Consider the following 57671-nt stretch of genomic DNA (forward strand, 5'->3'; position numbering starts at 1 on the left):
TGTAACAATGACGTTAACGATTCCAAGCGCTATTTTCACAGAAGCATTTCTAAGCTATCTTGGCCTTGGGGTTCCAGCTCCATTAGCAAGTTGGGGAACAATGGCAACAGAAGGAGTACCAGCCCTTGAATACTATCCATGGCGTTTGCTTTTCCCAGCCACGTTTATTTGCTTAACGATTTTTGCATTTAACGTAATTGGAGACGGACTGCGTGATGCGTTAGATCCAAAACAAAGAAAATAAGGGAGGGTGAAAGATGTCACATTTACTAGAAGTGAAAAACTTATCAGTATCATTTAAAACATACGGCGGGGAAGTTCAAGCGATTCGAGGCGTGAATTTTCATTTGGATAAAGGTGAAACACTTGCGATTGTAGGGGAATCTGGATCAGGAAAAAGTGTAACATCACAAACAATTATGAAACTCATCCCAATGCCTCCTGGTTTTATTAAAAATGGGGAGATATTGCTTGATGGAGATGATATCGTTCCAAAAACAGAAAAACAAATGCAGGCTATCCGTGGAAAAGATATCGGGATGATTTTTCAAGACCCAATGACAGCTCTTAACCCAACAATGAAAGTTGGAAAACAAATTACAGAAGTTCTTTTTAAACATGAAAAAATCTCAAAAGAGAATGCAAAAAAGCGTGCAATTGAGTTATTAGAGCTTGTCGGGATTCCAATGCCTGAAAAACGAGTCAATCAATATCCTCATGAATTCAGCGGTGGAATGAGACAGCGCGTTGTTATCGCCATTGCGCTTGCTGCAAAACCGAAGTTGTTGATTGCGGATGAGCCAACAACAGCACTTGATGTAACCATTCAAGCTCAAATTTTAGAGCTTATGAAAGATTTACAAAAGAAAATTGACACAGCCATTATTTTCATCACGCATGATCTTGGAGTTGTTGCTAACGTAGCAGACAGAGTAGCGGTTATGTATGCAGGGCAAATTGTGGAAACAGGAACAGTCGATGAGATTTTCTATAATCCAAAGCATCCATACACATGGGGACTGCTTGCTTCAATGCCAAGCCTTGATAACGATGCACAAACAGAGCTTCTAGCTATTCCTGGCACACCTCCAGACTTGATTAATCCACCAAAAGGAGATGCTTTTGCGCTAAGAAGTTCATATGCGATGAAAATTGATTTTGAACAAGAACCACCAATGTTCAAAGTGTCAGACACACACTATGCAAAGACATGGCTTTTACATCCAGATGCACCAAAAGTTGAACCACCACTTGCTGTTCAAAAACGCATTAAAGCCCTTAATACAAGTTACGATAACCCAGTATTAATTGAGGAAGGTGAGCAAAATGGCTGAGAAACTGCTTGAAATTCAAAATTTAAAACAGCATTTCCCATCTTCCAAAGGAACGGTAAAGGCTGTTGACGGGATTACATTTGATATTTATAAAGGAGAAACGCTTGGGCTTGTAGGAGAGTCTGGGTGCGGAAAGTCAACAACAGGTAGAAGTATCATTAGACTTTATAATGCAACAGATGGAAAAGTTCTTTACGAAGGAAATGATGTTCACGGCAAAAAATCACGCTCAGAGTTATTGCAGTTCAACCGAAAAATGCAAATGATTTTCCAAGATCCTTATGCGTCCCTTAATCCACGTATGACCGTTGGCGATATTATTGCAGAAGGCATCGATATCCATGGATTAGCGAAAAATCGAAAAGATCGTATGGAAAGAGTGTATAGTCTTCTAAATACAGTTGGATTAAATAGAGAACATGCAAACCGCTACCCGCATGAATTTAGCGGTGGACAACGTCAAAGAATCGGTATTGCACGAGCGCTTGCTGTTGAACCTGAGTTTATTATTGCAGATGAACCAATCTCAGCTCTTGATGTATCAATTCAAGCTCAAGTTGTAAACTTATTGAAAAAACTGCAGCGTGAGCGTGGACTAACATATTTGTTTATCGCTCATGATTTATCAATGGTCAAATATATTAGTGATCGAATTGCGGTAATGTACTTTGGAAAAATCGTTGAGCTTGCAACAAGTGAAGAGTTGTATCGTAATCCAATACATCCATACACAAAAGCCCTTTTATCAGCTATTCCGCTTCCAGATCCTGATTTTGAACGAACGCGTGTAAGACAATCATATGACGTAACAGTGCATGACTATACAAATGAAACACCTTCACTTCAAGAAGTTGCTGATGGTCATTTTGTTTATTGTTCAGAGTCAGAGCTTATTCAATATCAAAAAGATTATTATAAAAGTTAGCGAGCATACTCTTTTAGAGTTTGCTCTTTTTTAGATTTCAAAGAAGTTTAGGTTTTCTTCTTTGCGGGTATGGGAAGAATGGTTATAGAGCGACTCACTTTTTAATTTAGATAAAAGGGAGAACGCTAAAAAATAAGGGAGGACTACTATAAGACAATGAATTGGTATGAGAAACTGAGCGAATATTTTCCGGTGGAGGAAATGAAATCAAAGGACCATATTGAGGCACTTCTAAGTGAACAAGGAGATATTTATCACAAAGATGAAAGTTCAAACCACGTTTTAATGTATGTGGAATTTGATGAGTTTTTATTTATTGATTATTTATTCGTATCAGGTAAAGCAAGAGGGCAAGGTCTTGGTAATAAACTCCTTGATAAACTCAAAGATAAAAGAAAACCAATCATTCTAGAAGTGGAACCCGTTGATGAAGATGATCATGATACAGAAAAACGACTTCGTTTCTACAAGAGAGCAGGTTTTAAACATGCTCGTTCAATTGGCTATCGTCGCCGTTCTCTTGCTACAAATGAAGTGAATGCAATGGAGATTCTATATTGGTCACCTAATGAAGAAACAGAAGAAGATATTTTAGAGCATATGAAAAGAACGTATGAGACGATTCATACGTATAAAGATAAACAATGGTATGGAAGATCTTATCTGAATGCTGATGAAGTATTAAAGCTTCGTGAAGAAGAACATGATAACATTTTAGATGATTTATAAAAAAGACAGGATGAATATTCATCCTGTCTTTTCTTTTTTCTTTATTCTTCTTTGTTCGAACATATAGTATACAGTTGGAATGAAAATGAGCGTAATAAAAGTAGAAACTGTAAGCCCAAATATAATGACAATTGCCATTGGACGCTGGATTTCTGTGCCTTCTCCAATCCCGAACATAAGGGGAAGAAGGCCAAGAACAGATGTTAGAGCTGTCATCATAATAGGGCGGAGTCTTGTAGGACCAGCGAGTAAAATAGCTGATTTAGCATCGTATCCTTCTTCTCTGAGCTGCTTTAAATAGTCTATAAGCACAATGGCGTTATTAACAACAATGCCTGTCAAAATAAGAATTCCAACAAGAGAACCAACGCCAAGCGGTTCATTTGTGATTAAGAGTCCAAGAATAATCCCAATGAATGTTAATGGAACGGAAAACATGATTAAAAAAGGATGAAAAAACGATTCAAACTGAGCAGCCATTACCATATAAACAAGTACAACGGCAAGAGCAAGGGCAAGAGATAATTTATAAAAAGCATCATTCATTTGTTCATTTTGTCCGCCAAAGGTTACTTTGTATTGATCATTTGGTAACGGCAAGTTTTCTTTCAATGTTTTTTCAATATCTTTCGTAATTGTACCGAGATCACGATTTAGAATATCAGCATTTACGGTAATCTCCCTTACTCTGTCACTTCTTGTAATTTGCGAAGGACCCGTATCTCTTGAAATGGATGAGACAGCTTTTAAAGGAATAGATGTTCCCCCTTGTGTTTGAATGGTAAGATTCTCAAGCTCCTCTGTTGAGGAAATGTACTTTTCGTCTATGAGAAGGCGAACATTAAGCTCTTCCCCAGCGTTTCCTGAAAGTTTTGTTGCAACAAGACCTTTAGTGGCGTCTGAGACTGCTTGAGCAACAGAAGCACTGCCAATCCCATATTGAGCAGCTTTATCACGATTAATAGAAATACTAACTTCAGGATTTCCTTCTTCATAATTTGCTTTTGGTTCTCTTACTCCATCTACTTTTGAAATAAGGTTAATTGTTTGATCTGAAAGGCTTCGCAATGTTTCAAGATTAGGGCCTGATATTTTCAAAGAAATAGGATTAGCAGAAAAACCAGAAGTTCCAGAGGAAACCGTAATATTTGCGTTTGGGGTGTTTTTTAGCTTTTGACGAATGTCCTCTGCAATTTCTAAATCGGTTCTTGAACGATTTCCGATATCTGTTAATAAAACGCTATAATTTGCTTCATTATTGCTATTTCTGCCACCCATTGAAAAGCTGCTGCTGCCACCAATCGTAATGTACGTGTTCGCAATTTCTTCAACAGGTCTTATTTTCTCATTAATTTCCTTTACTTTTCGGTACGTTTTCTCAACTGTACTTCCAGGAGGAAGTTCAGCCTCAATAGACAGATAGCTTTGATCTTGTGAGGGTAAAAACTCTGTGCCAATAAAAGGTACTCCTGCAAAGGAAAGAAGAAAAAGAACAATAACAACACCGACCGTTTTTTTTGGATGTTTTAACGAAGCGGAAAGCAGTGCTTTATAGCGATTGTTGAATTTATCGAAGACACTTTTTTTCTCATTCTCCTTTAACTTTAGAATTAGAGAAGAAAGAAGAGGAACGATAATAAGGGCCGTAAATAGAGCAGCAAACTGAGAGTATGAAACAACAAGAGCAAGCGGTTTAAAGAGTTGAGCAGCAAGGCCATCGACAAAGATAATCGGTAAAAATACAACAACGCTTGTAAGAGTAGAAGCAATAATTGCCTGTCCAACTTGATTGGTACCTTTTATAGCGGCGTCTTTTTTTCCTTCTCCTTCTTGTCTTAAACGATAAATGTTTTCCAAAATAACAATGGCATTATCAACCATCATCCCGACACCTAAGGCAAGCCCGCCAAGCGTCAATAAATTGAGTGTTTGGTTACTGAAATACATAAAGATAAACGTTGTCATAATGGACAGTGGAATTGCTAAAGAAATAATCATTGTACTTCTAAAGTTTCGCAAAAATAGAAAAAGAACGAAAGCAGCAAGTAAACTTCCTACGATCATATTGCTTGATACAGCAGAAATGGATTGGTTAATAAACATACTTTGATCGAAGATGGTCTGAATCTTAATGTTGCTTGGAAGCTCTTCCTTCAACTTTTCTATCTCATTATGAATATTCTTAGCAACTTGTACTGTATTTGTTCCGGACTGTTTTAAAATAGAAAGACCAACAGCATCTTTTCCATTTAAATAACTTAACCCATTTTCTCTTTGTTCTTTTTGTTCTATTTCTATTAAGTCGTTTAAAAGAACAGTTCCTTTCTTAGTTGGAATGGGAAGCATTTCTAAATCATTTAAAGAGTCAAACTTACCTGTAATGCGAATTGGCAGTGTTTCTTGGTGATCTTCCACATTTCCGCCAGGTAAATCAATATTCTCTGATCCAATGATTTCTTGTAGATTCTTCAATGTGATGCCATAAGAAAGTAGCTTTTGCGGGTTTGCAATAAGTTGAACTTCTCTTTCTGGTCCACCTTCAATAGAAGTTGAGGCAATTCCATCGAGCCGGTCAACCGCTGTCTTTACTTCCTTCTCAGCTACTTCTTTTGCATTTTCAATATTTCCCTTTGTATCTGTTATAGCAAGCTGCATAATGGGAAGATCACTTGGATTGAAGCGAAGTACTTTTGGTGTTTGGACACCGTCTGGCAGAACATCACGAACAGCATCAATTTGTTCTCTCATTTTTAGAGTGGCAAAATCCATATCTGTTCCCCAATTAAACTGAACAAGAACAAGAGCACCACCATTTTGAGAAACAGAAGAAACCTTTTCAATATTTGGAATGGTCCCCATTGCACCTTCAATCGGTTGGGCAAGCAAATTTTCTACTTCTGTGGGACTCGCTCCATCATATGTAGCTGTCACAACAGCTGTAGGAAACGTAAGCTCAGGAAATAAATCAATAGACATGTTTTTAACGCTAACACTGCCAAGGATAATAAGAAAAAAAATAACCATTGACATAGCAATAGGACGAAGAACAGAGAATTGGACAATTTTCATGAAACGTCTCCTTTGATCACTTCTATATCACTGGTGTCTTTTACGTCTTCTTTTCCTTCAATAATTACAAGGTCTCCTTTTTTTAGCCCTTTTTTCACTTCATATGCATTATCACTTTTTATTCCAAGTTCAATTTCCCTTCGTTGTGCTTTATTATCATTTACAACATAAACGTATGGTTTAGAGTTGGTATAAAGCAAAGCTTCTACTGGAACTGTAAGAGCATCGTTGACTTCTTGAACAGAAACTGAGGCAGAAACCCGAACACCACCTTTAATGGCACCGCTCTCATTTTGTACAGAAATGGAAGCAGGAAATAGGCCTGTTTCTGGATTTGCTGTTGGAGAAATGCTTGTAACTGTTGCTCGGTAGTTTTCTTTAATTCCATCAAAAGAAAGGGAAGCATTCATATTCGGTTTTATTTCTGCTACTTCATAGCTGTTTAGCTGAAATGTTGCCTTTATTGTATCTTGATTCACAATGACAGCAGCGGGAGAGTTTGGTGAAAGCGGACTTCCTTCCACAGCTGCAATATCTGCAACTTGTCCACTGAAAGGAGCACGAAGTACAGTATTTTCAATCGCTGTCTTAGCTTCATCAACGGCTGATTGTGCTTGTTGTTTTTGTAGATTCAACGTTTCTGCCGGGACAGTTGCTGTTTGGTTTTCTAGAATCTTTTGAGAAAGCTGAGCCTGAGTTACCACTACTTCTAGTCCTTTTGCTAAAGCTTCTTGTTGTACTTTTTCTCCTTGCTCCATTCCCTCTAACAGAGATTTAGAAGCAGAAATAGAGGTTTGCAAATCTTTACGAAGCTTTTGAACTTCAGCACCAACTTCTTCATTTTTAGTATCATTTAGGATGGAATCAATAGATGATAATGTATCTGATGCTGTATTAAGCTGTTGCTGAGCTTTTGTATCGTTAAGCGTGATAAGTACATCTCCTTTTTCTACGCTATCGCCCACTTTAACATGAACTTTTTCCACAGGAAGGGGGAGAGATGTTGCAATAGGAGCCTGTTTGGCAGGCTTAGCTACGCCTGATAGCTCCATTATTCCTGATATATCTTGTTCTTTTACTTTGGCTGTTTGAATGGGGATGGCTGTTTTCTCATTATTATCTGTTGTAATTTCTTTTGGAGCACAAGCAGCTAAAGTAAGAATACTGGTTATTAACCATAACTTACGCATATGTTCACCGCCTTGATGAGTTTATGTAGTATCTCTTCATAAATAAATGAAATCATATTTAACGTGCGCTCTTTTTCAACTTTTATAACGAAAAGGGAGGAATATTCCTTCAGGTAAGCCAAATTTTACAGGAGAATTTCTTTTTTAAGAAAAGAAAAATAATTTGTTCAAAAAGTTGTCACGAATATTTATCAAGAACATGAAACCCCTTATGAAGTTTATTCGTATATTAGGTGTGGTAAAAAAAAAGGGAAGCACAAGAAAAATTCGAAAAAGTATACCATTAAGGTCAGATTTGTTGTATAATACTGATAGAGATTCTCAATTTAAACTTATTTTAAATTAGTATCTATTTTAAATAAGTATTATACAAACTATGCTATTTTTAGTATACAAAAAAGAACCGCTTCCATCATGTTTGAAGTGTTTATGATTTTATTCCAATGAGGAGGAATGAAAGAATGGTTACACTATATACTTCACCAAGTTGTACTTCATGTCGAAAAGCAAGAGCATGGTTAGAGGAAAATGATATTGCTTATACAGAACGTAACATTTTTTCAGAACCATTGTCTATTGATGAGATTAAAGAAGTTCTACGTATGACTGAGGACGGAACAGATGAAATTATTTCAACTCGTTCTAAAACGTTCCAAAAGCTAAATGTTCAGCTCGATGCAATGCCATTAAAAGATTTATACAGTCTAATTAAAGATAACCCTGGTTTATTGCGTCGCCCAATTATTCTTGATGAAAAACGCCTGCAAGTTGGGTATAACGAAGATGAGATTCGTCGTTTCTTACCAAGAAAAGTTCGTACATTTCAACTACGTGAAGCACAAAAATTGGTTAACGAATAAGAAACATATTTCTTTCTATAAAAAAAGTGGCTTAACAATAAGTTAAGCCACTTTTTTTCGATTTGTCTTTTTTTGATTGAAAATAAACCCAATTGCAACAACAAATATAACAAGCAGTGTTGGAACAATGTAGAGAGTTGACGAGGAGTGAAAGAAAAAAGCAAGCTTTTCTTCGTGGGTGATCATTTTACCTGCTGTAAACGCAAGGATACCAGAACCAACGTATACAAGAAAAGAAAATTGCTCCATTAAGTAAAGAACTATTTTGCTTCCCCATACAATAATTGGAACTGAAACAAGCAAGCCAATGACAACAAATGTTAAGTTTCCATGTGCAGCTCCAGCGACAGCTAGTACGTTATCAAGACCCATTACAATGTCCGCAAAAACAATCGTTTTGATGGCTGCAAAAATGGACACACTAGCCTTAATATGTTGTTGTTCTTCTTCTTGGATCAGTAGCTTAATGGCAATACTTATGAGCAAAATACCACCAGCGAACTGTAAATAAGGGATAGTAAGCAAATAGACAGCAACCATGGTCAGAAGAATGCGCACTACAATGGCAAGGCCTGTACCAAGTACAATCGCTTTATTGCGCTGGTTTTCTGGTAAGTTGCGGCAAGCAAGAGCAATAACAATGGCATTATCGCCTCCAAGTACAATGTCAATGCCGATAATCATTAAAATAATGGTGAGCGCTTCAAGTTCCAATTTGACATCCTCCCATCTTCATTACCTAAATATATTCAAAAAAGTCTCAAGCTTGTCTGTTATTTTTTAATTGAAGAAAAAAAGTGATATGAGAGTCTTCCCAAACATTTTATTTTCTTTCTGAGGTATTTTGTCATACAATGAAGATATAATTTATCGTAGTAATGAATATCTACAGTGAGAGCAGAAGTTTTTGGTACCGAAGTCTTCCACTTCTATTCAAAGTCCTTTTAGGGAAACTAATGATAAGATTTAAAAAGGGAGAGAGGAAGAAACTTTACGAAAAACGTGTTCTAGTGTAGAATATGTCCAACGCAAAGCAAAGAGCTGATGTATAACGTTTTCTCGGAGCGATTAAGAATGAATGTAAGTGGGTAAAAGAAATACAAAAAAGGGGTCATACCGTCCCTTCAGAAACAGGTCAAATGCCTTGTAATGAAAACGAGAAGGGAGAGAGCTACGCATGGAAATAGAACGCATAAATGAAAATACAGTAAAATTTTACGTTTCCTATATTGATATAGAAGAAAGAGGCTTCGATCGAAATGAAATTTGGTTTAGTCGCGAACGAAGTGAAGAACTCTTTTGGGATATGATGGATGAAGTTCATCACAAAGAGGAGTTTACAATTGAAGGTCCTCTTTGGATTCAAGTGCAAGCAATGGATAAAGGAATTGAGGTTGTCGTTACAAGAGCAAGTCTTTCTAAAGATGGGCAAAAATTTGAAGTCCCTGTTGGGGAAGACAAAAAAATTGATATTCCTGTTGATGAAAAACTGGAATCCTTACTTGATGATCATAATATAAGTGAAGTTGCTGAAGATGAAGATGATGAAGAATCCCTTCAGTTTGTTCTTCATTTTAAAGATTTTGAAGATCTAATTTCTTTAAGTCATCGTATTCAGCTTCCTGAAATTCCGAACAATTTATATGCTTTCGAAAATCGTTACTACTTATACGTAGAGTTTTTCAACTGCCAAGATGACATTGAAAAGCTAGACGATATTCTTAGCATTTTGCTTGAATATAGTGAAGAATCAAGAACAACTGTTCATCATCTTGAAGAGTACGGTAAGCTTGTCATGAAAGAGAATGCACTAGAAGAAGTAAAAAAACATTTCCCACTTCTTGCAAATTCTTAACTTTTAGTTTTGAGCTTGAAGGTTGTGCGATATATATAATATGTGGAGAATGAGTCGTTGCCTTGTTGTGGTAACGACTTTCTGTTTTTTCACAATATAAAATGAAATAGGTGCATATTTGTTGAAGAACGGAATTAAGCTTATTTTATTTGTTGTCGTTACCGTCTCCTTCGTTCTATTAACTGAACATTTATGGAACAGTACACTGCTTGGCATCTTGAGCGTTCTTATGACAATAAGTGTTATTTTCATTAGCATCCTTATTTCCTTAGAAAATCGCCATCCTAACCAGACGCTTACATGGCTCGTTGTTCTTGGAAGTTTCCCGCTTTTTGGCTTCATTTTTTATATATTTTTTGGACGCAATGTTCGGAAACGAAGACTTTTCGAAAAGAAAGGGAAGTTAGATGAAAAAGTCCTCAAAGAACAAGAGGGAGAATTATTTAAAGATGTTCAACATCCGTTTAATCAGCACGAAAAACGATTGTTCCATCTTGCTCATAATGTTGGAAAAAGCCCAATTTCCTTCAAAACTGAAACAGAGACATTAACAAATGGAACAGAAACGTTTGCTACCATTATAAACGCTTTGTATAGTGCAAGACATCACATTCATTTAGAATATTATATTGTAAGAAGTGATAAGTTAGGAAATCAGATTAAAGAAATTCTCATTGAAAAAGCTTTGCAAGGTGTAAAAGTTCGTTTTTTATACGATGCAGTAGGAAGTTTTAAACTGAAAAAAAAGTATATAAAAGAGCTTGTAAAGGCAGGAGTAGAAATGGTTCCTTTTCTGCCTGTTACTTTCCCGTTGCTAACAAGCAAAGTGAATTTTAGAAACCATCGTAAGTTAATTATTGTAGACGGCTCTATTGGTTTTGTTGGTGGATTGAATATTGGAGAGGAGTATCTTGGACATAGCAGGCATTATGGATTTTGGCGTGACACCCATTTGAAAATAAGAGGAGAAGGTGTTCGTTCTCTTCAGCTTACCTTTTTACAGGACTGGTATTACATGACAGGAGAGGATTTGTTGAACTCTATGTATCTTTTTTCAACGCTTCCTGATGTGAAAAAAGACGGTGGTGTCCAAATTATTGCTGGAGGTCCTGATAGAGAATTTCAAGTGATTAAGCAGCTTTTTTTCTCTATGATTACGACAGCAAGAGAGTCTGTTTGGATTGCATCTCCTTATTTTATTCCTGATGAAGATATTGTGACTGCTTTAAAAGTCGCTTCTTTGAGCGGTGTTGACGTGCGAATTTTAACTCCGAAACGCCCTGATAAAAAGATTGTTTTTTATGCTTCTCGGTCTTACTTTCCTGAGTTGATGGGGGCTGGAGTAAAAATATATGAATATGAAAAAGGTTTTTTACACAGCAAAATTATTATCGTAGATCATGAAATAGCTTCCATTGGTACAGCTAATATGGATATGAGGAGTTTTCATCTGAATTTTGAAGTTAATGCTTTTCTTTATAAAACGGGAAGCACTCAGAAACTTGTGTATGCTTTTTTAGAAGATTTTGAGGATGCGAATCATCTAGAAAGTAAGCAATTTGCTCAAAGGTCTTTAGCCATTCGTCTTATAGAATCAGCGTGTAGACTCCTATCTCCTCTTTTATAAAGTTCTCTTAGTGAGAACTTTTTTTATGGGAAAAAAGGATTTTAGAAAATATTGTCGAATAATGACTCGTACTCCAAAAAACTAAAAAGGGGAGGTTTTTAAATTTTGCTTGTTGCTCAAACTGAAACAGGTCAAAAGATTGCTTTGTTAGAACGCTATTCATATGATTATTATCAAGCGCTAAAGGAAACAAAGTTTTACTGTCCAATTTGTAAAGGAAAGCTTATATTGAAAGTAGGGATAAAAAACATCGCTCACTTTGCTCACGAACCGAAAGCCTCATGTGCCTTCGAATATGAAAGGGAAACACCTTATCATTTAGAGGGGAAAAAAGGCCTCTACAGATGGCTCGAAAAACAAACAAAAGTAAAGATGGAAGAATATTTGCCTTCTATATCACAGCGTCCTGATCTTTTTTTACCTGATTCTCATATTGCTATTGAATTTCAATGTTCAGCTCTTTCGCTTGAAGCACTTCGAAAACGAAATAAAGGCTATTCCCGTTTAAATATTACTCCTCTTTGGATCTTAAGCGCGAAACGTTTTAGAAGAAATGCAAAAGGAGGTCTGAAGGTATCCTATAATGAATGGAAGTTTCTTCACCCCCCAGTCTCTCATTCATCTCCCTATCTCCTCTATTATTGTCCAAAATTTTCTCGTTTTACTATCGTTAGCGATATTATAGCTTTCTCCCCGACCTCTGTCTTTGCCACTGTTTCTTACTACAGCACAGCTTCCTTATCTCTTGACTCTCTTTTTCACCCCCGTTCCTCAAAAGCTTCTTTCTTTGTGACTTGGGTTATTAAAAAAGGAGAATGGAGAATGAAATACGCCTTATATCCAAAAAATCCGTATGCCCCTCTTTTAAAACTTCTCTATACTCACCATATTCCTCCTTCTCATTTTCCTTCTGAGGCCGGTCTGCCTGTAAAAAGTGGTTATTTCATTGAGAGCCATTCTTGTGTGTGGCAACTTTATATATTACTTGATCATTTTCCACCTCAAAAAAGAAATTGTATCATCCACTATGAAACTATTCTCAAGCAGTTTAAAAGAAGGATACAAAGTCGACATGTAAAATTACGAGAACTTCCAATGGTAACAAAAGGAAGCTTTGAAGACGCTTTGAAAGAATATTTAAGGTTGCTTAGTACTGTTGGATTTATTACTGAAATAGAATCCAATCGCTTTTTAATCAACAGAGTGTGGACAACAATGCCTATACACAAGCATCCAATTGATGGGGACTATCAAATTATGAATAAACTCCAACTCAAACAGCAAAAAGGATGACAGCATAGAAAGAAAACGATACGATAAAAGGATAGGAAAAACATCCCTATGTTTGAAAAAAAGCAGGGAAGCATAGAATAAACAAAGAATTTATAAAGAAGTAGTAAATTTTTTAACAACTAACTTTGAACAATTAAGATATGGAGGGAAAATGATGACAGAACAAACTAAAAAACTACCAGCACGCAGCGAAATTCCTGAGAAGGATACGTGGAGACTAGAAGATATTTTTGCAACAGATAAAGAATGGGAAAAAGATTTTGATGAAGTAAAAGAACTTATCCCATCTGTTACAGCTTATGCGGGTAAATTAGGAGAGTCATCAGAGAACCTATATAACGCTTTAAAAACACAAGATGAGGTAACACTAAGAGTAGAGAAACTGTATGCATATGCACATATGCGCTACGACCAAGATACAACAAACAGTTTTTATCAAGGATTAAATGACAGAATCCAAAATTTATACACGCAAGTAGCAAGTGCCTTATCATTTATGACACCAGAAATTTTAGCTATTGAAGAAGAGAAGATTTCTTCTTTTTTAGAAGAGAATGAAGCATTGCGTCTTTATAAACATGCTTTAGAAGAAATAACAAGACAGCGTCCACATGTTTTATCCGCTGAAGAAGAAGCATTACTAGCTAAAGCAGGAGATGTTTTAGGGGCTTCAAGCACAACATTTGGAATGCTAAATAATGCGGATCTAGAGTTTCCAACGATTAAAGATGAAGAAGGAAATGAAGTAGAAGTAACACATGGCCGCTATACAAGGTTTTTAGAAAGTGAAGATCGTCGTGTTCGAAAAGAAGCATTTTCAGCAATGTATGATACATATGGGAAATTTAAAAATACGTTTGCAAGCACGCTATCTGGAACAGTAAAACGTGATAATTTCAATGCGCTTGTTCGTCATTATGAGTCAGCTCGTCAAGCAGCTCTTAGTGCAAACAATATACCGGAAGAAGTATACGATAATTTAGTAACAACAATTAATAAACATCTTCCACTTCTTCATCGCTATACAAAGCTTCGCAAAAAAGTGTTAAACATTGACGAGCTTCATATGTATGATTTGTATACTCCGCTTGTCAAAGACGTTAATATGAAAGTAACGTATGAAGAAGCAAAAGAATATACATTAAAAGGCCTCGAACCTCTTGGAGAAGAGTATAAAAGTGTACTTGAAGAAGGATTTAACAATCGCTGGGTTGATGTGCATGAAAACAAAGGAAAACGCAGTGGAGCCTATTCTTCTGGTTCATATGGCACAAACCCTTATGTACTCATGAATTGGCAAGATAATGTGAACAATTTATTTACTTTAGCACACGAATTTGGCCATTCTGTGCATAGTTACTATACAAGAAAAACGCAGCCGTATCCTTATGGAGATTACTCTATCTTTGTAGCAGAAGTTGCCTCAACAACAAATGAAGCACTTTTAAATGAGTACTTATTAGAGAATTTAGAAGATGAAAAACAAAAACAGTATGTGTTAAACCACTATTTAGAAGGGTTCCGTGCAACTGTATTCCGTCAAACAATGTTCGCAGAATTTGAACATGATATTCATGTGAAAGCGCAAAATGGCGAACCGTTAACACCTGAACTTCTTTCTAAAACATACTATGATTTGAATAAGAAGTATTTTGGGGAAGATATGGTTATTGATGAAGACATTAGTTTAGAATGGGCACGTATTCCTCATTTTTACTATAATTACTACGTTTATCAATATGCAACAGGTTTTAGTGCTGCAACAGCTTTAAGTAAACAGATCTTAGAAGAAGGAGAGCCAGCTGTTGAACGCTATCTAGAGTTCTTAAAGGCAGGAAGCTCTGATTATCCAATTAACGTATTGAAAAAAGCAGGCGTAGATATGACAAGTGCAAAACCAATTGAAGAAGCTTTAAAAGTATTTGAAGAAAAACTTGATGAAATGGAAAAACTTCTAAATCAATAAGAAGAAAGGCAGGAGCTTTTTCCTGCCTTTTTCTATTTGAATCCTGAAAAGCGCTTTCGGTTATTAAGATAGGAGAAGAAAGCTAAAATAACAAGGAAAAAAAGCGGAGCAGCAATAAGCAAAGAAACGAGGTTTAATAAAGAAAGACCATAGAACAGGAACGAGCAAAAGGCGGTGAAAAAAAGCAAAAATGGATAAAGTTTTTTCATGTTTTTCTCCTTTCTGTACTTTTGCTACTATATATATGAAGAAGAAATCATAACATCCGTATTAAAAAGTTTGACAAAAATGTGAAATGAAATACAAAGTACTTGTCAGCACTAGATAATATTTGCTATATTATAGATGTGAAATTAATCACAAACATATACCCCTTTGTTTGACCGTGAAAAATTTCTCCCATCCCCTTGTTGTCTTAATGACAACGAGAAAGACCCAGCAAACTTGCTGGGTCTTTCTTTTGTTTAAAAAAAGATATAAGGACTGTTTTAAATGATTAAATAATATAGCGCCAAAATGATCCATGTTTGACAGGGACTTTTTCAACACGCTGTTGAAGCTGAAGTTTTTTTAGCACTTTTTCAGCTTGTTCGATTGATAAATCATAAACAACTGCAACTTCTTTTGTGGCCACAAATGTATAATATTCTAAAAAGATTTCAAGTGGTGGCAGTGGAGAAGGATCTGGCACTTCTTTTAACATTTCAAATAAAATGTTTTTAAATAATTCATAATCATAGTATCCAGAAACTTTAATTCCTTCATCCTCAATATTTTCGTTAAAGAAAACAAGTGTTGGACTTTGATCAACGTCCATTTCATACATAATCTTTGCATCACATTGGAAAGCTTTTGCAGAGCTTTCGCTGAATAAGTCTTTTTTAAATTCTTCGACATCAAGTCCTACTTGTGCGGCAAGGTCAAGCAGTACATCTGGGTCTGTAACATTTTGTTTTTCAAGAAAAAGCGTTTCTTGCATTGCTCTTAAAAAACGTATACCATGCTGTTTTCCTTGAAGCCACGCTGATTTAATAGCAATTGAAGCTGCATGTGGAGTAGAGATTGGATTTTCTAACCACAAGCTTCCATCACAGGACATTCCAGAACGACTCCCTGTTTTTTCCCAAACTTGCGCCATTTTTTCAGGCTTTGCTTTTTTTAACGTATTCAGACTCGTTAACTGAGCAGATAAAACATGTTTAAGACTAAAATACTCTCCGTATTCAATTTGAAGTTTTTTAACAATCGGCTCAAGTGCCCAACATTCTGGACAAAGTGGATCAACAAAAAAGTAGACTTCGACCGGCTTTTTGTTTGATCCTCTGCAAAGGTGTTGTAAAGAGAACGCCTTTCTTTTTTCACATTGTTTATTGTTCAAGGTAATACGCCTTCTTCATCTGGAGTATTCACCATATGCTGAGCAGTGAGCGTGAGCCGATGAAAAATTTGGGTTCGCAACATACCGTTAAGTCCTACTTCATCCATTGCGTCACTCATACAGGAGAGCCAAGCCTTTGCTCGCGCTGGCGTGATTTCAAAAGGCAAATGCCGAGCCCTTAACATTGGATGTCCATGTTCATTTGTGTAATCGGAAGGCCCTCCTAAATACTGTGTTAAAAACTGTTTTTGTTTTCGAGCTGTTTCAGTTAAATCGTCTGGAAAAATTGGAGCTAAGTCTGGATGATTTCCCACTCTCTTATAAAAAGCTTCTACAAGGTCAGAAATCATGTGTTCACCCCCGATAGCTTCATAAGGCGTCATATCTCTTTTTTCCATTGTCATAACTCCTTTATAAAAAATCTCTATTCAAACATAAAATTGTGAATAAATTCAAAATAGCTTTGTTTAGGTTATGTCCGCTTTCGTTAATATATTGCCAAAAACTTAATGATTCTACTATAGCAATAACAGTCAGAAACAACGGTTTACTTTGTTATATTGTAGCAGTCGTCTCTCTTTAACTCAAACTATCCGCCTATAAGCATCATGCAAAAAAAAGCTCCTGTCTTAGACAGGAAGCCTTTATACTTGATAATAACCCATTACTTTTTTCACATATTCTTTTGTTTCAGTAAAAGGGGGAATTCCTCCATATTTGTCTACATTGCTAGGACCTGCATTATAGGCAGCAAGAGCAAGGGAGACATCTCCATCATATTTCTCAAGCATTTTTTTTAAATATTTTGTTCCTCCTCGTATGTTTTCAAGAGGATTTAAAGGATTTAGTACACCTAGACTTTGTGCTGTAGCTGGCATAAGCTGCATAAGGCCTAATGCTCCTGCGCTGCTCTTAGCATCTTTTTTAAAGTTAGATTCTTGCGTAATGACGGCTTTGATGAGTTTAGCATCTACTCCAAATTCTTCGCTCGCTTTATGAATAAGGTCCATAAATGGCGTATCTCTTTTTTCTGACGCTTGTGCTTGTACAGGTGGGCTCGTCACACTCAGAGGAGCTGAAAATGTAAGCTGATTCTGCAAAAAGGCCGTGCCAGATGAACTTTTTTCCGCTTCAGGCGATGAAGCGGATGTCAGCAATACATCGCTAAGGATCGATGAAAATAGAGAGTTTAAAGATGATTCATTTGCGGGTAGTTTATTAGATGTCATCGTTTGAAAAGCCTGAAGCTGTAGAAGTGCTAAATAAGATTGAATATTATTCATCATGCTCTCCTAGTTGCTTATATTTTAAGGTGAAAAAACGCTGAATTTTATTGTTCGTTTCTCGCATTGGAATATGAAAACGGTTGAGAAGCTCTAGGAATGCTTTTTTTCCACTTTCCTCATTTCTTACTTCATATTCAAGTTCAAAATCTTCATGGTTAAGGTATGTGCTATGATCTAAAACAAGCAGTCCGTCCTTATAAGGAACCTCCGCTCTTTTCGTTGTAAGGCTGCCAAATAAGTTGACTTTCCTTACTTCAATACCAAGGGTTTTGATTTGTTTTTCCATTGAAGAAGGAAGAGGGCATTCACCCTTTAATAAACGAGTTGTTTCCTCCTTTGTCAGCGTTTCATGCGTTTCAAGAAGGCCAACTTTACTTGGCTGTTTAAGTGTCAAAACATAGCGATCATTTTTACATCGTATCCGAAGAGCAGCTCGTTTTTCTTTAATATCAAAATTTGGAGTATCAAAATAATAGTTTGTTTGTTCTTTAAACTGACCTTTGTCTATATGAAAAGCATCCATAAGCTTGTGAAATTCAGTAGAAGTTAATAAATTTTTAAATTCAATCTCAATTTCTTGTTTCATCATCTATTTCCTTTCCTTGTAAAAAAATAATATCTTTTCTATTATTCCATGTTTTAAAAGTAAACTCAATTGTCTCTTTTCTTCTTTATTAAGTGCCTTTCTTTACTAGCATGACTTCTCTACGAATTTTAGCTTTAATATGGTAAAATGAAGGCGGGTAATTCAGAGGTTTTAGTCTAAATATACATAATATGCTCATTTATTGTTGAAGGGAGATTTACTGCTATGTCAAACAGAATCGAAGTAAATGGTACGGAATGGAAAGAGGGTCGCTTATATATTAAAACAGAAGCGTTAAATCAAAACATTGAAACAATAGAAGATACAGGTCAAATGATTGTTGATTCTGATAATTTATCTTTCATTTATATTATAGATGTAAACGAAGCGTTTGTTTATGTTAGTATTACGGAGCCATACTGGAATGACATTAAGGAAGCGAAAGAAAATAACGCCAATGTTGTAGCTCTTGTAGGTGAACATGAAGTACAACTTGAAAATATTTTCACAGAATTAGAAGACCTTGTAGAAAACATCGAAGGAAACTCTAACTATGGAGAAGAATTTATGGGTTCTGTTGAAAAAATATTTTTAAATAAAGCTTAAAAGAGCACATATTTTCTTGAACAAAATTGGTGGTGTAAATCAGTATGTTAAAACATTGGGATTTATTTTTAGCTCCTTATAAACAAGCGGTTGAAGAATTAAAAGTAAAATTAAAAGGAATGAGATCTCAGTATGAGTTGAAATCAACTCATTCTCCGATTGAATTTGTAACAGGTCGGGTGAAGCCGATTCCGAGTGTCCTTGATAAAGCAGCAAGAAAAGGGATTCCGCTAGATCGTTTAGAAGAAGAAATGCAGGATATCGCGGGGCTACGTATGATGTGTCAGTTTGTCGATGACATTCCCTCTGTTGTAGAGATTTTAAAAGAAAGAAACGATTTTGAAGTTGTAGAAGAAAGAAACTATATTACAGAGAAGAAGGAAAGTGGCTATCGTTCTTATCATGTTGTATTACGCTATCCTGTTCAAACGATTGAAGGCGAGAAAAAAATTCTCGTCGAAATTCAGATTAGAACGCTTGCGATGAATTTTTGGGCAACAATTGAACATTCGCTGAACTACAAATATAGCGGCAACTTTCCAAAAGAAATTAAAGAGCGTTTACAACGCGCTTCAGAAGCAGCTTTTCAACTTGACGAAGAGATGTCTAAAATAAGGGAAGAAATCCAAGAAGCCCAAGTTATGTTTTCACGAAAGAAAGAAAAATAACAATCAATGGAGGGAGCCACAATTGAAATTTGTAGTAACGTCAAAAGGTGATGAAACATCGAATACGCTCGCACAAAAAATGCGTACATATTTGCTTGATTTTAATTTAGAGTATGATGAAACACATCCAGATATTGTTATCTCAGTTGGGGGAGATGGAACACTTCTCTATGCTTTTCACCGTTATCAGCATCGTTTAGATAAAACGGCTTTTGTTGGAGTTCATACAGGACATTTAGGCTTCTATGCGGATTGGAGACCGAAAGAGATTGAAAAGCTCGTTATTGCAATCGCTAAAACTCCGTTTCAAATTGTGGAATATCCCCTTGTTGAAGTGATTATTCGCTATTTAGGTGGAGGGAAAGAATCGCGCTATCTTGCTTTAAACGAGTGTACAATAAAAAGTGTTGAAGGTTCTTTAGTTGTAGACGTTGAAATTAAAGGGCAGCTCTTTGAAACGTTTCGAGGGGATGGTCTCTGTATTTCGACTCCTTCTGGAAGTACTGCTTATAATAAAGCATTGGGAGGAGCTATTCTTCATCCATCTCTTCAAGCTATCCAAGTTGCAGAGATGGCTTCTATCAATAATCGCGTATTCAGAACAATTGGTTCACCGCTTGTTTTGCCAGCTCATCATACAGGGATGTTCAAGCCTGTCAATGACGTCGATTTTCAAATAACAATTGATCACCTGACGTTGCTTCATAAAGAAGTAAAGTCTATTCAATGTCGTGTGGCTCAAGAGAAAATTCGCTTTGCGCGCTTTCGTACATTTCCGTTTTGGCAAAGAGTACGAGATTCATTTGTTACAGAATAAAAGGAGGCAGCTTTATAAAAAGCTGCCTTTTTTGTATATTTTATATAAAGCGCGAGTTGCATTTTCTTTTTTAAATAAGTAATAAAAAGTTTTTGATCTATATTAAATAAAGAGGTAGAGATAATGGAAAAAAGGTTTACGCTTTCTTGGGAAATTTCAGCACATTATGATGGAACAATAACGAGAGACTTTTTAAAGGATCATTCCATCTCAAAAGCATCGCTTACAGCAATTAAATTTCAAGGTGGATTTATTAAGGTTAATAATCAAGATGAAACAGTACGATATATATTAAAAGAAGGTGATGTTTTAGAGGTAGCTTTTCCACTTGAAAAACGAAGTGAGAACATTAAAGCAGAGAAAATGCCCTTGGATATTCTATATGAAGATGAGCATTTTCTCGTTGTTAATAAAAGGGCAGGTATTGCGACAATTCCTTCACGGGAACATCAATCAGGTACGTTGAGTAATGCGCTTTTGTACTATTATGTGCAGAACGATATTCATGCGACACTACACTTTGTTAATCGACTTGATAAAGATACATCAGGACTTCTTGTTGTGGCAAAGCATAGATATAGTCATTATTTATTTTCAAAAGCGCAGCAAAGTCATAAAATCCATCGCTTTTATCAAGCATTTGTTCATGGTGTTCCTGCAGAAGAAGGAACAGTATCAGCTTCAATTGGTAGAGCAGATGATAGCATTATTAAGAGAGAAGTTGTAGAGAATGGCCAGCATGCTGTAACTCATTACAAAGTGCTTGAACGCTTCAAAGAGGCAGCTATTGTTGAGCTTTCTTTAGAAACGGGAAGGACGCATCAAATTCGCGTGCATATGAGCTATATCGGGCACCCTTTACTTGGAGATGATTTATACGGAGGTAAGCAAGGGAGAATGAACCGTCAAGCGCTTCACTGCTATAAAATGGAATTTAAACATCCGTTTACAGGTCAATATTTATCATTTATAGGAGAACTACCAGAAGATATGTTGAAATGTCAAAGAGAGCTTGCACAGTAAAGCAAGCTCTCTTTTTTTAAGAGAAAGTAGAGAACTTCTCTTCAACATATGGCATTGAGGAGGGAATAGACATCGTTTCATATTGAGGATATCGGAAAGCTGTGAGAGCTCCTCCGAAAACTACTCCAGTATCAATGTTATATGTATTATTCACTTTTCGGACGTTTTTAACAGGTGTATGCCCATAGACAATCGTTGCTTTCCCCTCATAGTGCTGAGCCCAATCTCGACGAACTGGGGAGCCGTTTGGATGCACTTCTCCTGTGATGTCTCCATAAAGAACGAAGGTTTTTACATGATGACTATGTTTTCCAATATCTTTTTCTCGGATGCCAGCATGTGCAACAACTAATTTTCCTTTATTCAGCACAAGATAAAGAGGAGCTGTTTCATACAGTTTCATGAACTGTTCACGAACGAGTGCCTGCTTGTCTTTGGAAAGGGATCTATATTCAGCAACAGTTGTTTCAAGGCCATGGGTGATTTGTACTTTATTTCCTTTAAAGAACCGATAAAGTTTGTTGCAGTGGTTACCAGGACAATAGAAAGCGGCCTTTTTGCTAACGAGTTTTGAAACGATATCTATAACAGCTAAGGAATTTTTTCCTCGATCTGTTAAATCACCTAAAAATACGAGTTTCCTTCCTTCTGGATGTAAGGGGATATCGGTATTCCACTGGTAACCAAGCTCTTTTGTTAGAAGGACAAATTCATCATAGCAGCCATGAATATCACCGATTACATCAAATCCTTGCGCAGATTGTTTAACCATGTTATCATTCCTTTTTAAGTTTATCCGTAGTTGAATTTTAGAGGATTTTCTTCTATATTTCTCTTCGATATGTGGTAATTCTAGAGGAAACGTTCGAAGTTTCTAGAACTTTTTCAACACATTTTATCATGTCCTATCCGTTTTTTTTCTACTCTAATATTAAAAGATAAAAACTAAAACAAAAGAGGGTACATTGATTTTAGCGGAATACATGTATCGTCTAGCTTCTATAGATGAACAACTTCATGGAGGTGGGTTATGATGAATAATGAAAAAGTGCAAGAAAGAAAGGAGCAGACAGAGCTCATTTTGTTTCATTTACTTCATTTACGTGACATTGAAACATTTAGAGAAGAGTTTCTGAATCTCCATTCTTATGATCAAGCTCAGTTTTATGAAGAGCTTAATGAAGAAGAACGCCTTATTCTATATAGTTTCCTTTCACCAGAGGAAATGGCTTCAATCTTTGAAAGTATTGAAGTTTCAGAGGAAGAGTATAAGGAGCTTCTTGGCGAAATGATGCCGGACTTTGCAGCTAATATGTTAGCAGATATGTACGCTGATGATGCAGTTGACGTGTTAAATGAGCTTGATAAAGAACAAGTTGCAAGCTATTTAACGATTATGGATGATGAAGCAGCGGATGAAATTAAAGAGCTTCTTCATTATGAAGAATCAACTGCCGGCAGTATTATGACAACAGAGTATGTAGCTATTTATGCAAACGAGACAGTAAGTTCAGCAATGAGAATTTTAAAAGAAAAAGCACCTGTTGCTGAAACTATTTATTATGTATTCGTCATAGATGATGAGAAACGCCTTGTTGGAGTTATTTCTTTACGTGATCTTATTGTGGCAGAAGATGACACGTTAATTTATGAAGTAATGAGCGAAAGAGTTGTATCTGTTTCTGTTGCTGAAGATCAAGAAAAAGTAGCACGTACAATGCGAGACTACGATTTTTTGGCTCTTCCAGTTGTTGATTTTCAGCACCACCTCCTTGGAATCATTACCGTTGATGACGTAATGGACGTTATTGATGAAGAGGCATCAGATGATTATTCAAAGCTTGCCGGGATTTCAGACGTTGATGATACGATTCGGACTCCCTTTTCAGCGGCAAAGAAACGCTTGCCGTGGCTTGTCATCCTGCTATTTTTGGGAATGCTAACCGCAAATCTTATTGGGCAGTTCGAAGAGACTCTTGATAAAGTGGCAATACTTGCAGTCTTTATTCCTCTTATTGGTGGAATGGCTGGTAATACAGGAACACAGGCATTAGCAGTTGCTGTTAGAGGAATTGCAACAGGTGAAGCGGATAAGGAAAGTAAATGGAAACTTATCGTCCGTGAAGGATTAACAGGGGTAATAACAGGAGGAAGCTGTGGAATCCTAGTCGTTTTTGTTGTTTATATATGGCAACACAGCTTCGTGTTAGGACTGCTTGTTGGAGCTTCTATTTTTGCAACTCTTATTGCAGCAACAATTGCAGGAGCGCTTGTTCCAATTATTATGCACAAATGTAAGATTGACCCTGCTGTTGCTTCAGGTCCGTTCATTACAACCGTAAATGACATTATTAGTGTATTAATTTATTTTGGGCTTGCAACAACATTTATGAGTTATCTTACTTGATAGTAAATAAATTAAAGAAAGAAGGTGGAGTAACATGGAAGAACATGCTTCAGTTGTCTCACTAGCCATTGTTGTTATCTGTGCTTTCTTAACTCCTATTTTGCTACATCGTTTCAGGTTAAGAGTGATTCCTGTTGTTGTAGCTGAAATCATTGTTGGTCTTATTATTGGAAAAAGTGGATTTGATCTTGTTCAACAAGATATGTGGCTTGAAACATTATCAACCCTAGGATTTATCTTTTTAATGTTTTTGAGCGGAGTTGAAATTGATTTTTCTGCTTTCACGGGTAGTAAGCAAAAAGAACAGCTTTCAAATGGGAAAAAAGCTCCAAACACATTTGCTGTTTCAAGCTTAATTTTTGGAGGAGTTTTTATTCTCTCTCTTATCCTTTCCTATTTGTTTGTGTGGATGGGGTTTATAGACAATGCGTTCTTAATGACCCTCATTATTTCAACCATTTCACTTGGCGTTGTTGTTCCAACATTGAAAGATCGTCAAATCATGAAAACAAATATTGGTCAAATTATTTTACTTGTAGCCGTTATTGCTGACCTTGTTACAATGATTCTGCTTGCCGTTTTCGCTTCTCTTCATGAAGGTGGCGGAGGAAGCATGTGGCTTCTGCTTGTTTTATTTGGTGCTGGTATTGTCCTTTATGTTTTCGGGAACTATTTCAAAAAGCGATCTTTTGTTGAATCCTTATCAACAGGAACAATCCAAATCGGGACCCGGGCCATTTTCACTCTGATTATCGTACTTGTAGGGTTATCAGAATCAATTGGGGCAGAAAATATTTTAGGTGCCTTTTTAGCAGGTGTTCTTGTTTCCTTATTGTCACCAAACCATGATATGGTACAGAAACTGGATTCCTTTGGATATGGCTTCTTAATTCCAATTTTCTTTGTAATGGTTGGAGTAGAGTTGAATTTAGGTGAGATGTTGAGTGATTCAAAAGTAATTATTCTTATCCCCCTTCTTGTTGTAGCTTTACTTATTTCAAAAATCATTCCAGTTTATCTATTAAAGAAATGGTACGATACAAAAACAGTATTTGCGGCGGGCTTCTTACTAACTTCAACATTGTCTCTTGTTATTGCAGCTGCAAAAGTTGGTGAAAATCTAGGCGTTATTGATCAAAAAATGAGCGGAGCTCTGATTTTAGTTGCTGTTATTTCAAGTATTATTTCACCAATCTTATTTGCTAAGCTATTCCGTAACCCATCATCAGAAAACCCAACTGTTCGGGTTAAACTGATTGGAGCAAACCAGCTTACTTTACCTGTTACAAAAGAGCTTAGCCCCCATGTATATGATGTTACATTATTTCATCCAGCACAGGAAAAAGTTGAGGACGAAACATCAAGTTCCCTATTTGATATTGTTGAAATTGAAAGCTATGATATAGAAGAACTAAAGAAGCAAGATGTATTTGATACAGACATTCTAGTTGTGACGTCTGGGAATGAGGAACGAAATGCAGATATTGCTCTTTATGCGAAAGAGATAGGTGTTGAGCGTGTTATTGCGCGAATTGAAACGCCAACTTTACAAGATAAAGTACGCGAACACGATGTTGATGTTTTTTCAGTGTTAACTTCAACAACGTCGTTAATGAAAGCTCTTATCGAGTCACCAAGCTTAATTGGGATTTTAACAAATAGAGATGCAGCTCTTTATCAAATTGACGTTCATAATCCAAAATATATGAACATTCCACTTCGAAAATTTCCGTTTACAGGAGATGTGATTTTTGTTCGGATTTTTAGGGGGAATGAGTCCCTTATTCCTCATGGAGACACTGAACTATTAAGAGATGATCGGATTATTGTAACGGGTTCTACAGAGTACGTAGAAGAATTAAAGCGAACATTGCAGTTTGGAAAAAATCATTCAATCGAGAAGCCTGAACTTTAAGTTCAGGCTTTTTTTTTGATAAGCATTTGTTGAGAAGTGATAATGTGGTATACTGAAGATGATATTAGTACCTGATACTAATACTAACAATAAAAAATGTGAGGAGAATCTTCAATGAAAAGTTTATCCTTAGAAGGCCGTACATACGTAGTGATGGGGGTTGCTAATAAACGAAGCATTGCTTGGGCTATTGCACGTTCTTTACACGAAGCAGGTGCTCGCCTAGTTTTTACATATGCAGGAGAACGTCTTGAAAAGAATGTTCAAGACTTAGCTTCTTCTCTAGAAGGAGCAAATTCACTTGTATTGCCTTGTGATGTAACAAATGACGAGGAAGTTGAAAAATGTTTTGCACAAATTAAAGAAGAAGTTGGAACAATTCACGGAATTGCTCATTGCATCGCATTTGCAAACAAAGAAGAGTTACAAGGTGAATACATGAACACAACGCGTGAAGGATTCCTGCTTGCGCATAACATTAGTTCTTATTCATTAACAGCTGTTGCAAAAGCAAGCAAAGATCTCATGACAGAGGGCGGCAGTATTGTTACACTAACTTATTTAGGTGGAGAACGCGTTGTCCAAAATTACAATGTAATGGGCGTTGCCAAAGCTTCCCTTGATGCAAGTGTGAAATATTTAGCATCTGATCTTGGTCAGCATGGAATTCGCGTAAATGCTGTTTCAGCAGGTCCAATTCGCACACTTTCTGCAAAAGGAATTAGCGATTTCAACTCTATTTTAAAAGATATTGAAGAGCGTGCACCACTTCGTCGCACAACAAACCCTGAAGAAGTTGGGGATACAGCATTATTCTTATTCAGCGACCTTGCACGCGGAATTACTGGAGAAACAATTCACGTTGATTCTGGTTTCCATAGCATGGCACGATAACTAAAAAATCAGCTTTTCATTATGAAAAGCTGATTTTTTTTTATGTTTTTTAGAGAAACGAACAAACTTTGCTCCCTTACAGCATACATTTTTAAAAGAATGTCGCAATTTTAAGTGAACGTCAGCATGGAAGGGGAGAAGAGTTTGAAAAAGTTTAATAATGAAGGGGAAAACACGCCGCTTATGTATATTGTCCAACCAGAGACGATAGAAAAGCCAAAGCGATCGATGCAATCTGTGTACCAAAACTCATTTTTTAAGAAAGTGAAGAAAACAAGAGATGAACGTGAAAAAGTAGCATCGCTTTCAAAAGCGCTTGAAGTAGTCCAAAATCCTTTAGCAGAAAAAGAAAAAGAAAAAGAAAAAGAGAAAAAAGAAAATAAAATGTTTCAGAAGATGAGTATTGAGGAAAAAGCGGCTTTTTTAGCTGATTTTCCACCACACCTCTCACAGCCTGTTTGCCAAGTAGAAACAAAAGAACGAACTTATAGTGGCACAATTGTGAAAGTAGAAGATGAGACTCTCTACATGATTAATCCAGCTAAAACAGAACAAACTGTTGTTCCTACAAGTGAGGTAAAAGATATTACCATTTTAAAAATATAGGAATCTTAATTGATCTAAACACAATGTCTAGACTATGAAAGGAAGGCAAAAACTTTTATGACGTGGATGACTTTGCTACTGCTCGTTCTTGCTACATTTCGTCTAACACGACTCATTGTTTTTGATAAGATTACCTTCTTTATTCGTCGTCCCTTTCATGAAATTGTAGAAGAAACGCTTGAAGATGGTTCTGTAACTACGTATATAAAAATGAAAGGAACAGGTCTGAGAAGGTGGATTGGGGAACTGTTAAGTTGTTATTGGTGTACAGGAATGTGGTGTGCTATCGGTCTTTATGTTCTTTATTCAATATATCCAGACATTTCATTTCCGTTTCTCTTTGTGCTTGCGATTGCAGGGGTAGCTGGAATTATTGAATCATTTGTAGAATAAAAAACAAGGTGTGGTCTTGAACCACACCTTGTTTTTCTAAGATGAGAAGTTGAATATTGCCTTATTTAAGAAGGGAACACCTTCTTTGAACTCAGTTGTGTATGCATATCCTTCTAAAATAAAAGACGAAAGACTAGAACTAAGAGTTAGTTGAAAAGAATCAAAGGTAACAGATTCTCCTGGAGGAATTTCATGTGTTTTTAAAGGTTTCAACCAATACTCTCCATTTTTTTGAACACGTTCTTTCCAATCCTTTACAGCGTATTCCCATCCTTCTGAGTTTTGTTCTGAAAGACCAGGTTCTTCTTTATGAGATGAATCTCGAATTTTCCCGCTTATAATACACTTTGGTTCACTTACTTTTAAACATAAAAGGGGAGCGTGGACTGTATCCTCCGTTTCATTTTTAATAACAGCATTTCCAATGAGTGTTACATCTTCTTCTTCTCCGACCGGAATAATTGATGAGTACATAAAATAACATTTCAAAGTTGTGAGAGTGGCTTTAGGAGAAGAGAGAATTCTTTCTGCCTGCAAGCGTTCATTAATCATTTTTTGTTCAGAAAGCTCATTTTTTAATAGAGAAAGTTCTTTTTTAAAGATTTCTGTCTGTCCGTCGTCTAATGAATGAATAGGTGGAATGTATTTCTTTTTCCAAAATGCTACATTTGCTCGTTCTGTTTCAAGATCTTGCTCGTACTTTTTTATTGTATGTTCCAATCGATTAATTTCAGATTTATAATGAATAAGTTTCTGTTGTAGCTGTATAGATTGATTAGAAGATGAAGCTGTTTTTTTACCCATAGTTTTACCTCCTCTTTTTATATGTATGAAGATACGAAGATAGATTTGTCAATATTCTAAAAAACTCTCCGCTTTATAAGAAAAAGGCAATTGGAGGGGGCCAATCGCCTGTTGACACATCACTTATTGAGGAAAGAGAGGAGAAAAAATCTCCTCTTATTCATATAGAGAGTAGCCAGGGAAAATTTCTGGGCACTGTGGTGGCGCATGTTTTACAGGGCAAGATCCGTTTGTAACAATGTCGATATCTGGACGTGGATCACAGAACTTTCCTTCAACTTCAATCTTTACATATGCTTCCATTTGAATGTCTAAGCAAAGTGTTAAACATACATCAAGCTGTTGGAAGCAGTTATGTGGGTCGCTGATAATTGATGCGTGACAGTCAGCAAACGTAATATGACCGACAAGCTCTGTTCCTTCTGGAGCGCATAAGAAGAATGTTTGAATTGTTGCAAAAGGCTGTGGAGCTGAGTAGCAAAGATCTCCATCTTCATCTAGAATACGAACAACATAATAACCTCTTACAAGTACTTTAACTCTTTGAAGTGTTACACACTCTCCATCTGGAAGTGTAACTGTTACTTCAGGACGACCGCCTGATTGAATAATTTCTGTAATTTCTAATCCTTCTTCGCAGTTGTGGTCAACTGGATTACCAGAAGAATCTGTAATCATACAAGACGCTTCACAAGCGTCTGATAAGAAATCCAGTTCATACGGATCTGTATCCTCTGGTAAGTCGAAATGAAAATCAAAGTCTAAGTTGTCAAATCCATGTTTCCCCATATGACAAGAAACAGGTAGTTCAACTTCGCGATTAACCCAATCGTAGACTTTTGGCACGCGGATGCATAGTCTCTCTTTAATAGGTTCCATCGTTTTACCTCCTATAAATAATTGTCCTCGCTCTCATCCCTGAAACACGTTTAGGACTAATACATAGTATGAAGAATGCTCTGTTATGTTCCTTAACGATAGCGGAATTTCGTGGGTAAAAGCGGAATTATTTGCTCAGTGACAGCATATTCATAAATGACAAAAGTGTTAGTGTTCTTTTGAAATTATTTTAGATTTTTCGTCAAAACGGATAATCGTTCTGTGCGCTTATATGGGAGTTCATCAAAGACAGCAAGGAGTGTATGACAGTGTCTCAAACAAAACCAACATATGAACAGCTAAAAGGCTATTTACAGCGAATGAGGGCAGAGCTTGAATTTTATAAAAGTGAATATAATAAGAATCGTTTGAAAACGTTGAACTTACAAGATATTGAAGAAGAATTAGAGGAGCAGTGGCTTGAGGAAAAAGAACAAATTCTACTTGAAAAAGAAAAATGGCGTGAAAGAGCCGAGGAACTAAGTAAAAAAATTGAAATGGTTGAAAAAGAGAAAGAAGAAGAACTTCTTAAACTTCAAAAAGAAGAAACAGCTAAGCTGAAAGAGCAAGTTGCTATTCTAGAAAAGAAAGTGCGCGATCAGAAGCCTGATGACCAGTCTCCTAATGTAAAGAACTATGATAATGATTGGTTTATGCGTAATTTAAAAGAGCAAAACTTCTATAAAGAGAAGCGAAGACCAAGAAAATAAGGTAAACATCCTATCAACAGAGAGCGTCTTAAAGAATATAGTAAAGAGAGAGTTTCATATTGTTTTTCATACTCGTGTTAGTAAACGAAAGCATGACAGTAGAAAAGAGGTGAATTAAACATGCAATATCCTCAATATCCTCAAAACGGTCATGTCTATTATCCTTCATCACATAAGCATCCGCAAAAGAAACCCAAGCTTTATGCAAACAAACAACAAGTTAAAGACTGTGGATGTGGAAAGAAGTTAAAAGTAGATCCAAAACGTTAATCGCGAGATTATACGAAAGAAAGGGCAATGTATTATTGCCCTTTTTTCTTTTTCTGAATAAACATGAAAGTGTGAGGTGAAAGAAATGAGTGATTTCTTAGAGGAGCTTGAAACTTTTTTTGAGAACTTCCATAGTAACAAAATAGAGAAAGAAGAAGAGAAAATACAGAAACTAGAAAGATATGTAGAGAATATGGAACACGAGAAAAAAATGCAGGACATTGAAAAAAGTGAAGAAGCGTTTGGGAAATATGAGATGAATGATCCTTTTGGAAAATAAAAAAAGAAAAACAACATGCGCCCATACCAAATGCACTCCTTCAACATATCGTGTTAAGGAATAAGGAAAGAGGAGGTGTAAAGATATGGGCTTCGGATATGGTGGTTACGGTTGTGGCGGCTATAGTTACGGCGGTGGCGGCTACGGTTATGGTGGCGGCTGCGGTGGCGGCTTTGCGCTAATCGTTGTATTGTTCATTCTATTAATTATCGTTGGTGCTGCTTTCTGTCACTAAACAGAACTTTGGAACACTTCCCTCCTAAACAATACTGTATGTTAAAGAGTGCGAGTAAACTTTTACTCGCACTTTCTTTTTCACCAATTCCTCTTTAATTTCATACGATATATTACTGTGATAAGGAGGGATCATGATGGATAACAATCTCTTTAAAAACATTGAAAAGAAAACAGGCGTAAATATGAAAGACGTATTTGAACTTGCTAACTCTGTGCAAGGAGCAAACTTCAAAGATGAAAAAACAGTACGCAATCTTGTGCGCCGCGTTTCACAAATTGCAAACAAACCCGTATCAAAAGAAAAAGAAGATAAAATTGTTAAAGCGATTACAGATAACGGTCAATCACTTGATTTTGGAACAATCGCGAAAATGATTAATAAAAAATAAAACCCCATCTTAAAGATGGGGTTCTTTTTTAAAATAAACCTTTGAGGAAGCGGGATGGGTGGGCTTTCTTTCCTCTACGATGTTCTGGTATAGACAGAAAAAGAGATTGTTTAGCTCGTGTCATCGCTACATAAAGAAGTCTTCTTTCTTCTTCAAGGGGGGCCTCGTCCCCATTTCGATAAGCATCAAGAGCATAGTCATGAGGGAGAGCCCCATCAACAACTCCTATTATATATACATGATTATATTCAAGACCTTTTGCACGGTGAATAGTTGTAAGTGTAATCGAAGAAGGAAATGTTTTGCTAAGTTTCTTCATTTCTTCATTCATTGCTTTCATGTGATCAGCATGTTCTATAAATTGTTTTACAGTGTTAAATTTTTTCGCTACAACTTTTAAATCCCGAATATCATCAGAACCTTTTTCAATAGCATTTCCTTCATTGCCACGCTTTTTTACAAACTGATTAAAGCCCATTTCTTTTTCAATAATATCAATTGCTCCAAGAGGAGAACGATTTTTTAATGTCGAAAACAGTGGAACAAGCTTCATAAGCTTTCGTTTTTGAAAACTTTGAAGGTTTGTTAAATGCATAAGCGCTTCTACATATGAACAATCATGTAAAATGCTCAATGCTTTTACATCATTCAAAGCAGAAGCTTTTAAAAATAAAGCAGGTAAAAGTTGCCCTAAAGCTTCCTGGTCGTTCTCATTTATACTCAATCGTAAGAAGGCAAGCATTGCTTTGATCATACGTCTGTTATAGAAAGAATCTGCACCATAATCAATTGAAAAAGGTAAATTAGAAGATGACAGTCGCTCAAAGAGAGCTCTTGACATCGTATGTGTACGATATAGAATGGCAAAATCACTAGGATCTGCTCCCTGTTCAATCTTTTCTTTAATATCCGTTACGATCATTGTTGCTTCTTCTTCTTCATCATAGGGAGAAAAGGAGAGCGGAGTGAACTCATTTTCAAACTGAGCGCGCATTTTTTTAGTATAGCGATCTTTGTTTCGCTTAATAACCGCATTTGCTCCGTCCACAATAGCATGACTTGAACGATAGTTTTCACTAAGTGTAACAATTTGGGTGCCGTCATTGTCATTGCTAAAGTTTCGAATAAAACTTGGATTGCTTCCACGAAACGCATAAATGGATTGATCATCATCGCCAACAACACAGATATTTTGAGATTTTGCACTTAAAAGCTTCATGATTTCGTATTGCACAAGATTAATATCTTGAAATTCATCAACTAGAAAGTAGTGAAAGCGGTCTTGATAATAAGCACGAATTTCTTCATTTTCTTTTAAAAGCTCATAGCAACCTAGAAGCATGTCATCAAAATCAAACATCCCTTGCTCTATTCGCATTTCTTCATAGCGTCTGTAAAGATATTGAACATCTTTTTCCCATTGATTCTCAGGCTTAACATCACTCGGTAAGATGAGGGTGTTTTTCCAATAGCTTATTTCGTTTAAAGCTTGGTCAAAAGGAAACTGTTCTTCTTCAATATCAAGCTCTCGTGCTGCTATTTTTACAAACTTTTCGCGCTGCCATTCCCACTTCATTAGACGGTCGTTTCGCCACTCTTGTGGCTTATGGTAGCTTAATATTCTATAAAAAATGCTGTGAAATGTTCCAACTACCATCTTTCCTATCATGGAGGACTGAATCCCCTCATATGAACGAAGCCGCTCTTTCATCTCTTGAGCTGCTTTTGTTGTAAAAGTTACAAGCATAATGGAAGATGGATCTACTTTTTTTTCCACGAGCAAGTAGGCAGCACGCGCTGTGAGAACTCGTGTTTTTCCACTTCCAGCTCCAGCCAAAACAAGCAATGGACCCTCTGTATTTTTTACAGCTTCTTCCTGCTGTATATCAAGAGACAACCCAGCATAATTAATAACCGTGCCTCTCCGTGTTTTGAAGGAACTTTGAGAAACAAGCGCTTTTGTTTTTGTAAAAGGCACATCAACAGTTGCTGTATTTCCACTAATTGCTCTACTTGTAGGTAAGCGAAATCCAGCACTTTCACGGTAGGCCGGTTTTGTTTCTTTTACAACCTTTTTTTGCTCCTTTTCTTCTATGCTTTTTATGCATTCAGGGCGTTCATAAGGTTTTGAAGCATGATAAAAATAAGGTTTTTTTTCCATCCCTATATAAAGCTTTACACTTTCATGACAGTGAGCGCATGTAACGAGTCCACGCTGACTTTCTTCATACAAAGATTGATAAAGCTCTCTTTTCATTGTTGAAAGTGAAATCATTTCATTTTGATAAATGGCTTGATTCATGAAATAGTCTCCTCACTTTGCACTTATCTAAACATTATAATCAAACTTCATCATATCAGAATGGAAAGGAGAACGAAAGAATAACAGTATTTTGAAAGGATTAGAAGGAAAAAATGTGGGCAAATAATAGGAAAGAATAGGAGGGAGAAAGAGTGGGGTATATTTTACCAATTGAAAATTACACGTACCTTCAATACGTTAATAGAACAGTAAAAAGTTATAAGGGCGGAACAGTGCATAAAATAGTTCTAACACAAGCTTTATACGAAAGTAATGAAAGATTTCAAAAAGAAGAAATAGAAATGAGAAGACAAAAGAATATGCAAATAAAAAAGACGATAAGTGAAATAACTGGAAAAGGAAAGTTCTTTAACGATCTTGTGTAAAGAGGGGAACATAGGGGAACTTCAAACTCACGTTAAAGAATATTTCAGGAAAACATTTACTTTTTATAGTAACTAATACTTGTAATTAACATCGAAAACATATTATCATATAGGATGTTACTAGTAACATGACATTTTGTGGAATTTAAGAGATAGTTTGATAAGAGTAAGGAGATTTTGCAATGAAAAGCGTACATAATCTTTTTTATTATTTTGTTCAGAGTTTTAAAGTTTCAGCAGCATTGCTTGTTTTTGTAGGAGCTCTTTTTATGTTTAAAATTAAAAAAGCACGGTAGAATCTTTGTAAGATTAGGGATTCTACCGTGCCTTCTTTTTTAAGTGATGTTATTCATGTTCAAAACGAAATGTTTCATAAACCGTCCATGAACCATTATCAAGTTGGTAAAGAAGATGAAAACGATCAATAACTTCTTCATGATTAATATCAACAAGTTTAAGTTGACTATATACATCAAGATGTTCATCATCTGATAGGTTTTGCCCAATTGTAATGTGAGGAATATAGGAATATTCTACTTCTTGAGCAAGAGGTCCGCTATGAAGGTGCTCATATAGCGTTTTTAAATCATCATTTTTTTCAACTTTTAAATAAACTGTATTATTTGCAGGAGAAAAAGAACTAACTTTAGTGACATTAATAGTGATTGGCTTGAGTTTATGAGCGATGTCACGAAATGTAGGAATTAACGTCTCAAGCTCATCATTAGACGTTTCAAATTGTTCTTTAACTGTAATATGTGGCGGGATTAGAGCATATCTAGAATCATAGCGTTTTCGATAAGAGTTTGCAGTATCCTGTAATTTTTTTGATGGAAATAAAACAACTCCGTATTTCATCATACAGTCCCTCCTTAAATTGTATAAAGATGCAGTTTCTTGTTAATTATAGCAAATTTCTGAAAAACATTATATTCTCAAAAGTATGTTAGTTAACTTAACATTTTGCTTAAAGCGCGAGGCATATCTTTCTGCCAATATCTCCACGTATGATTTCCTTCCATCTCTTCATAAAAGTAAGAAAATCCTTTTGTACTAAGAAGTTGATAAAGTTCTCTGTTAGGTGTTAGAAAGTCCGCAATTTTCTTGTCCGTTGTCTTAACTTCTGTCTCCTGAAGACCAATTGTATGATAAATATGTAAGGCATTTGGAGAAGAAAAGTCCGCAACTTTATTTAGAAGCGTTTCATTCACAAGCGGTGACTGAGCCACAACTTTATTAAATGTGTGAGGATATTGAAGTGCTGTTAATAACGAAACTGTTCCACCTAACGAATCTCCAATAAGTGTTCTTGTTCCTCCCATTTTATGAGTTGGAAGAAGGTCGTCTAAATAAGAAAGGAGTTCATGAGCTAAAAATCGAACGTATTGTTCAACCTTTTCCCCGTCAGGATGATACATTTTGCGTCGCTCATCTACTGATTTATAAGGAATGCCTACTGCAATTGTTGGTTCAATTTCCTCTTCCTCAGACAATTCATCAAGCGCCCGTGATAGCTTTCCAAACATAAAATAATCTTTCCCATCTTGAGCAATTAATAAGGAATATTTAAAAAGTGGAGAATATGTTTTTGGAAGATATAAAAGCAGCGTCATTTCTTCCTGAAGTTCTTCACTATAAAACGTTAGTTCCTCAATCTTTCCAGGGCGATAATCCATTAAAAATCCTCCAAACTTGAAAGCGTTACCTTTATTTTATCACAGGAAAAGCAGCGGGGGAAAGCGGCGTGTGCTGTTTTTCGTTTGTCCTTCTGTCGTATTCTTTTCACTCTCTTTTTCACATGATACAATAAAAAAGAAACACCTTACTGCGTTCATAAGAGGAGGAACTACATAGTGGAAAAAAAACCTTTTGTTTCAAGCAAAGAAATTACAGAAGCAACCTTCAATTTATTAAAAGAACGTGGCGTCACTGTTGTGGATATAGCCGAAATTGTTTTTGAAATGCAAAAGCCCTACAATGATAAGCTAACAATCGAAGAATGCGTTACAAGTGTTGAAAGAGTCCTCACAAAAAGAGAGATTCAGCATGCTATTCTTGTTGGAGTTGAGCTTGATAAGCTTGCTGAAAAGGGGATGTTATCAGAGCCGCTTCAAACGATTGTAGAACAAGATGAGGGGCTGTTTGGCGTTGATGAAACAATTGCTTTTGGTGCCACATTAACATACGGAAGTATTGGTGTTACAACATTTGGTCATCTTGATAAGTGTAAAATTGGTATTATTAATAAACTTGATACAGATAAAAAGAGAGGCGTTAATACGTTTCTTGATGATCTTGTCGCAAGCGTTGCGGCAAGTGCAGCAAGTCGTCTTGCTCACAAACAACGTGATTTGCTTGAGGAAGAACAAGAACGAGTTAATTAATAAAAAGATCATCCTAATTTTGTTAGGATGATCTTTTTATTAATGGAGTTCATAAGCCATTAATTTTCCAATCTCTTTCATGCCAAGGCGGTTATAAAAAGCAACAGCATTTTGATTAAATGACCATACATTAAGATGAATTGTCTTTGCTTTATTTTGTATAGCCCATTTCTTTACTTCCTCAAACAGTTTACGTCCAATGCCGCTCTTTTGATGAGAAGTATCAACGCCTAAGTAGTACATATAAGCAGCACGCGAACTAGAACGTCCAATCCCAGAACTAGTTGCCGTAAGTTCAGTTATTGAATATCCAATAAGTTTTCCATACTCTTCAGCCACCAGTATGTGAAAGTTAGAACCATGAATCATTGTTTGATAATCAGGGTAGGGGATGACTGTCCGCGATATAGAAAAAAGCTCTGGAAGTGCATTAGCATGCATGCGCTGTGACTCAAATAAAAGCGTGTTTAGGGCTCTAAAGTCTCCAAGTGTTGCTTTTCGAAAGTTCATAACCGTCTCCTCTCCGTGTACATCCCAAGATAAAACAGTATATGAGCAAAAGCCAAATAGGGTGTTAAGTTTATAAAGAAGAGGAAGGAATATGAAAGTAAGTTTGTAAAATATGAAAAAACTGATCTTCTTTGAATGTTTTTTTCGTTTTGGTTTCTTCATGCGCAATTGTTAGCGTATTATCAGAGAGTGTTACACGTCCTCTTGGCGTAGCGATTGTTACAATTCTACGACCTGTAAAAGGAGAGGTAGGAGACGTTTGAGTAAAGATACAGACTTCTTTAAAGGAATCTGTAGCTTTTTCTTCTGTAGAAAAGAGATATTTTGTTATCCATTTTCCATTCAGCTTTTTTTGTAAGCAAAAGTGCTGTTGAGACTTGGAAATTCGATGTGTTCCACTAACATCGCGAACCATTTCACCTGAAAGAGGCAGTGGCTGACGAACCGAATCTCCAAATCCAACATCAACAAGATATTCTTTTCCATTAAGAAGAACGAGCGTTGTAGCATGGCTTTCTTCTCTAAATGCTTTCCCTTGTTCATCTTGAACAGTAGCGCTAAGAAGTTTTGCTTGAAATCCAATTTCTTGTAAAAAAGCACAAAAGAGACTGTTTAGCTCATAGCAAAACCCACCACGATTTTTCTCAACAATTTTATGAAAAAGAACATCTTCACTTAATACAATCTCTTTTTTATAGACAACATCTAAATTTTCAAATGGAATATGAAAAAGATGCTGTTGTTGTAAATAAGTTAGATAAACGAGCGTGCGCTCTTGTTTAAATACGGCATGAATTCTCTCTAAATAGCGTTCAATATTCATACAAAAGCCCCCTTTTGTTAACAGCCGTTCTTTTATAAGAATATCAAATACTGACTAATTTTGTCATATAAAAAAGGAACAGAGAAGGGCTCTGTTCCTTTTTTATCTCTTTTCTTCATAGGCAATCAATACAATATGCTCATTTAAAGAAGAAGCAATTTCTTGTTCAAGCTGCTGAATCTTTTCAAGCTGCTCTTCTGATAATTCTGCAACTGGGTAACCTTCATAGTTTTTGTCCATTTTAATCCCTCGTTTTCTAAAGTAAGAAAGCTATTTATTAGAATATCCGAGGTGCTAATTTTTATCCCGAATTTTTTGTATAAAAATAAGGAAACTGTACAGTCTATGAAATGGATAAACATAACAAATTGGAGGTTTTTACAATGAAAAAATGGCTTTTAATTCTAGCGGCATCTCTACTCGCAAGTTTTGGTCTTACTGCTTGTAACAATGGCGGAAATGACGATAATAATCAGCAGGAAGAAAACGACGTGACCGATGATAATGGCACAGACAATGAGAATAATGATGAAAACATGGATGAGAACATGGATAATGAAGATATGAATAATGAAGATACGAACACTACAGATGACAATACAGACAATGATAATGATGGTAATACAAATGATGCAGACGACAATGACAATGTTGACGATGATGCAAATATTAATGACGACGGCGCTGATAACAATGATGATCCAAATTACAGCGGTGACGAAAATAAAAAAGATGATAATAACAAGTAAGAAAAAAAGGCTGACTAACAATCAGCCCTTTTTCCTTTTCAGACTGCTTCCTACTTTATGAGTGACTTATAAAAAGGTTGACAATAAAGGAAGCAATCCATAAAATTAAGACTATACTATGTTGATCTGATAGTTCAGCGGGAGAACACTACCTTGACAGGGTAGGGGTCGGGGGTTCGAATCCCTCTCAGGTCATTACAAAAAGCGTATTCTCAAATTGAGAATACGCTTTTTTATTATGAGAAAAAAAACCTAGAATAGGCTCAAGGTTCCAAAAAGCCTTTAGGCTATGAATGTCTTTCTTCTATATCATTAAATTGAGGAAGAAATATCTATTGAAAAGCTTCTTTCACTGCCCCCATTTGATGACTGATACTCATGTCTTTGTCTGAACGTTCTTCGATTCTAAGGTTCGTTACGACACGGTTAGCATTCTGATTAAGCGAATGTTTATGAATATCCTTAGCTACTTCCATTACCTGATCGATCTCACCTTCAATTACTGTAGATGATGGGCCAATGTGATAGTGTAAGCCCTTGTCTTTAATTAACTTAACTGCATCTGTGACATACTCCTTATAACTTGTGCTTTCTGTTCCAACAGGGGTGACACTTATTTCAAGTAATGTTGTCATTTCTTGTTCCTCCTTTTCTTTTCAACTGTTATTCATTCTTTTACCGATTTTGGACTGAATGAAACATGTTAAAAGAACAGGGGAATACAGGAGATTGCTCCTTTTTTTAAAAGCAGTCTATTTTTTTACTATTATCAATAAGGAATTTACTCCATCATCTTTTTAACGTCACATGAGCATACCTTTTAGAGTATTTACGACTATGATATGGTTAAAGGAGGTCGTCTAGGCAAATTATGATGAATAGGTCAGCAAGGGGGAATAGAATATGGGAAAATTAGCTGTCATCTTTGATATGGATGGTGTCATTATTGATAGTGAACCAATTTATCGGAGTTGGAACAAGGATGTATTCAAGAAACTGAAGATTCAGGTGGACGAGGAGACCCAACTTAGTTTTGTGGGAGGAACAGCTAAAAGAAAATGGACAATATTAAAAGACAAATTTTCATTATCGCCAAGTGTAGAAGAGCTGATTTGTTTGCAAAATGAGATATTCTCACAGAAAGAATGGGCTTTTAAATCATTGTTATTTCCTGCAGTTTTGCCACTTTTACAGGAGTTAAAAGAACACAGTATTCCTACTGCATTAGCCTCTTCCTCTAATAAGAAAAAAATATCAGATGTATTAGACCAATGTGAATTAAGAGCCTATTTTGATGAGGTGATAAGTGGAGAAGACTTCGAAAGAGGGAAGCCAGATCCAGATATCTTTCTCCATGCTGCCGAAAAACTTGAAGTTCCAACATCAAATTGTGTAGTTATAGAGGATTCATACAATGGTTTAACAGCTGCTAAAAGAGCTGGTATGCATTGCGTTGGCGTTAGGCATAAAGAAATTCATATGAATTTATCACAGGCAGATAGGACTGTGGCTTCCTTAAGTGAGGTATATATAAAAGACTTAAAAGAGCTTTCTAAAAGTTGAGAATTCAAAATAACATTCACCATTAAAAAAAAGCGTAAGGTGCCAATATGACAAAGATAAGCCGGCTAAAAGGTTGTTCTGCAGCCTTATGAAGGGATTGTCTAAACTTGAGAGCCCTTGGCGTCTAGATGTAAACACAAAATGAAGCTCAAAAACTTATAGTTCTTATATTTTGAAAAGGGCGGTGATGGCTTAAAATCACTGTCCTTTTTCGTGCATTCCTTTATGAAAGGAGAGTGGAATTAACATCGGTATGGAATTTACGTTCTAAGGAAAGCTATTGTAAAGGGCCTTCGTTCCTTCTTGATAAGGAGGTTTGAGTATGCTGTCCTATTGGTGAAATTAATCAAACTTGATAAAATGTACTCCTTCACGGAATAAAATGGTACAACAAACATTATAACGTTATATTTACTTTGTTGATTTTCTATGCTAATCTAAATGTGTGAAAAAGAAATATGAATATAACTCATTCTGAAAACGTATTCAAATAGATTTGAAGAAAAGGTGAAATGAATGGAAAAGCGATTCGTATTACGTAACGTAAAACGTGTGAGTGGAGAGGCAATTGATATCGTTATCAAAGACGGTAAAATTGCTGAAGTGACAAAGGCTGGGAATGGACATGGACAGCTAGTATTTGACTACTCAGGTATGTACGTATCAAGTGGTTGGATTGATTTACATGTCCACGCATTTCCTGAGTTTGATCCATATGGTGATGAAATTGATGAAATAGGTGTGAAACAAGGTGTAACAACAATTGTTGATGCTGGAAGTTGTGGGGCAGACCGAATTGCTGATTTGGTTGCGAGCAGAGAACAAGCCAAAACAAACTTGTTTGCTTTTCTGAACATCTCCCGGATTGGCTTAAAACGTGTTGATGAGTTATCAAATATGGAATGGATAGATAAAGAGAAGGCCGTACAGGCTGCTAAAAAGTATCAAGATGTCATTGTTGGACTAAAGGCCCGTATTAGCAGCAGTGTTGTCCGTGATAGTGGGATTGAACCATTACGTGTTGCAAGAACAATTTCTCACAAAACATCTTTGCCATTAATGGTTCACATCGGTTCTGCACCGCCACGTATTGAAGAGGTTATCCCACTCTTAGAAAGAAATGATGTTATTACTCATTATCTTAATGGGAAAGAAAATAACCTTTTCAGTGATAAAGGAGAACCACTTCAAGTGTTAATTGATGCAATTGAACGCGGTGTACATTTGGATGTGGGGCATGGGACAGCAAGCTTTTCATTTAAGGTTGCTGAAGCCGCAAAACAACATCATATCGGTTTGAATACAATTAGCACAGACATTTACCGTGGAAATCGTTTAAATGGTCCCGTATATAGTATGGCAAATGTTCTCTCGAAATTTCTTTACCTCGGATACTCACTTGAAGAGGTTATCGCAGCGGTTACTACCCATGCGGCAAACTGGCTTAAAAAACCAGAACTTGGGCGAATTAAAGTTGGAGACATTGCAAACTTAACGTTATTTACAGTTCAAAATAATCCGATTACATTGATTGATTCTGAAGAAGACAAGCGTGTAGCAGAAAGAACAATAGAAACAAAAGGAGTGGTTGCAAATGGTGAACTCATTGAATGCTAAATATGGACTTAAACGTGTAATTAATGCAAGTGGACGAATGAGTATCCTTGGCGTGTCGGCCCCAACAGATACAGTCATGGATGCAATGAAACAAGGCGGACAAAATTATGTCGAGATTGCCGACTTAGTTGATAAAGCAGGCGATCATATCGCAAGAATTCTCGATTCAGAGGCAGCTGTTGTTGTTAATTCAGCATCAAGTGGAATTGCTCTTTCTGTTGCAGCACTTGTAACCCAAGGAAACCGCCGTAAAAGTGAACGTCTGCACCAAGAAGAGATTTCTAAAAGTGAAATCATCATGCTGAAAGGACATAATGTCCAATATGGAGCCCCTGTTGAAACCATGATTTATTTGGGCGGTGGCAAGTTAATTGAAGTGGGCTATGCTAATGAAGGTAAAGCAGAACATATCGAAGATGCTATTTCTGAAAACACAGCAGCCATTCTTTATGTGAAATCTCATCATGCTGTTCAAAAAAATATGATTTCAGTTGAAGAGGCATGGGAAGTTGCCAAGCGTAATGGTGTTCCACTTATCGTGGATGCAGCAGCAGAAGAAGATATTCAAAAGTATGTGAAATACTCGGATCTTGCCATTTACAGTGGTTCAAAAGCTATTGAAGGACCAACTTCAGGGATTGTTGGTGGTAAGCGAAACTATATTGAATGGTTAAAAGTACAATTACATTGTATTGGAAGAAGTATGAAAGTTGGTAAAGAAACTACCTTTGGTTTACTTCAAGCTCTTGATGAATACGGTGTCAAAGAAGATAAAAGTGAACAAGAAAAAGAAGTGTTGCAAACGTTGATGTCATTAGAAGAAATTGAAGGTGTCCAAGTTACGATCGTTCAGGATGAAGCAGGTCGAGCTATATTCCGTGCTCGTATTCAAATTAATTCCGAACAAACAAAAACAACAGCAAAAGAAGTTGTGCAAGGGTTGCGTGAAGGAGATATTGCCATTTACACACGTGATTATGGTGTAAGACAAGGTTATTTCGATATCGATCCACGCCCACTTCAAGGTGATGATATCCATGTGATTGAATCTCAAATACGTGAATTATTAGGAGGAAAATAATATGTCAACAATTACAGAACGTTTTTATAAGGAACGTGTTGCTTTAAATGTATTAGCAAATAGTGTAGAGAATGCCAAAGAAGTATTTGAAGCAGCCGAAGGACATGTCTTAGTTGGTGTTCTTTCGAAAGATTACCCAACGGTAGAAGAAGCAGTAGCAGCAATGAAGAAATATGGAGAAGAGATTGAAGAAGCAGTATCAATTGGGTTAGGGGCTGGCGACAATCGTCAAGCTGCTGTCGTAGCAGAGATTGCAAAACATTATCCTGGAAGTCATATCAACCAAGTATTTCCTGCTGTTGGCGCAACACGTGCTAATCTTGGTGAAAAGGATAGCTGGATTAATAGTCTAGTTTCCCCAACAGGACGTGTGGGTTATGTAAATATTTCAACAGGACCTGTAAGCGCTGCACAGGATGAACAGGCAATTGTACCTGTTAAAACAGCAATTGCTCTTGTTCGCGATATGGGCGGGAATGCATTAAAATACTTCCCAATGAAAGGATTAACACGTGAGGACGAATTTCGTGCGGTTGCAGTAGCATGCGGTGAAGAAGGATTTGCATTAGAGCCAACAGGTGGGATCGACAAAGAGAACTTCGAAGCCATTTTACGCATTGCTTTAGAAGCTAACGTGCCGCAAATCATTCCTCATGTGTATTCATCAATTATTGATAAGGAAACAGGCAAAACAAACGTCAAGGATGTCCGTGAATTACTTGGAACAGTAAAGAAATTGGTGGATAACCATGGCTAAGAGAGTTGCTTCTTTTGGAGAAGTTATGATGCGCTTGCAAGTGCCAGGATATGAGTTCCTGTCACAAGCAAGCACATTAAATTATTCTTTCTCTGGTACAGGAGTAAATGTAACTTCAGCTCTAGCGCGTTTTGGCCATACGGGGTATCTTGTGTCTACATTACCAGATAACGCAGTTGGTGATGCGGCCGCATCCTATCTTCAGAAATTAGGGATTAATCAGTTGTTCATCCACCGAAGCGGGGATTATGTTGGAATGTACTTTTTAGAAAACGGATTTGGGGCACGCCCTAGTCGCGTTACCTATTCTAATCGATTAGAAAGCAGTTTCAATACAGCTTCGGAAGGAACGTATAATTTTGAAGAAATTGCACGTGAGATCGATGTTGTGCATTTTTGCGGAATTACACTTGCGATGAATGATTCTATCCGCCAACATATGAAAACATTTGCGAAAGCGGTGAAAGAGAATGGTGGCACAGTTGTCTTTGATTGTAACTATCGTCCGTCCCTCTGGGGTAAGGACGGATATAAAAAGTCAAAAAGATATTATGAGGAAATGCTAGATTTAGCTGATATCGTCATGATGAACGAAAAAGACGCAATGTTTGTTCTTGGTATGAAAACGGAGAAAGAAGAACGTACAGAACAACTTGTAGAGCTTATTCCAGCCGTTGCAAAAAAGTACAAAATCTCTGTTATAGCGGGGACGCATCGGTCAATTAATGGTGACAATACTCATTCATTACGTGGTTTTATATTTAAGAATCAAACATTCACATTTTCTAAGACCGTCACGTTTTCTGTCTATGATAGAATAGGAGCAGGAGATGCTTATGCGAGTGGTATTATACATGGTGAGATGGAAGGCTTTTCACCAGAAAAAACAGTCGCATTTGCCACAGCGGCAGGAATGCTTGCGCATACAGTCGTAGGGGATACCCCTATATCATCGGAAGTCGATATATTCCGAGCGATGACAGAATCAGTGGGCGATGTAGAAAGGTAGTGAATGTAACAGTGAACGTATCTCGAAAAAAAGGACCATTATATTTACAAATTAAGAATATCTTAAAGGATCGGATTTTACACGGTGTATATCCTATTAAAACGAATATACCTTCTGAACCGCAACTGGAGAATGAATTCAATGTCAGTAAAATTACCATCCGAAATGCAATTAAAGAACTTGTTCAAGAAGGGTATCTAGAAAAGAAGAGTGGTAAAGGGACAAAAGTCATTCGCAATACTTCCGCTTCAAAACTTTCTAAAGGGAAACGTTTTACAGAAGTTTTAGTAGAAGAAGGTCATAAGATTCAAAGGCAGTTGTTGCAGGCAGAAGTTGTATGCAATGAAGAGGGAACAGAACCGTACCGATTATTTGGAGAGCATTGTCTTCGTGTTGAACGACTTTATCATCTTGATGATGTCCCGTATATTCATTATACACATTATGTAACGACACAAATTGAAGGCACTGAACGCTCAGACTTAAATACTCAATCCTTGTACGAAGTGATTGAAGAACAAGATATTTCTTTAGAAAAGTTTCGAGATCAGTTTGCTGTTGCTATTGCTCCTTCTTATGTAGAAGATAGATTACATGTAAAAAGGAAGACACCTTTATTAAAACGATTGCGCTATTCTTATGATGAAATGGGTAATTTGATTGAATATAGTGAAGGGTACTACAATACGGAAATGCAACATTATGTTGTAAATTATGATGTATAAAGGCAGCGAGAAAATGTAGCACTCTTTTCTCGCCGCTCTTATGAAAGCGTTTACCAAGTGGGGGGAGAGGGATTCAATATGGATATATATGTATTGACTATTACTTTATTATCTATTGTAATTGTTATTTTAGGAGTATCATGGTGGAAATGGCATGCCTTTATTAGTTTAACTGTTGCAAGCTTATTTTTAGCCATTATGTCGGGATTATCAATGGATAAAATTGTTGGTGCCTATGAAACTGGGGTTGGAAGTGTTTTAGGGCATTTGGTTGGAATTTTAGCATTAGGGACAATTTTAGGGAAAATCATGTCAGATTCAGGTGCTGGAATGCAAGTAGCCGATTTCTTTGTTCGATTGTTTGGAGTGAAGAAATTACCGTGGGCAATGTTATTTTCAGGTTTTATCATCGGAATCCCTGTCTTCTTTGAAGTAGGAATTGTCATCTTATTACCTCTTGTTATCTCTATTCGTAAAACAACGAAACAAAATATTTTGCTAATTGCGATACCTGTTATTGCGGGGCTATCTATTGTACATGGTCTTGTACCCCCACATCCAGGAGCTATGACTGCAATCGGTATTTATAATGCTGATCTTGGAAGAGTCCTTCTTTACTCACTCATTATTGCCCTACCTACAGCTATCATCGCAGGTCCATTGTTTGCAAAATGGGTGCATAAACGCGTGATTCCTGAAGGAGAGCCAGAGTTAGTTCGTGTGAATACAAGTCTACAAAAGTTACCAAGTGTAAGAGTTTCATTTTTCGTTATTCTATTACCTGTTCTATTGATGATATTGTCTGTTGTCGCACCATATATCACAATGCCTAATGTATTGATGAATTTCTTCGTATTTATTGGTAGTCCTGTCATTGCGCTTCTCATCTCTTGTTTCGCGGCCTTCTACCTACTTGGCATGCGTCAGGGGATGGATAAAAACTTCATTAAAAAATTAACAGATGAAAGCTTATTACCAGTTGGCTCAATTATTTTGATTATTGGTGCTGGTGGTGGTTTCAAACAAATTCTTATTGATAGTGGCGTAGGAACAACGATTGCGAATATGTCCGAAAGTTTATCTCTATCTCCCATTGTTTTAGCATTTATGGTAGCCGGATTAATTCGAATTGCAACAGGTTCAGCAACAGTTGCTTTAACAACAGCAGCCGGAATTGTTTCCCCCATTATTGCAAATATGTCAGGTGTGAACTTGGAATTACTTGTTATAGCAACAGGAGCAGGATCACTCATGCTCTCACATGTAAACGATGCTGGTTTTTGGCTAGTAAAAGAATACCTAGGATTAACAGTAAAAGAAACCTTTAAGACATGGACAGTAATGGAGACATTGCTTTCATTTATCGCTTTCGGAGCTGTTTTACTGTTCGATATGTTCATTTAAAGGCAAGCTCCTTCTGCAGATCTGTAGAAGGAGTTTTTCTTTATTTTATAAGGGAAAAGTACTTTGATGGACACGTAAATTTTAAGTACAGATATGGGAGCGGAAAACTTTGATGAAATGGATATACTAGGGATATAGTCGGAAGGAAGAAACAAGAAGATAATAGAAGACTATATACATAATTAGATTCAATCTGATATAGTCGCAGCCCATCTAGACCATCGAAATTTCTACATGTTATATCTTCATGAAAAACGGGAACAATAAACATAACGTATATAGAGGAGGAAAAAACTTGCTACCAGAACAATCATTTCAACCACTTGTTCCAAGATGTAACACTGAATATGAACCATTACGTGATGTGTTTTTATGTGAACCAAAGCATATGACAATTGTCGATGTGATTAACGAAACACAGAAGCATTTTAAAGATGAAAATATTAACGTCGAAAAAGCCATGGCACAGCATAAACAGTTTGTAGATACGTTAAGAAAGTATAATGTAAATGTTCATCTTTTAACTCCTGGGGAAGATCGTCCAGAGCAGGTTTTTGCAAGAGACATCGGCTTTACGATTGGAGATAAAGTGTTTATTGCTGGGATGAGCAATGATATTCGTTTTGATGAGCAGAAAGTGTTAAAGCAGGAGTTAAAAAACTTAGGAATCGATTACATAGATTTAAAAGGGACGAACATTGAAGGCGGAGATGTTGTTGTTGATGGAGATCATGTTTTTGTCGGAATTAGTGACCGTACAACAGAAGAAGCAGTAGAGGTATTGAGAGGGCATCTGGAAGGCTACGAAGTTGTTCCTATTCCATTTCATCCTAAATATCTCCATTTAGACTGTGTATTTAATATTTTATCTCCAAAGGAAGCTCTTGTATTTAGAGGAGCAATGGAAGAGAAATATGAAACTGTATTAGCGAAACATTATGATTTAATTCATGTTGAAGAAGATGAACAGTTTACGTTGGGAGTGAACGTGCTTTCAATTGGAAACAAAAAGGTCATCAGCTTGCCAATTAATAAGAATACAAATAAAGAATTGAAAAAAAGAGGCTATGAAATCGTTGAAGTGGATATTACAGAAATTATTAAATCAGGCGGTTCCTTCCGCTGTTGTTCAATGCCTATTGTAAGAAAATAAAAGAGCGGCTTTTAAAGCCGCTCTTTTATTTTATGCACTTTTAGAATTACCTTCCTCTTTATTCGCACTATAGAATAGTGTGTTTACAACATCATTTCGAGAACGCTGTGCTTTTTTTACAAAGAAAGGATTTATAATGGCCATTGTTATGACGTTTGCGCTAAGGCCCCAGAAACCTTCATAAATACCAAAGGATGAACCTGTTGAATAAACCGTAAAAGTTACAATAAGTCCGACTAAGAGTCCAAAGGCAGTTGCTTCTTTTGTTTGATTACGCCAAAATAAGCTGATGACAATTGCCGGGAAAATCTGAACCATTCCAGATACTCCTAAGAGTTGTAAAGAAACAAGAGCTTGTGGGAAAAGGAGCCCAAATAAAAGAGCAAGGCCAATAACAACAAATACCATTGAACGAGTTACAAGTGTTAATGTTTTAGGATTTACATCTGGCTTAATCAAATCGCGATAAATGTTATTCGCAAATAGATTTGATGCTCCGATTGCCATGATTGAACAAGGAATTAAAGAAGCAAGAGCAATTGTTGAGTAAGCAAGTCCTTGTCCAACTCCACCGTATGAAATTTGAATGAGATTTAATAGAGCGAACTTTGGATTTGTATCTTCAGGAAGAACCAGAGCAGCGACAAATCCAAGGAAAATAACGAGAATAAGCACAATATTATATAAAGGCAAGAAGATAGCATTTTTGCGAAGTGAATCTGCACTTTTTGCTGTAAATACACCTGTTGCTGCATGAGCCCACATAAAGAGAGCAAGTGCTGATACAAGGGAAGCGGTAATGAACCATGGAATCCCTTTTGGACCTTCCGTTGGGAGTGTAAGCATTTCAGGTGCTTCTTGTGAAATCTTATTAATCATTGTTCCCCAGTCCCCAAAATGAATAATAGGAAGAGACACAACCATGAAAAGCATAATAACCCAAACTAAAATATCTTTAATAATAGCTGTATACGTAGGACCTTTAATTCCGCTAAAAAATGTATAAAGACCAACAAGAAGAAAAGAGATAATAACAACTACCTTTACATTGATATAACCTGTACCTGCAGCAGTAAGAGTATCTTGAATCCCGCTAAGCTGTAAGCAAATGTAAGGGATAAGCATTAGTACACCAACAATAGCGATTAAAGAAGATAGAAACTTACTGCTAAACCGTTCACGAGCATAATCGGCAAGTGTTGTTAAACGATGTTTGTTTGCGACACTCCACAGTTTTGGTAAGAAAAAGTAAGAGATGAAAAAAGCAATAACGGAATATGGAATCGCAAAGAAAGCAGTGCTCCCTCCTTGGTAAGCAGTACTTGTTAAACCGAGAAACGTATATGCTGTATAAAGATCTGCCCCAACTAATAGCCAAACAAGAATACTACCAAAACGTCTTCCTCCAACAGACCATTCTTCAACAGAGCTTCGCGATGATTTGTCCCGCCCTGCTAGAAAACCAATAAAGACAACAGCTAAAATGATACAACATGTGATTAACAGTGCTGTTAAATTTCCTTGCATTACTCAACATCTCCTTCTGTTTTTTGTACACGATAAATAATAAATGTAATAATAGGCGTTAAAATAATCCAAAGAAAGAGCCAAAAATGAAGTAGTGGTAATCCGAAAATAATAGGATGAATGCGGTTTACGAGAGGTAAAAAAGCAAACTGACCTACAAATGGAATTAATGATAATAAGAATATTGTGAATTTTTTGTTCAATTTAAATCCTCCTATACTTATGTATGCCCAACTAGGTTGTGATAATGTTCACTATGATAGCAACTCTGACATAATTAAGCAAGAGAATATTATTAAAATAGTTTGATAAAATAGAAATTTTAAAAAATAACGCTTTCATCTTAAGTTATTTATTTTTAATATGGTTTTTCAATTTACATAAAGGAAAAAGAAAATCTTTATAAAAAATAGGCAGCGGACATCTTCCTGACACATTCAATTGTTACATTATGAAAGAAGAACAAAAGAGCTTATGCTTATCTCCATAAAGATGCCTCTCTCCGGCATAAGCTCTTCCCTGTAAAAAATACATGCTAAACAAGCATTATAGAATAGAAAAAAGGAGTTTAAAAGATGAAGAAACTATTTAAACGTAAGGTTATGTATATTATTTTAAGCGTAGCTCTTGTCGCTCTCATTGTTTGCGGTGGATGGGTTTATTCAAAAGAAAAAGTTGTTGCGAGCGTTGACGGAAGCGATATTACCAAAGACGATGTGTATAACCTTCTAGCAGATCAAAATGGAGCAGCAGCTGTTGATACTCTTATTACCGAGAAGATTATCGATAAAGAAGCTGAAAAGGAAGATATTAAGATTACGGCTAAGCAAGTGAATCAAGAGTTAGATGATTTAAAAGAACAATACGGTGGAGAAGATACGTTTAATCAGACACTTGAAGCAAGTGGTGTGTCTTTAAGCTCTCTTAAAGAAGATATTAAAAAGAATAAAGAGATTGAAGAACTTTTACGACCATCCATTAAAATTACAGAAAAGGAAATGAAAGAATACTTTAATGAAAATAAAGATAGTTTTGCACAAGCAGCGCAAGTGAAAGCAAGTCACATTTTAGTTGATGATGAAAAAACAGCTAAGGAAATTAAAGAGAAGTTAGATAAAGGAGAAGATTTTGCAACATTAGCGAAAAAATATTCCACAGACACGGCAACAAGTGAAAGTGGTGGAGAGCTTGGATACTTTGAAGAAGGCACAATGACTGATGAATTTGATAAAAAAGCTTTCTCGATGAAGAAGGGAGAAATTAGTGACCCTGTCAAAACAGACTATGGCTATCATATTATTAAGGTAGAAGATGTTAAAGAAGCCAAACAAGCAAGTTATAAAGATAGCAAAGCACAAGTAAAAGAAGCAATCTTCAATGAGAAACTTCAAACAGAATATTCAACATGGTTAGAGAAGAAGAAAAAAGAATATGATATAACGAACAGTTTTGAATAATAAAAGACCTCCCCTTTTAGCATACCTATGTTAAAAGGGGAGGTCTTTCTTGTTTGAAAATAAATCTTTTGGATTATATGGAAAAAGTTTTAAAAAAGTTTTAGCTATATTATCTATATGAAGCAATACATATTAACTATATATGTGTAAGAATCTGTAACAAGCTTGTTTACTTTGATAGAGAAAGATGTTAGAATTTACTAAAATATCAGAAGATTTTGACATAGACACTCTTTAACTTTATATAATTGAAGTAAGCTTATCTTTATTTAAACGTGCATAGATAAAAAGCACTTAGGGGGCCCATTATGATTACATTTGAGGGAGTTAACAAGCATTATGGAGATTTTCATGTTTTAAAGGATATTAACCTCGAAATTCATAAAGGAGAAGTTGTCGTTGTAATTGGTCCATCTGGCTCTGGAAAAAGTACAATGCTTCGCTGTATTAATAGGCTTGAAACAATCTCAGATGGCAAGCTTCTTGTGAACAGCGCAAGAGTAGATGATAAAAAAACGGATATTAACAAGCTTCGTCGCAACATTGGAATGGTATTTCAGCACTTTCATCTTTATCCACACAAAACAGTGCTTCAAAATATAACACTTGCTCCAATGAAAGTACTAGGGATTTCCCAAGAAGAAGCAAAAGAAACGGCTATGTATTACTTGAACAAAGTTGGCATTCCTGACAAAGCTTCCTCGTATCCCTCACAGTTATCAGGAGGACAGCAGCAGCGTGTTGCCATTGCACGGGGACTTGCAATGAAGCCTGAAGTTATGCTTTTTGATGAACCAACCTCTGCTCTTGATCCAGAAATGATTGGAGAGGTATTAGACGTTATGAAAGCTCTTGCGAAAGAAGGAATGACAATGGTTGTTGTAACACACGAGATGGGTTTTGCTCGTGAAGTAGCAGACCGTGTCGTCTTTATGGATGAAGGAAGAATCATTGAAGAGGCTACACCGGCTGAATTTTATGCGAACCCGCGTGAAGAGCGAGCTCGTTTATTTTTAAGCCGTATTTTAAATCATTAATTATTTAGGGGGAGTAGCTGTGTCGATGAAAAGATTACTAAAGATAGGACTTATTTCACTAATAGCTGTTGTTTTACTTGCAGGCTGTGGAAGCGGAGGAAGTAAAGAAACTTCTTCTTCAAGTGATGGGAAAAGTACACTAGAACAAATTAAAGAGAGAGGCAAGCTTGTTGTTGGAGTTAAAACTGACACTCGTTTGTTCGGATTGAAGAACCCGAGCTCAGGAGACATTGAAGGATTTGACATTGATATTGCCAAACAGCTTGCCAAACAAATTCTTGGAGACGAAAATAAAATTGAACTTAAAGAAGTTACGTCAAAAACGCGCATTCCAATGCTCCAAAACGGAGAAATTGATGCAATTATTGCGACGATGACAATTACAGATGAGCGCAAGAAACAAGTTTCATTCTCAGATGTTTATTTTGAAGCAGGACAGTCTTTACTTGTGAAAAAAGGAAGCTCTATTAAAGGAATTGATGATATTAAAGCAGGAACTAAAGTTTTAGCTGTTAAAGGTTCAACCTCAACTCAAAATATTCGTGAAAAGTCTCCGGAAGCAACTGTTTTAGAGTTTGAAAACTATGCTGAGGCATTCACTGCTTTAAAATCAGGGCAAGGGGATACGTTAACAACAGATAATGCTATTCTTTATGGTATGGCAGATCAAGATTCAAACTATACACTTGTTGGAGAACCATTTACAGATGAGCCATATGGAATTGCGGTGAAAAAAGGTGATGACGAGTTTGTAAAAGAAATCAATAAGGGCCTAGAAAAAATGAAGTCAGATGGAACCTATGATGAAATTTATAAAAAGTGGATTAAAGAAGATCCATCAAAATAGAAAGCACCATTTTTAAGCAGGATAAGCAGTTGCTTGTCCTGCTTCCTTTACTAGAGCAAAGGAGTGAACATCTATGCTTGATTTCTCAATTCTCACCAACAATTGGGATTTATATATACAAGGATTTAGAAACACAGTTTTAGTAAGCTTAATTGCACTTGTAGCAAGTTTTGTATTAGGTGCTATTATTGCTGTTATGAGGATTGCCCCTATTAAAATATTAAATACAATTGGAACTATATATGTAGAATTTATTCGTAATATCCCGCTTTTGCTTATTGCCTTTATTTTTTTCGTTGGTCTTCCTTCTATTGGAATTCGCTTAACTGGATTTGTAGCGGGAACAGTTGCACTCTCCATTTACACCTCGGCTTTTATTGCAGAAGCCATTCGAGCCGGGATTATGGCAGTTCCTAAGGGACAAACGGAAGCTGCTCGTTCATCAGGTCTCACCTACTTACAAACTATGTTTCAAATCATCTTACCACAAGCAATCAAAATTGTTGTTCCACCGCTTGGTAACCAGTTTATTAACCTTGTAAAAAACTCTTCAATTTTAAGTGTCATAGCAGGACTTGATTTAATGTATTTTGGTGACTTAGTTGCATCTGCAACATTCGTAACGTTTGATGTTTACATTTTCGTTGCTCTGTTTTATCTTGTGCTTACAATTCCGCTTAGTTTGGGTGTTGGCTATTTAGAAAAACGGCTTGCACGTAGCAACTAGAAAGGGGTGGAACAATGGACTTTGTTGGAGCTTATTCAATGGATCACTTGCAATTTTTATTTCAAGGTTTTTTGGTCACACTAAAGGTTGCCTTTATTTCAATTATTCTCAGCTTTGTTATTGGAAGCATTGTTGGAATACTACGCTATGCTAAAATTCCTGTTGTTTCTCAAGTGCTCGCTGTCATTGTTGAAATTATTCGGAATTTACCGCTATTGTTAATTATTTTCTTTACGTACTTTGCACTCCCTGAAGTTGGAATCAGCTTAGGGATTACAGTTTCTGCTATCGCTGCTTTAACCATCTTTGAATCAGCTATGTTATCCGAGATTGTAAGAAGTGGTTTAAAATCAATTGAAAAAGGACAGATTGAGGCTGCTCGTTCATCAGGTCTTACTTATACTCAAACAATGTTTGGGATCATTCTTCCTCAAGCATTAAAAAGAATGGTTCCTCCAATTGTGAGCCAATTTATTTCCCTGTTAAAAGATACGTCTCTTGCCGTTGTTATTGCTTTACCAGAGTTGACTCATAGTGCACAAATTATTAATGGACAAAATATTAACTATGTGTTGCCAATCTTCTTATTTATTGCCGTCATGTATTTTGTTGTAAATTATGGTTTATCTCTTGTAGCGAGAAGACTTGAGAGTAAAACAGCATAGTAATAAAGAAGGGAAGACGTTTAAGGCGTGCTTCCTTTTTTATTCAGCAATATAGTACCACTCTTGTCTTTCTTCCCTTATAATGAAAATAATGAAGAGAACTTGTAGCATATTCACACACGAGGGAAGAAAGGATTGAACAGAATATATGATGAGTTATATGAGACAAATCCCTGTAAGGGAAAAAAATATTGTATTAATTGGTTTTATGGGTGTTGGAAAAACAACAATTGGTCAACTAGTAGCGAAAAAACTTTACAGAGATTTCATAGATATAGATGTGGAAATTGAGAAAAATGAAAAAATGCTTATCAAAGATATTTTTAGTAAATATGGAGAGAAAGAATTCCGCCGTATTGAAAGGGAAACAATCGCTGATATTTGTCAGGCTAAGCGCTGCAAAGTTGTCTCCCTAGGAGGAGGAGCTTTTCAACAAGAGGAGGTTCGCAATGTTTGTTTAGAAAACTGCATTGTCCTATTTCTTGATTTGTCATGGGATCGTTGGAAGGAACGGTTGGATCTTATTATTGAAAGCAGACCTGTTTTACACAATCGTACACTTGAAGAAATGCAGGAGCTTTTTAATGCAAGACAAGATGCTTATTCAAAGCATAACTCAAGAGTTCAGACAGACAATCTTGTAGCTGAAGAAGTTGCTGATTATATTGTTGATACCTTAAAACTTGGTTGGGATATTTATCAACCTCAAAAAGATTAAGATAGAAGCCTAAAGCGATCAAGCTTTAGGCTTTTTTAATTTTGGATGAGAGAATGTAACAATTAAATGGAAAAATTAGAAAAATTTACGATAATTTAATATATAGTTCATTTCATGCAAATATTCGCCATATATCCTTTTAAATAGAATGATCATATTACAAGATGGAGGAGATAGACAAATGTTACATAGGTGGTTAGGAAAATGTGGTCTTGTAATGCTTATGCTTCTAGGCATATTTATGATGTATCCACTAACAAACGGACAAGCTGAAGGACCAAAAGATCCGGCTCCTGAAATTGTTCCTAAAAATGCAAATGGGTTGAAAGTTTTATTTGACAATACTCATGCCCAAACAGCGGGAGCAGCAGATTGGGTGATTGATGGAGCTTTTTCAGATTTTGCCAACGGAATTGCTAACAATGGTTATTATGTAAAAGAATTACGAAAAGAGACGCCTATTACTCTCAATGATTTATCTCAATATGATGTGTTTGTAATCCCAGAAGCAAATATTCCTTTTAAAACATCTGAACAAGAAGCAATGATTCAATATGTGAAAGAGGGAGGAAGTATCTTTTTTATTTCTGATCATTATAATGCTGATCGAAATAAAAACCGATGGGATTCATCAGAGGTAATGAACGGTTACCGTAGAGGAGCATATGAAAATCCTGCAAAAGGTATGACAGCAGAGGAAGCTTCTTCAAAAGCGATGGAAGGAGTCGAAAGCTCAGATTGGCTTTCAGACCACTTTGGCATTCGTTTTAGATACAATGCACCAGGAAATATTAATGCAAATAAAGTTGTTTCTTCAAGTGAATCATTTGGTATTACAGAGGGAGTTCAAACAGTTGCAATGCATGCTGGTTCTACACTTGCTATTACAGATCCTTCTAAAGCAAAGGGAATCGTTTACTTGCCTGAGGGGCTGGATGCAGGGGATAAGTGGAATAATTCAGTTGACCAAGGGATTTACTTTGGTGGAGGAGAAGAGGAAGGACCTTATGCAGCTATTTCGAAACTAGGATTAGGAAAAGCAGCATTCATTGGAGACTCTTCTCCTGTTGAAGATATAACTCCTAAGTATAAACGAGAAGAAACAGGTGGAACAAAACGTACGTATGATGGTTTTAAAGAAGAGGACGATGCAACGCTTTTACTTAACACAATTGATTGGCTTGCAAAAGAGGAGAGTTATACTTCGTTTGAAGAAAAGGGTATTCCCCTTGATGAGCCTTCTCCTATGCTAGAAACAGAAGAGCCAGCAAATTCAAAAGAGCCTCAAGCAGAGCCTTGGTCACAGCCTGCAAAAGGGTATAAGTGGTACGATGCTTCAACATTTGCTTCTGGTTCATATGGCTCATCAGAAAATCCACCTGTTCAGGCTTCTTATGAACTTATTCATCAAGATATATTGCCAAATGACGACGAATTCCAACTTCGTATAAGTGCAAAAGGAGTAGAACCAAATGCAGAAATAAGTGGTCTACAAATCGGAATGTATGTTGAAGGAGGAATGCAAGTAGCCCAAGTAAAAAGTGAAAATGGTACATGGCCGTCCTCTTATGGGTACAGCACGCCCTTTTTGTTAAAAGCGGGTCCAAACGGTGAAGCAACTATAGATTTAAAAATGAGAGTGAAGGAAGGGACAAAAGGAGACGTTAATCTACGCTTAAGGAAAGACGGAGAAAATGTACTAACTAAGTCTGTAAAAGTTGATGATGTGGCAATCTCTCCCCTTCCAGAAGAAAATACAAAAATAACAACAATTAAACAAGCTAGACAAAGTAAACTTGGCCAAATGGCAACAGTTGAAGGAATAATAACATCTCAACCAGGAATTTTTGGTGGGCAAGGTTTTTATATACAAGATGATACAGGAGGCATCTATGTTTTTCAGCATGAAGCTGATTACAATGTTGGAGATCAGCTAAGAATAACGGCTCAAACAGATGTATATAACGGAGAATTTGAATTAGTTAATCTAGCTTCCATTGAGAAAATTGGAAAGACACAAGTTCCAGACCCAAAAGTTGTTACCAGCTTAAATCAGGAAAACCAAGGCGAGAAAGTTCAGCTTAAGGAAGGCAAAATAAGCAACATTACTTCTGGCCAAGGAGCGTTTGAGTTTAATCTTAGTCATGGGAACAATATAACAAAGGTTCGAGTTGATCATAGAACAGGAATAACACAAGATGAATTCCAACTTCTATATAAAGAAGGAGATATAGTCACGATTAACGGAATATCATCTATTTTTAAAGGAACATATCAGCTTAAGCTATTGAGTTTAGATGCTATTGAGAAAGTCGTTTCTCAAGATATCACACCGCCAACAATCGAAGACATGGGCGATATGTCTGTATTTGTAACAGGTGAGTTTTTACAAGAAATTCAGGTGAGAGATAATCAAAGTGGAGTAAATGATGTTATTGTCACACTCAATGGAAAAGAAAGCAACAACCTTCACTTAGCGCCAATGGAGCTACCTCCAGGAAAGTATCCTGTTACAATTCGCGTAACAGATAAGGCCGGAAATGAGACATCTAAAACATATGAGCTTCTTGTTAAGCTTGACGTAGATCATCTTGATGAGTTACTAGAAGCTGGAAATGAAAGAGGGTATCTTAAAAATAAAGGAGCGTTTGTTTCCCTTTCAAAGCAGATTTCAAATATACAAAAGGCAAAGTCTTCTTATCTTCAAGAACAGAAGTTAGAAAACCTGCTTCGTCATATTGAAAAACATAGTGGAAAAAAAGTAGCTGAAAAATTTGTTCCGTACTGGAAAATTATAGATTAAGAAAAAACCTTAGTATAGCCTATATACTAAGGTTTTTTCTGGATATTCGCCCATTCTATCTAGATTACTTCACCATCTCTTCTAAAATACATACGATACAAGTAACAGCTCAGCAAAAAGAGCTGCTCACAAAAAATGATTTTGTAAAAGGAGAGGTTTACTTATGGGTCAAGGATGTAATGATGGTTACGGTGTAGGTTTCGGCGGAGGTTTTGCTTTACTAGTTGTTCTTTTCATTTTGTTAATCATCATCGGCGCATCTTACTGTTGTTAATAAGAAATAAAAGGTGGCTCTCAGGAAGAGTCACCTTTCGATTTTATAAAATAGATGTAATAAATTCTAACGAGTTTACAGAATATTAATCCAAATTAACATATAATTTACAGCTGGAAAATACACAGTAAATATTTGGTTGGTAAAGTTTGTATGT

General features: G+C 36.3%; 61 protein-coding genes and 1 tRNA gene (1 of these 62 running past the window's edge). 43 read left to right on the forward strand and 19 right to left on the reverse strand.

Annotated features, from left to right (window positions below; all coding sequences use genetic code 11):
* From ACK3CR_RS06015 to ACK3CR_RS06030, 4 genes are all read left to right on the forward strand, one after another.
* Window positions 1-244 carry the 3' end of an ABC transporter permease gene (locus ACK3CR_RS06015; RefSeq protein ID WP_019393834.1) on the forward strand. 674 nt of this gene lie to the left of the window's left edge, so the window shows 244 of its 918 coding nt (coding positions 675-918); the start codon falls outside the window, past its left edge; the stop codon is at window positions 242-244.
* Between the two features lie 13 nt (window positions 245-257).
* On the forward strand, window positions 258-1334 hold the full coding sequence (locus tag ACK3CR_RS06020; RefSeq protein WP_243514434.1) for an ABC transporter ATP-binding protein: 1077 nt from the start codon (window positions 258-260) through the stop codon (window positions 1332-1334).
* Window positions 1318-2259 carry an ABC transporter ATP-binding protein gene (locus tag ACK3CR_RS06025; protein WP_276517205.1) on the forward strand — a complete coding sequence of 314 codons (942 nt, stop codon included), beginning with the start codon at window positions 1318-1320 and terminating at the stop codon, window positions 2257-2259. Before ACK3CR_RS06020 ends, ACK3CR_RS06025 begins: the two co-directional genes overlap by 17 nt.
* Window positions 2260-2415: 156 nt before the next feature.
* Window positions 2416-2988: a GNAT family N-acetyltransferase gene (locus ACK3CR_RS06030; protein WP_124050071.1), complete on the forward strand. Its 573-nt coding sequence runs from the start codon at window positions 2416-2418 to the stop codon at window positions 2986-2988.
* Between the two features lie 18 nt (window positions 2989-3006).
* Here the strand turns inward: ACK3CR_RS06030 and ACK3CR_RS06035 are convergent, their stop codons facing one another.
* Both ACK3CR_RS06035 and ACK3CR_RS06040 read right to left on the reverse strand, forming a co-directional pair.
* Window positions 3007-6057, reverse strand: a complete 3051-nt coding sequence (locus tag ACK3CR_RS06035; protein ID WP_410914325.1) for an efflux RND transporter permease subunit — start codon at window positions 6055-6057, stop codon at window positions 3007-3009.
* Entirely contained in the window at window positions 6054-7247 is a 1194-nt protein-coding gene (locus ACK3CR_RS06040; RefSeq protein ID WP_243514425.1) for an efflux RND transporter periplasmic adaptor subunit, read from the reverse strand. Before ACK3CR_RS06040 ends, ACK3CR_RS06035 begins: the two co-directional genes overlap by 4 nt.
* Window positions 7248-7708: 461 nt before the next feature.
* On the opposite strand from ACK3CR_RS06040, the gene spxA reads away from it, so the two are divergent.
* Entirely contained in the window at window positions 7709-8107 is a 399-nt protein-coding gene (gene spxA, locus ACK3CR_RS06045; protein WP_019393828.1) for a transcriptional regulator SpxA, read from the forward strand.
* Between the two features lie 42 nt (window positions 8108-8149).
* Here the strand turns inward: spxA and ACK3CR_RS06050 are convergent, their stop codons facing one another.
* Window positions 8150-8821, reverse strand: a complete 672-nt coding sequence (locus tag ACK3CR_RS06050; protein WP_243514422.1) for a TerC family protein — start codon at window positions 8819-8821, stop codon at window positions 8150-8152.
* Between the two features lie 463 nt (window positions 8822-9284).
* Between ACK3CR_RS06050 and mecA the strand changes: the two genes are divergently transcribed.
* From mecA to pepF, 4 genes are all read left to right on the forward strand, one after another.
* Window positions 9285-9962 carry an adaptor protein MecA gene (gene mecA / locus ACK3CR_RS06055; RefSeq protein WP_061803305.1) on the forward strand — a complete coding sequence of 226 codons (678 nt, stop codon included), beginning with the start codon at window positions 9285-9287 and terminating at the stop codon, window positions 9960-9962.
* A 121-nt stretch (window positions 9963-10083) separates the two neighbouring features.
* Entirely contained in the window at window positions 10084-11589 is a 1506-nt protein-coding gene (gene cls, locus ACK3CR_RS06060; RefSeq protein WP_328123085.1) for a cardiolipin synthase, read from the forward strand.
* Window positions 11590-11694: 105 nt separating this feature from the next.
* The gene (locus ACK3CR_RS06065) at window positions 11695-12882 is read left to right on the forward strand and encodes a competence protein CoiA (protein ID WP_488975051.1); all 1188 of its coding nucleotides are present in this window, start codon (window positions 11695-11697) and stop codon (window positions 12880-12882) included.
* Between the two features lie 154 nt (window positions 12883-13036).
* A complete protein-coding gene (gene pepF, locus ACK3CR_RS06070; protein ID WP_430239644.1) occupies window positions 13037-14848 on the forward strand; it encodes an oligoendopeptidase F in 1812 nt (603 codons plus the stop codon).
* Between the two features lie 496 nt (window positions 14849-15344).
* Here the strand turns inward: pepF and ACK3CR_RS06075 are convergent, their stop codons facing one another.
* The 4 genes from ACK3CR_RS06075 to ACK3CR_RS06090 form a co-directional block, all read right to left on the reverse strand.
* Window positions 15345-16226 (reverse strand): ClpXP adapter SpxH family protein, encoded by an 882-nt coding sequence (locus ACK3CR_RS06075; protein WP_243514397.1) that lies wholly within the window; start codon window positions 16224-16226, stop codon window positions 15345-15347.
* Window positions 16223-16624, reverse strand: a complete 402-nt coding sequence (locus ACK3CR_RS06080; protein WP_040057143.1) for a globin domain-containing protein — start codon at window positions 16622-16624, stop codon at window positions 16223-16225. The genes ACK3CR_RS06075 and ACK3CR_RS06080 overlap by 4 nt, the downstream gene beginning before the upstream one ends.
* A gap of 246 nt (window positions 16625-16870) precedes the next feature.
* Window positions 16871-17509: a lytic transglycosylase domain-containing protein gene (locus ACK3CR_RS06085; RefSeq protein WP_488975084.1), complete on the reverse strand. Its 639-nt coding sequence runs from the start codon at window positions 17507-17509 to the stop codon at window positions 16871-16873.
* Window positions 17502-18098, reverse strand: a complete 597-nt coding sequence (locus ACK3CR_RS06090) for a CYTH domain-containing protein (protein WP_243520971.1) — start codon at window positions 18096-18098, stop codon at window positions 17502-17504. Before ACK3CR_RS06090 ends, ACK3CR_RS06085 begins: the two co-directional genes overlap by 8 nt.
* Window positions 18099-18323: 225 nt before the next feature.
* On the opposite strand from ACK3CR_RS06090, the gene ACK3CR_RS06095 reads away from it, so the two are divergent.
* From ACK3CR_RS06095 to ACK3CR_RS06110, 4 genes are all read left to right on the forward strand, one after another.
* Window positions 18324-18704: a UPF0738 family protein gene (locus ACK3CR_RS06095; protein ID WP_243514394.1), complete on the forward strand. Its 381-nt coding sequence runs from the start codon at window positions 18324-18326 to the stop codon at window positions 18702-18704.
* Between the two features lie 44 nt (window positions 18705-18748).
* Complete coding sequence (yjbM, locus tag ACK3CR_RS06100; RefSeq protein WP_061803313.1) at window positions 18749-19372, forward strand: GTP diphosphokinase; 624 nt, start codon at window positions 18749-18751, stop codon at window positions 19370-19372.
* A 22-nt stretch (window positions 19373-19394) separates the two neighbouring features.
* Entirely contained in the window at window positions 19395-20189 is a 795-nt protein-coding gene (locus ACK3CR_RS06105; protein ID WP_019393815.1) for an NAD kinase, read from the forward strand.
* Between the two features lie 123 nt (window positions 20190-20312).
* Window positions 20313-21212 carry an RluA family pseudouridine synthase gene (locus ACK3CR_RS06110; RefSeq protein WP_243514393.1) on the forward strand — a complete coding sequence of 300 codons (900 nt, stop codon included), beginning with the start codon at window positions 20313-20315 and terminating at the stop codon, window positions 21210-21212.
* Window positions 21213-21228: 16 nt separating this feature from the next.
* Here ACK3CR_RS06110 and prpE read toward each other — a convergent pair whose 3' ends face one another.
* Window positions 21229-21984 carry a bis(5'-nucleosyl)-tetraphosphatase PrpE gene (gene prpE, locus ACK3CR_RS06115; protein ID WP_243514392.1) on the reverse strand — a complete coding sequence of 252 codons (756 nt, stop codon included), beginning with the start codon at window positions 21982-21984 and terminating at the stop codon, window positions 21229-21231.
* A 258-nt stretch (window positions 21985-22242) separates the two neighbouring features.
* Between prpE and mgtE the strand changes: the two genes are divergently transcribed.
* The 5 genes from mgtE (at window position 22243) to ACK3CR_RS06140 (ending at window position 27427) form a co-directional block, all read left to right on the forward strand.
* Window positions 22243-23619, forward strand: a complete 1377-nt coding sequence (gene mgtE, locus ACK3CR_RS06120; RefSeq protein WP_420851470.1) for a magnesium transporter — start codon at window positions 22243-22245, stop codon at window positions 23617-23619.
* Window positions 23620-23653: 34 nt separating this feature from the next.
* Complete coding sequence (locus tag ACK3CR_RS06125; protein ID WP_243514391.1) at window positions 23654-25534, forward strand: monovalent cation:proton antiporter family protein; 1881 nt, start codon at window positions 23654-23656, stop codon at window positions 25532-25534.
* 114 nt (window positions 25535-25648) lie between these two features.
* Complete coding sequence (gene fabI, locus ACK3CR_RS06130) at window positions 25649-26428, forward strand: enoyl-ACP reductase FabI (protein WP_019393810.1); 780 nt, start codon at window positions 25649-25651, stop codon at window positions 26426-26428.
* Window positions 26429-26572: 144 nt separating this feature from the next.
* Window positions 26573-27034 carry a CotO family spore coat protein gene (locus tag ACK3CR_RS06135; protein WP_328123075.1) on the forward strand — a complete coding sequence of 154 codons (462 nt, stop codon included), beginning with the start codon at window positions 26573-26575 and terminating at the stop codon, window positions 27032-27034.
* 57 nt (window positions 27035-27091) lie between these two features.
* Window positions 27092-27427: a DUF1360 domain-containing protein gene (locus tag ACK3CR_RS06140; protein ID WP_243514389.1), complete on the forward strand. Its 336-nt coding sequence runs from the start codon at window positions 27092-27094 to the stop codon at window positions 27425-27427.
* Window positions 27428-27463: 36 nt separating this feature from the next.
* Here ACK3CR_RS06140 and ACK3CR_RS06145 read toward each other — a convergent pair whose 3' ends face one another.
* Together ACK3CR_RS06145 and ACK3CR_RS06150 are read right to left on the reverse strand one after the other, a co-directional pair.
* Window positions 27464-28231, reverse strand: coding sequence for a hypothetical protein (locus tag ACK3CR_RS06145; RefSeq protein ID WP_488975052.1), 768 nt, complete (start codon window positions 28229-28231; stop codon window positions 27464-27466).
* Between the two features lie 156 nt (window positions 28232-28387).
* Window positions 28388-29110 carry a BMQ_0737 family morphogenetic spore coat protein gene (locus ACK3CR_RS06150; protein WP_243514387.1) on the reverse strand — a complete coding sequence of 241 codons (723 nt, stop codon included), beginning with the start codon at window positions 29108-29110 and terminating at the stop codon, window positions 28388-28390.
* Between the two features lie 269 nt (window positions 29111-29379).
* On the opposite strand from ACK3CR_RS06150, the gene ACK3CR_RS06155 reads away from it, so the two are divergent.
* The 5 genes from ACK3CR_RS06155 (at window position 29380) to spoVIF (ending at window position 30996) form a co-directional block, all read left to right on the forward strand.
* Window positions 29380-29820, forward strand: a complete 441-nt coding sequence (locus tag ACK3CR_RS06155; RefSeq protein WP_243514386.1) for a hypothetical protein — start codon at window positions 29380-29382, stop codon at window positions 29818-29820.
* Window positions 29821-29940: 120 nt separating this feature from the next.
* Window positions 29941-30090 (forward strand): hypothetical protein, encoded by a 150-nt coding sequence (locus ACK3CR_RS06160; protein WP_019393804.1) that lies wholly within the window; start codon window positions 29941-29943, stop codon window positions 30088-30090.
* Between the two features lie 85 nt (window positions 30091-30175).
* Window positions 30176-30370 (forward strand): hypothetical protein, encoded by a 195-nt coding sequence (locus ACK3CR_RS06165; protein WP_243514380.1) that lies wholly within the window; start codon window positions 30176-30178, stop codon window positions 30368-30370.
* Window positions 30371-30455: 85 nt separating this feature from the next.
* The gene (locus ACK3CR_RS06170; protein ID WP_243514378.1) at window positions 30456-30605 is read left to right on the forward strand and encodes a YjcZ family sporulation protein; all 150 of its coding nucleotides are present in this window, start codon (window positions 30456-30458) and stop codon (window positions 30603-30605) included.
* Between the two features lie 136 nt (window positions 30606-30741).
* Window positions 30742-30996 carry a sporulation-specific transcription regulator SpoVIF gene (gene spoVIF, locus ACK3CR_RS06175; protein ID WP_040057135.1) on the forward strand — a complete coding sequence of 85 codons (255 nt, stop codon included), beginning with the start codon at window positions 30742-30744 and terminating at the stop codon, window positions 30994-30996.
* Window positions 30997-31024: 28 nt separating this feature from the next.
* Here the strand turns inward: spoVIF and ACK3CR_RS06180 are convergent, their stop codons facing one another.
* A complete protein-coding gene (locus tag ACK3CR_RS06180) occupies window positions 31025-33298 on the reverse strand; it encodes an ATP-dependent helicase (RefSeq protein ID WP_488975053.1) in 2274 nt (757 codons plus the stop codon).
* Between the two features lie 152 nt (window positions 33299-33450).
* Between ACK3CR_RS06180 and ACK3CR_RS06185 the strand changes: the two genes are divergently transcribed.
* A complete protein-coding gene (locus ACK3CR_RS06185) occupies window positions 33451-33684 on the forward strand; it encodes a hypothetical protein (RefSeq protein WP_243514375.1) in 234 nt (77 codons plus the stop codon).
* Window positions 33685-34029: 345 nt separating this feature from the next.
* On the opposite strand, the gene ACK3CR_RS06190 is transcribed toward ACK3CR_RS06185, so the two are convergent.
* Both ACK3CR_RS06190 and ACK3CR_RS06195 read right to left on the reverse strand, forming a co-directional pair.
* Window positions 34030-34542, reverse strand: a complete 513-nt coding sequence (locus tag ACK3CR_RS06190) for a YjcG family protein (protein ID WP_243520967.1) — start codon at window positions 34540-34542, stop codon at window positions 34030-34032.
* A gap of 92 nt (window positions 34543-34634) precedes the next feature.
* A complete protein-coding gene (locus ACK3CR_RS06195) occupies window positions 34635-35360 on the reverse strand; it encodes an alpha/beta hydrolase (protein WP_243514374.1) in 726 nt (241 codons plus the stop codon).
* Window positions 35361-35537: 177 nt separating this feature from the next.
* Here ACK3CR_RS06195 and ACK3CR_RS06200 point away from each other — a divergent pair, with 177 nt between their 5' ends.
* Complete coding sequence (locus ACK3CR_RS06200; RefSeq protein WP_061803327.1) at window positions 35538-36068, forward strand: phosphatidylglycerophosphatase A family protein; 531 nt, start codon at window positions 35538-35540, stop codon at window positions 36066-36068.
* A gap of 39 nt (window positions 36069-36107) precedes the next feature.
* Here ACK3CR_RS06200 and ACK3CR_RS06205 read toward each other — a convergent pair whose 3' ends face one another.
* The 3 genes from ACK3CR_RS06205 to ACK3CR_RS06215 all read right to left on the reverse strand — a co-directional run bounded on the left by ACK3CR_RS06205 (window position 36108) and on the right by ACK3CR_RS06215 (window position 37641).
* Window positions 36108-36578: a GNAT family N-acetyltransferase gene (locus ACK3CR_RS06205; protein ID WP_243514365.1), complete on the reverse strand. Its 471-nt coding sequence runs from the start codon at window positions 36576-36578 to the stop codon at window positions 36108-36110.
* Window positions 36579-36648: 70 nt separating this feature from the next.
* Window positions 36649-37401: an arylamine N-acetyltransferase family protein gene (locus tag ACK3CR_RS06210; RefSeq protein WP_488975054.1), complete on the reverse strand. Its 753-nt coding sequence runs from the start codon at window positions 37399-37401 to the stop codon at window positions 36649-36651.
* Window positions 37402-37503: 102 nt separating this feature from the next.
* The gene (locus ACK3CR_RS06215) at window positions 37504-37641 is read right to left on the reverse strand and encodes a hypothetical protein (protein ID WP_243514360.1); all 138 of its coding nucleotides are present in this window, start codon (window positions 37639-37641) and stop codon (window positions 37504-37506) included.
* A 143-nt stretch (window positions 37642-37784) separates the two neighbouring features.
* Between ACK3CR_RS06215 and ACK3CR_RS06220 the strand changes: the two genes are divergently transcribed.
* Window positions 37785-38150, forward strand: a complete 366-nt coding sequence (locus ACK3CR_RS06220) for a hypothetical protein (protein ID WP_243514358.1) — start codon at window positions 37785-37787, stop codon at window positions 38148-38150.
* Window positions 38151-38273: 123 nt separating this feature from the next.
* Window positions 38274-38345: transfer RNA gene (locus ACK3CR_RS06225), tRNA-Val, on the forward strand.
* 137 nt (window positions 38346-38482) lie between these two features.
* Here the strand turns inward: ACK3CR_RS06225 and ACK3CR_RS06230 are convergent.
* Window positions 38483-38785, reverse strand: coding sequence for an MTH1187 family thiamine-binding protein (locus ACK3CR_RS06230; RefSeq protein WP_488975055.1), 303 nt, complete (start codon window positions 38783-38785; stop codon window positions 38483-38485).
* Window positions 38786-39053: 268 nt separating this feature from the next.
* Here ACK3CR_RS06230 and ACK3CR_RS06235 point away from each other — a divergent pair, with 268 nt between their 5' ends.
* From ACK3CR_RS06235 to ACK3CR_RS06270, 8 genes are all read left to right on the forward strand, one after another.
* Window positions 39054-39713, forward strand: a complete 660-nt coding sequence (locus ACK3CR_RS06235; protein ID WP_488975056.1) for an HAD family hydrolase — start codon at window positions 39054-39056, stop codon at window positions 39711-39713.
* 516 nt (window positions 39714-40229) lie between these two features.
* Window positions 40230-41330 carry an amidohydrolase/deacetylase family metallohydrolase gene (locus ACK3CR_RS06240; protein ID WP_488975057.1) on the forward strand — a complete coding sequence of 367 codons (1101 nt, stop codon included), beginning with the start codon at window positions 40230-40232 and terminating at the stop codon, window positions 41328-41330.
* Entirely contained in the window at window positions 41308-42411 is a 1104-nt protein-coding gene (locus tag ACK3CR_RS06245; protein ID WP_488975058.1) for a DgaE family pyridoxal phosphate-dependent ammonia lyase, read from the forward strand. The genes ACK3CR_RS06240 and ACK3CR_RS06245 overlap by 23 nt, the downstream gene beginning before the upstream one ends.
* A gap of 1 nt (window position 42412) precedes the next feature.
* Window positions 42413-43168, forward strand: a complete 756-nt coding sequence (dagF, locus tag ACK3CR_RS06250) for a 2-dehydro-3-deoxy-phosphogluconate aldolase (RefSeq protein WP_243514338.1) — start codon at window positions 42413-42415, stop codon at window positions 43166-43168.
* A complete protein-coding gene (locus ACK3CR_RS06255; RefSeq protein ID WP_243514335.1) occupies window positions 43161-44177 on the forward strand; it encodes a sugar kinase in 1017 nt (338 codons plus the stop codon). Before dagF ends, ACK3CR_RS06255 begins: the two co-directional genes overlap by 8 nt.
* Window positions 44177-44902 carry a GntR family transcriptional regulator gene (locus ACK3CR_RS06260; RefSeq protein WP_026009672.1) on the forward strand — a complete coding sequence of 242 codons (726 nt, stop codon included), beginning with the start codon at window positions 44177-44179 and terminating at the stop codon, window positions 44900-44902. The genes ACK3CR_RS06255 and ACK3CR_RS06260 overlap by 1 nt, the downstream gene beginning before the upstream one ends.
* 78 nt (window positions 44903-44980) lie before the next feature.
* Entirely contained in the window at window positions 44981-46306 is a 1326-nt protein-coding gene (locus ACK3CR_RS06265) for a GntT/GntP/DsdX family permease (RefSeq protein ID WP_268582384.1), read from the forward strand.
* 295 nt (window positions 46307-46601) lie between these two features.
* Window positions 46602-47459, forward strand: coding sequence for a dimethylarginine dimethylaminohydrolase family protein (locus ACK3CR_RS06270; protein ID WP_243514331.1), 858 nt, complete (start codon window positions 46602-46604; stop codon window positions 47457-47459).
* A 30-nt stretch (window positions 47460-47489) separates the two neighbouring features.
* Here the strand turns inward: ACK3CR_RS06270 and ACK3CR_RS06275 are convergent, their stop codons facing one another.
* Entirely contained in the window at window positions 47490-48986 is a 1497-nt protein-coding gene (locus ACK3CR_RS06275; RefSeq protein WP_243514330.1) for a sodium:solute symporter family protein, read from the reverse strand.
* On the reverse strand, window positions 48986-49189 hold the full coding sequence (locus ACK3CR_RS06280) for a DUF3311 domain-containing protein (protein ID WP_243514329.1): 204 nt from the start codon (window positions 49187-49189) through the stop codon (window positions 48986-48988). Before ACK3CR_RS06280 ends, ACK3CR_RS06275 begins: the two co-directional genes overlap by 1 nt.
* A gap of 372 nt (window positions 49190-49561) precedes the next feature.
* Here ACK3CR_RS06280 and ACK3CR_RS06285 point away from each other — a divergent pair, with 372 nt between their 5' ends.
* From ACK3CR_RS06285 to ACK3CR_RS06320, 8 genes are all read left to right on the forward strand, one after another.
* The gene (locus ACK3CR_RS06285) at window positions 49562-50443 is read left to right on the forward strand and encodes a foldase protein PrsA (RefSeq protein WP_243514328.1); all 882 of its coding nucleotides are present in this window, start codon (window positions 49562-49564) and stop codon (window positions 50441-50443) included.
* 308 nt (window positions 50444-50751) lie between these two features.
* Window positions 50752-51480: an amino acid ABC transporter ATP-binding protein gene (locus tag ACK3CR_RS06290; protein ID WP_019393769.1), complete on the forward strand. Its 729-nt coding sequence runs from the start codon at window positions 50752-50754 to the stop codon at window positions 51478-51480.
* A 25-nt stretch (window positions 51481-51505) separates the two neighbouring features.
* On the forward strand, window positions 51506-52327 hold the full coding sequence (locus tag ACK3CR_RS06295; RefSeq protein WP_113713830.1) for a transporter substrate-binding domain-containing protein: 822 nt from the start codon (window positions 51506-51508) through the stop codon (window positions 52325-52327).
* A gap of 73 nt (window positions 52328-52400) precedes the next feature.
* Window positions 52401-53054, forward strand: a complete 654-nt coding sequence (locus ACK3CR_RS06300; protein ID WP_019393767.1) for an amino acid ABC transporter permease — start codon at window positions 52401-52403, stop codon at window positions 53052-53054.
* A gap of 14 nt (window positions 53055-53068) precedes the next feature.
* On the forward strand, window positions 53069-53719 hold the full coding sequence (locus ACK3CR_RS06305) for an amino acid ABC transporter permease (RefSeq protein WP_243514324.1): 651 nt from the start codon (window positions 53069-53071) through the stop codon (window positions 53717-53719).
* Window positions 53720-53870: 151 nt separating this feature from the next.
* A complete protein-coding gene (locus ACK3CR_RS06310) occupies window positions 53871-54437 on the forward strand; it encodes a shikimate kinase (RefSeq protein ID WP_243520964.1) in 567 nt (188 codons plus the stop codon).
* A gap of 181 nt (window positions 54438-54618) precedes the next feature.
* Window positions 54619-57240 (forward strand): endonuclease, encoded by a 2622-nt coding sequence (locus ACK3CR_RS06315; RefSeq protein WP_488975060.1) that lies wholly within the window; start codon window positions 54619-54621, stop codon window positions 57238-57240.
* A gap of 163 nt (window positions 57241-57403) precedes the next feature.
* Window positions 57404-57514 carry a YjcZ family sporulation protein gene (locus tag ACK3CR_RS06320; protein WP_019393763.1) on the forward strand — a complete coding sequence of 37 codons (111 nt, stop codon included), beginning with the start codon at window positions 57404-57406 and terminating at the stop codon, window positions 57512-57514.
* Window positions 57515-57671 lie beyond the last annotated feature (157 nt).

The sequence above is a fragment of the Priestia sp. TRM10 genome, from assembly GCF_057808375.1.

Coding starts and splice junctions, on each gene's coding strand:
- ACK3CR_RS06315 (WP_488975060.1), top strand. CDS start 54,619: ATGTTACATAGGTGGTTAGGAAAATGTGGTCTTGTAATGCTTATGCTT.
- ACK3CR_RS06020 (WP_243514434.1), top strand. CDS start 258: ATGTCACATTTACTAGAAGTGAAAAACTTATCAGTATCATTTAAAACA.
- dagF (WP_243514338.1), top strand. CDS start 42,413: ATGTCAACAATTACAGAACGTTTTTATAAGGAACGTGTTGCTTTAAAT.
- ACK3CR_RS06085 (WP_488975084.1), bottom strand. CDS start 17,509: ATGAATAATATTCAATCTTATTTAGCACTTCTACAGCTTCAGGCTTTT.
- ACK3CR_RS06210 (WP_488975054.1), bottom strand. CDS start 37,401: ATGAATATTGAACGCTATTTAGAGAGAATTCATGCCGTATTTAAACAA.
- spxA (WP_019393828.1), top strand. CDS start 7,709: ATGGTTACACTATATACTTCACCAAGTTGTACTTCATGTCGAAAAGCA.
- ACK3CR_RS06295 (WP_113713830.1), top strand. CDS start 51,506: ATGAAAAGATTACTAAAGATAGGACTTATTTCACTAATAGCTGTTGTT.
- ACK3CR_RS06300 (WP_019393767.1), top strand. CDS start 52,401: ATGCTTGATTTCTCAATTCTCACCAACAATTGGGATTTATATATACAA.
- mecA (WP_061803305.1), top strand. CDS start 9,285: ATGGAAATAGAACGCATAAATGAAAATACAGTAAAATTTTACGTTTCC.
- ACK3CR_RS06205 (WP_243514365.1), bottom strand. CDS start 36,578: ATGAACTTTCGAAAAGCAACACTTGGAGACTTTAGAGCCCTAAACACG.
- fabI (WP_019393810.1), top strand. CDS start 25,649: ATGAAAAGTTTATCCTTAGAAGGCCGTACATACGTAGTGATGGGGGTT.
- pepF (WP_430239644.1), top strand. CDS start 13,037: ATGACAGAACAAACTAAAAAACTACCAGCACGCAGCGAAATTCCTGAG.
- ACK3CR_RS06215 (WP_243514360.1), bottom strand. CDS start 37,641: ATGGACAAAAACTATGAAGGTTACCCAGTTGCAGAATTATCAGAAGAG.
- ACK3CR_RS06040 (WP_243514425.1), bottom strand. CDS start 7,247: ATGCGTAAGTTATGGTTAATAACCAGTATTCTTACTTTAGCTGCTTGT.
- ACK3CR_RS06265 (WP_268582384.1), top strand. CDS start 44,981: ATGGATATATATGTATTGACTATTACTTTATTATCTATTGTAATTGTT.
- ACK3CR_RS06190 (WP_243520967.1), bottom strand. CDS start 34,542: ATGAAATACGGAGTTGTTTTATTTCCATCAAAAAAATTACAGGATACT.
- ACK3CR_RS06080 (WP_040057143.1), bottom strand. CDS start 16,624: ATGGAAAAAAGAGATATGACGCCTTATGAAGCTATCGGGGGTGAACAC.
- ACK3CR_RS06245 (WP_488975058.1), top strand. CDS start 41,308: ATGGTGAACTCATTGAATGCTAAATATGGACTTAAACGTGTAATTAAT.
- ACK3CR_RS06320 (WP_019393763.1), top strand. CDS start 57,404: ATGGGTCAAGGATGTAATGATGGTTACGGTGTAGGTTTCGGCGGAGGT.
- ACK3CR_RS06165 (WP_243514380.1), top strand. CDS start 30,176: ATGAGTGATTTCTTAGAGGAGCTTGAAACTTTTTTTGAGAACTTCCAT.
- ACK3CR_RS06230 (WP_488975055.1), bottom strand. CDS start 38,785: ATGACAACATTACTTGAAATAAGTGTCACCCCTGTTGGAACAGAAAGC.
- ACK3CR_RS06285 (WP_243514328.1), top strand. CDS start 49,562: ATGAAGAAACTATTTAAACGTAAGGTTATGTATATTATTTTAAGCGTA.
- ACK3CR_RS06235 (WP_488975056.1), top strand. CDS start 39,054: ATGGGAAAATTAGCTGTCATCTTTGATATGGATGGTGTCATTATTGAT.
- spoVIF (WP_040057135.1), top strand. CDS start 30,742: ATGGATAACAATCTCTTTAAAAACATTGAAAAGAAAACAGGCGTAAAT.
- ACK3CR_RS06220 (WP_243514358.1), top strand. CDS start 37,785: ATGAAAAAATGGCTTTTAATTCTAGCGGCATCTCTACTCGCAAGTTTT.
- ACK3CR_RS06090 (WP_243520971.1), bottom strand. CDS start 18,098: ATGAAACAAGAAATTGAGATTGAATTTAAAAATTTATTAACTTCTACT.
- ACK3CR_RS06145 (WP_488975052.1), bottom strand. CDS start 28,231: ATGGGTAAAAAAACAGCTTCATCTTCTAATCAATCTATACAGCTACAA.
- ACK3CR_RS06150 (WP_243514387.1), bottom strand. CDS start 29,110: ATGGAACCTATTAAAGAGAGACTATGCATCCGCGTGCCAAAAGTCTAC.
- ACK3CR_RS06305 (WP_243514324.1), top strand. CDS start 53,069: ATGGACTTTGTTGGAGCTTATTCAATGGATCACTTGCAATTTTTATTT.
- ACK3CR_RS06030 (WP_124050071.1), top strand. CDS start 2,416: ATGAATTGGTATGAGAAACTGAGCGAATATTTTCCGGTGGAGGAAATG.
- mgtE (WP_420851470.1), top strand. CDS start 22,243: ATGATGAATAATGAAAAAGTGCAAGAAAGAAAGGAGCAGACAGAGCTC.
- ACK3CR_RS06140 (WP_243514389.1), top strand. CDS start 27,092: ATGACGTGGATGACTTTGCTACTGCTCGTTCTTGCTACATTTCGTCTA.
- ACK3CR_RS06160 (WP_019393804.1), top strand. CDS start 29,941: ATGCAATATCCTCAATATCCTCAAAACGGTCATGTCTATTATCCTTCA.
- ACK3CR_RS06095 (WP_243514394.1), top strand. CDS start 18,324: ATGTCAAACAGAATCGAAGTAAATGGTACGGAATGGAAAGAGGGTCGC.
- ACK3CR_RS06290 (WP_019393769.1), top strand. CDS start 50,752: ATGATTACATTTGAGGGAGTTAACAAGCATTATGGAGATTTTCATGTT.
- ACK3CR_RS06170 (WP_243514378.1), top strand. CDS start 30,456: ATGGGCTTCGGATATGGTGGTTACGGTTGTGGCGGCTATAGTTACGGC.
- ACK3CR_RS06110 (WP_243514393.1), top strand. CDS start 20,313: ATGGAAAAAAGGTTTACGCTTTCTTGGGAAATTTCAGCACATTATGAT.
- ACK3CR_RS06275 (WP_243514330.1), bottom strand. CDS start 48,986: ATGCAAGGAAATTTAACAGCACTGTTAATCACATGTTGTATCATTTTA.
- prpE (WP_243514392.1), bottom strand. CDS start 21,984: ATGGTTAAACAATCTGCGCAAGGATTTGATGTAATCGGTGATATTCAT.
- yjbM (WP_061803313.1), top strand. CDS start 18,749: ATGTTAAAACATTGGGATTTATTTTTAGCTCCTTATAAACAAGCGGTT.
- ACK3CR_RS06180 (WP_488975053.1), bottom strand. CDS start 33,298: ATGAATCAAGCCATTTATCAAAATGAAATGATTTCACTTTCAACAATG.
- ACK3CR_RS06310 (WP_243520964.1), top strand. CDS start 53,871: ATGAGTTATATGAGACAAATCCCTGTAAGGGAAAAAAATATTGTATTA.
- ACK3CR_RS06195 (WP_243514374.1), bottom strand. CDS start 35,360: ATGGATTATCGCCCTGGAAAGATTGAGGAACTAACGTTTTATAGTGAA.
- ACK3CR_RS06255 (WP_243514335.1), top strand. CDS start 43,161: ATGGCTAAGAGAGTTGCTTCTTTTGGAGAAGTTATGATGCGCTTGCAA.
- ACK3CR_RS06035 (WP_410914325.1), bottom strand. CDS start 6,057: ATGAAAATTGTCCAATTCTCTGTTCTTCGTCCTATTGCTATGTCAATG.
- ACK3CR_RS06240 (WP_488975057.1), top strand. CDS start 40,230: ATGGAAAAGCGATTCGTATTACGTAACGTAAAACGTGTGAGTGGAGAG.
- ACK3CR_RS06125 (WP_243514391.1), top strand. CDS start 23,654: ATGGAAGAACATGCTTCAGTTGTCTCACTAGCCATTGTTGTTATCTGT.